The organism is Parafrankia sp. FMc2 (assembly GCF_041008525.1).
Taxonomy (GTDB): domain Bacteria; phylum Actinomycetota; class Actinomycetes; order Frankiales; family Frankiaceae; genus Parafrankia.
On record NZ_JBFLUG010000068.1, the window covers coordinates 1 to 42,500 of the forward strand.

The 42,500-nt window shown below is 71.4% G+C and carries 33 protein-coding genes, 2 tRNA genes and 1 pseudogene; 17 read left to right on the top strand and 19 right to left on the bottom strand.

The features are described 5' to 3' along the window. The coding region (locus AB1460_RS21785; protein ID WP_368963698.1) for a tyrosine-type recombinase/integrase at positions 1-386 on the top strand (386 nt) is incomplete at its 5' end. 102 nt (positions 387-488) lie between these two features. On the opposite strand, the gene AB1460_RS21790 is transcribed toward AB1460_RS21785, so the two are convergent. From AB1460_RS21790 to AB1460_RS21800, 3 genes are all read right to left on the bottom strand, one after another. Then, positions 489-561, bottom strand: a tRNA-Arg gene (locus tag AB1460_RS21790). A gap of 253 nt (positions 562-814) precedes the next feature. Beyond that, the gene (locus AB1460_RS21795; protein ID WP_368963700.1) at positions 815-1,348 is read right to left on the bottom strand and encodes a metallophosphoesterase family protein; all 534 of its coding nucleotides are present in this window, start codon (positions 1,346-1,348) and stop codon (positions 815-817) included. 87 nt (positions 1,349-1,435) lie between these two features. Beyond that, entirely contained in the window at positions 1,436-6,352 is a 4,917-nt protein-coding gene (locus AB1460_RS21800; protein WP_368963701.1) for a BTAD domain-containing putative transcriptional regulator, read from the bottom strand. A gap of 356 nt (positions 6,353-6,708) precedes the next feature. On the opposite strand from AB1460_RS21800, the gene AB1460_RS21805 reads away from it, so the two are divergent. Further along, positions 6,709-7,446, top strand: coding sequence for a hypothetical protein (locus tag AB1460_RS21805; protein WP_368963702.1), 738 nt, complete (start codon positions 6,709-6,711; stop codon positions 7,444-7,446). Positions 7,447-7,506: 60 nt separating this feature from the next. On the opposite strand, the gene rpsD is transcribed toward AB1460_RS21805, so the two are convergent. Next, positions 7,507-8,112, bottom strand: a complete 606-nt coding sequence (gene rpsD, locus AB1460_RS21810; protein ID WP_368963704.1) for a 30S ribosomal protein S4 — start codon at positions 8,110-8,112, stop codon at positions 7,507-7,509. Between the two features lie 62 nt (positions 8,113-8,174). Here rpsD and AB1460_RS21815 point away from each other — a divergent pair, with 62 nt between their 5' ends. Next, positions 8,175-8,972 carry a hypothetical protein gene (locus AB1460_RS21815; RefSeq protein ID WP_368963705.1) on the top strand — a complete coding sequence of 266 codons (798 nt, stop codon included), beginning with the start codon at positions 8,175-8,177 and terminating at the stop codon, positions 8,970-8,972. Between the two features lie 25 nt (positions 8,973-8,997). Here AB1460_RS21815 and AB1460_RS21820 read toward each other — a convergent pair whose 3' ends face one another. The 4 genes from AB1460_RS21820 to AB1460_RS21835 all read right to left on the bottom strand — a co-directional run bounded on the left by AB1460_RS21820 (position 8,998) and on the right by AB1460_RS21835 (position 15,753). Beyond that, on the bottom strand, positions 8,998-9,285 hold the full coding sequence (locus tag AB1460_RS21820; RefSeq protein ID WP_368963707.1) for a hypothetical protein: 288 nt from the start codon (positions 9,283-9,285) through the stop codon (positions 8,998-9,000). Positions 9,286-9,388: 103 nt separating this feature from the next. Next, on the bottom strand, positions 9,389-9,658 hold the full coding sequence (locus AB1460_RS21825; RefSeq protein WP_071083717.1) for a pyrophosphorylase: 270 nt from the start codon (positions 9,656-9,658) through the stop codon (positions 9,389-9,391). A gap of 161 nt (positions 9,659-9,819) precedes the next feature. Further along, on the bottom strand, positions 9,820-14,682 hold the full coding sequence (locus AB1460_RS21830; RefSeq protein ID WP_368963708.1) for an FtsK/SpoIIIE domain-containing protein: 4,863 nt from the start codon (positions 14,680-14,682) through the stop codon (positions 9,820-9,822). A gap of 66 nt (positions 14,683-14,748) precedes the next feature. Next, positions 14,749-15,753, bottom strand: coding sequence for a diguanylate cyclase (locus tag AB1460_RS21835; RefSeq protein ID WP_368963710.1), 1,005 nt, complete (start codon positions 15,751-15,753; stop codon positions 14,749-14,751). Between the two features lie 200 nt (positions 15,754-15,953). Here AB1460_RS21835 and AB1460_RS21840 point away from each other — a divergent pair, with 200 nt between their 5' ends. Then, the gene (locus tag AB1460_RS21840) at positions 15,954-16,082 is read left to right on the top strand and encodes a hypothetical protein (RefSeq protein WP_368963711.1); all 129 of its coding nucleotides are present in this window, start codon (positions 15,954-15,956) and stop codon (positions 16,080-16,082) included. Between the two features lie 176 nt (positions 16,083-16,258). Beyond that, positions 16,259-17,830 (top strand): ABC transporter substrate-binding protein, encoded by a 1,572-nt coding sequence (locus tag AB1460_RS21845; RefSeq protein ID WP_368963712.1) that lies wholly within the window; start codon positions 16,259-16,261, stop codon positions 17,828-17,830. 118 nt (positions 17,831-17,948) lie between these two features. On the opposite strand, the gene AB1460_RS21850 is transcribed toward AB1460_RS21845, so the two are convergent. From AB1460_RS21850 to AB1460_RS21875, 6 genes are all read right to left on the bottom strand, one after another. Further along, on the bottom strand, positions 17,949-19,175 hold the full coding sequence (locus AB1460_RS21850; protein ID WP_368963713.1) for an ABC transporter substrate-binding protein: 1,227 nt from the start codon (positions 19,173-19,175) through the stop codon (positions 17,949-17,951). Positions 19,176-19,503: 328 nt separating this feature from the next. Next, positions 19,504-20,856: a hypothetical protein gene (locus AB1460_RS21855; RefSeq protein WP_368963715.1), complete on the bottom strand. Its 1,353-nt coding sequence runs from the start codon at positions 20,854-20,856 to the stop codon at positions 19,504-19,506. A gap of 941 nt (positions 20,857-21,797) precedes the next feature. After that, complete coding sequence (locus AB1460_RS21860; protein ID WP_368963716.1) at positions 21,798-22,235, bottom strand: VOC family protein; 438 nt, start codon at positions 22,233-22,235, stop codon at positions 21,798-21,800. A 2-nt stretch (positions 22,236-22,237) separates the two neighbouring features. Continuing rightward, positions 22,238-22,765 (bottom strand): DinB family protein, encoded by a 528-nt coding sequence (locus AB1460_RS21865; RefSeq protein ID WP_368963739.1) that lies wholly within the window; start codon positions 22,763-22,765, stop codon positions 22,238-22,240. A 197-nt stretch (positions 22,766-22,962) separates the two neighbouring features. Beyond that, positions 22,963-24,423, bottom strand: a complete 1,461-nt coding sequence (locus AB1460_RS21870; protein ID WP_368963718.1) for a DUF2252 domain-containing protein — start codon at positions 24,421-24,423, stop codon at positions 22,963-22,965. A gap of 58 nt (positions 24,424-24,481) precedes the next feature. Next, positions 24,482-25,873 (bottom strand): diacylglycerol/lipid kinase family protein, encoded by a 1,392-nt coding sequence (locus AB1460_RS21875; RefSeq protein ID WP_368963720.1) that lies wholly within the window; start codon positions 25,871-25,873, stop codon positions 24,482-24,484. Positions 25,874-26,147: 274 nt separating this feature from the next. Here AB1460_RS21875 and AB1460_RS21880 point away from each other — a divergent pair, with 274 nt between their 5' ends. The 7 genes and pseudogenes from AB1460_RS21880 to AB1460_RS21910 all read left to right on the top strand — a co-directional run bounded on the left by AB1460_RS21880 (position 26,148) and on the right by AB1460_RS21910 (position 34,774). Next, complete coding sequence (locus AB1460_RS21880) at positions 26,148-26,714, top strand: DUF1990 family protein (RefSeq protein ID WP_368963721.1); 567 nt, start codon at positions 26,148-26,150, stop codon at positions 26,712-26,714. A gap of 359 nt (positions 26,715-27,073) precedes the next feature. Further along, positions 27,074-27,979 (top strand): HalD/BesD family halogenase, encoded by a 906-nt coding sequence (locus tag AB1460_RS21885; protein WP_420497335.1) that lies wholly within the window; start codon positions 27,074-27,076, stop codon positions 27,977-27,979. A gap of 28 nt (positions 27,980-28,007) precedes the next feature. Next, positions 28,008-28,988 carry a class I SAM-dependent methyltransferase gene (locus tag AB1460_RS21890; protein ID WP_368963723.1) on the top strand — a complete coding sequence of 327 codons (981 nt, stop codon included), beginning with the start codon at positions 28,008-28,010 and terminating at the stop codon, positions 28,986-28,988. A 46-nt stretch (positions 28,989-29,034) separates the two neighbouring features. Further along, a complete protein-coding gene (locus AB1460_RS21895) occupies positions 29,035-30,951 on the top strand; it encodes a choline/carnitine O-acyltransferase (protein WP_368963724.1) in 1,917 nt (638 codons plus the stop codon). A 165-nt stretch (positions 30,952-31,116) separates the two neighbouring features. Then, positions 31,117-31,248: pseudogene (locus AB1460_RS21900) on the top strand (Fic family protein); the annotation flags it as partial. 266 nt (positions 31,249-31,514) lie between these two features. Next, a complete protein-coding gene (locus AB1460_RS21905; protein ID WP_368963726.1) occupies positions 31,515-32,603 on the top strand; it encodes a class I SAM-dependent methyltransferase in 1,089 nt (362 codons plus the stop codon). A 194-nt stretch (positions 32,604-32,797) separates the two neighbouring features. Then, positions 32,798-34,774 carry an aconitate hydratase gene (locus AB1460_RS21910; protein WP_368963742.1) on the top strand — a complete coding sequence of 659 codons (1,977 nt, stop codon included), beginning with the start codon at positions 32,798-32,800 and terminating at the stop codon, positions 34,772-34,774. Between the two features lie 41 nt (positions 34,775-34,815). On the opposite strand, the gene AB1460_RS21915 is transcribed toward AB1460_RS21910, so the two are convergent. Further along, positions 34,816-35,748 carry an SDR family oxidoreductase gene (locus AB1460_RS21915; RefSeq protein ID WP_368963727.1) on the bottom strand — a complete coding sequence of 311 codons (933 nt, stop codon included), beginning with the start codon at positions 35,746-35,748 and terminating at the stop codon, positions 34,816-34,818. Positions 35,749-36,019: 271 nt separating this feature from the next. Here AB1460_RS21915 and AB1460_RS21920 point away from each other — a divergent pair, with 271 nt between their 5' ends. Next, a complete protein-coding gene (locus AB1460_RS21920; protein ID WP_368963728.1) occupies positions 36,020-36,859 on the top strand; it encodes a helix-turn-helix transcriptional regulator in 840 nt (279 codons plus the stop codon). 410 nt (positions 36,860-37,269) lie between these two features. Here AB1460_RS21920 and AB1460_RS21925 read toward each other — a convergent pair whose 3' ends face one another. After that, positions 37,270-38,742 (bottom strand): wax ester/triacylglycerol synthase domain-containing protein, encoded by a 1,473-nt coding sequence (locus tag AB1460_RS21925; protein ID WP_368963730.1) that lies wholly within the window; start codon positions 38,740-38,742, stop codon positions 37,270-37,272. A gap of 228 nt (positions 38,743-38,970) precedes the next feature. On the opposite strand from AB1460_RS21925, the gene AB1460_RS21930 reads away from it, so the two are divergent. Genes AB1460_RS21930 through AB1460_RS21940 form a run of 3 tightly spaced genes read left to right on the top strand, consistent with a single transcriptional unit; the run spans position 38,971 to position 39,790 of the window. Continuing rightward, positions 38,971-39,246 carry a hypothetical protein gene (locus AB1460_RS21930; protein ID WP_368963731.1) on the top strand — a complete coding sequence of 92 codons (276 nt, stop codon included), beginning with the start codon at positions 38,971-38,973 and terminating at the stop codon, positions 39,244-39,246. Further along, positions 39,243-39,434 (top strand): hypothetical protein, encoded by a 192-nt coding sequence (locus AB1460_RS21935; protein WP_368963733.1) that lies wholly within the window; start codon positions 39,243-39,245, stop codon positions 39,432-39,434. The genes AB1460_RS21930 and AB1460_RS21935 overlap by 4 nt, the downstream gene beginning before the upstream one ends. Then, positions 39,395-39,790: a hypothetical protein gene (locus AB1460_RS21940; protein ID WP_368963735.1), complete on the top strand. Its 396-nt coding sequence runs from the start codon at positions 39,395-39,397 to the stop codon at positions 39,788-39,790. The genes AB1460_RS21935 and AB1460_RS21940 overlap by 40 nt, the downstream gene beginning before the upstream one ends. Before the next feature lie 218 nt (positions 39,791-40,008). On the opposite strand, the gene AB1460_RS21945 is transcribed toward AB1460_RS21940, so the two are convergent. Further along, a tRNA-Arg gene (locus AB1460_RS21945) sits at positions 40,009-40,081 on the bottom strand. Positions 40,082-40,330: 249 nt separating this feature from the next. Then, the gene (locus AB1460_RS21950) at positions 40,331-40,555 is read right to left on the bottom strand and encodes a DUF3039 domain-containing protein (protein WP_018638619.1); all 225 of its coding nucleotides are present in this window, start codon (positions 40,553-40,555) and stop codon (positions 40,331-40,333) included. Positions 40,556-40,985: 430 nt separating this feature from the next. Between AB1460_RS21950 and AB1460_RS21955 the strand changes: the two genes are divergently transcribed. Further along, positions 40,986-41,669 (top strand): metal-dependent transcriptional regulator, encoded by a 684-nt coding sequence (locus AB1460_RS21955; protein ID WP_368963736.1) that lies wholly within the window; start codon positions 40,986-40,988, stop codon positions 41,667-41,669. Positions 41,670-42,064: 395 nt separating this feature from the next. Here the strand turns inward: AB1460_RS21955 and AB1460_RS21960 are convergent. Beyond that, on the bottom strand, positions 42,065-42,500 hold a 436-nt coding region (locus AB1460_RS21960; protein ID WP_368963738.1), incomplete at its 5' end, for a C40 family peptidase.

Below are 42,500 nucleotides of genomic sequence, written 5' to 3' on the forward strand. Positions count from 1 at the left end.
GGCACGTCCCGGCTTTGTCAGGGCTGCTCCCACCCTCCCCGGCACCACCCGGATCAGGCTGCCCTCAGCTCCACCGCCCCGCTGCGACGGGATCAGCGGCGAAGGTCTCTCACCTCCACTCGAACCACTGCGCCTCACGGCGCACTCACGACCTGCGCCACACCGCGGCCTCGCTGCTGTTCTCGGCCGGCGTCGACCTGAACGAGATCCGGGCCCTGCTGCGGCACACACGGCTGGCCACCACGGCGGACATCTACGTGGACATCCTGGACGAAGTCCGACGGTCGACCGCCCGGAGCATGGACGACATCCTCACCAGGCTGCACCGCCCGTCGGCTACGGACAGTAACGAAGATGGCGAAGGTGATCAAGTCATGAAATCATGATCGTTTCCAATTGCAGTACGAACTGCAGTACTTGAGCCCTGGAAAGCCCAAAGCCCCGCGCCGTGTTATCGGCTGCGGGGCTCTGGTCTGCCTCAACCAGCGTGCGCTCGGAGGGACTCGAACCCCCAACCTTCTGATCCGTAGTCAGATGCTCTATCCGTTGAGCTACGAGCGCCTGCCGGTCACTCTCGCGGCCGGCCTGGCCAGCTTACAGCACACGGCGCGGGACTCTCGAACCGCACCCCCCGGCTCTGAGCCGTCCTGCGTCGCGCTGTCCGGCGAGCTCCCGTCGCAGCCTCCAGCGCCCCGGCCGGCCGGCGCTCGGCGCGGCGATCGGACCGGAGCACGTCCGTCCCGAGTGCGGGTGACGGCCGACCGGCGACCGGTCGGCGGGGGCGGGCCAGTGCGGTCAGGAGGCGGTCGGATGATCAGCGAGCGCGGGCTGTGACGGGGATCGGGAGCTGGTGTAGTTCGACGTCGGCCAGGGCGCCGTCCTGGATGGTCGCCGTCATGAAGGTGGGGTGGGGCTGTCGGCGGCGGTCGGTGGGGGAGCCGGGGTTCAGGAGGCGGAGCGGGCGGCCGCTGCCAGGGCGTGGCGTCATGGTGTCCCACGGGATGTGGGAGTGACCGAAGACGATCACATCGGCGTCAGGGTGGGCGGTGGCCAGGCGGCGTTCGCGGCCGGTCGCGGGCCCGGTCTCGTGGACGACCACGAGATGCAGCCCGTCGAGGGTGGCCCGGGCGACCTCGGGGAGGGCGGACCGGAGGTCGGGTCCGTCGTTGTTGCCGTAGCAGCCGATGAGCCTGCGGGAGCGTTCCGTGAGCTGGTGCAGCAGGTCCGCACCGATCCAGTCGCCGGCGTGCAGGACGACGTCCGCGTCCTTGACCGCGGACCAGACTGGTTCGGGCAGGTCGCGGGCGCGCGCCGGGATGTGGGTGTCGGCCACGATGACGAGACGCATCCCACCAGTGTCGGCCGGGTGCGGCCGCCGGTCAGTCCTCAGGGCCGGTGGGCCCGGTGGCCCGGTGCCGGTCGTCAGTGGCGGTCGTCAGTGGCGGCGGCGACGGAAGCCGGGCAGCAGTTCCTGGACGAGTGCGTCTGTTTCCGGTTCGAAGCCCCGAGCTCGCCGGCCCTGGTGACCGGCCTGACCCTGCTGACCCTGCTGGGCCGGAGTGGCTGGCTGGGCCGCGACGGTGCGGTAGAGCTCGGCGGCGACGGCTTCAAGGGTGCGGCGGTCGCCGCGGGCGGCGACGGTGCGCAGCAGGTCACGCCACAGTGCCTCCGCGTCCGGGATGGCGCGCAGGCCGGTGCGGCACGCGGCCATCGCCGTGATCGTGTCGCCGTAGTCCAGAGTGCGGGCGGCGAGCTGGTGCGCCGCGTCGACGACGGCTTCCCGCATGGTGCGTTCGACGGGCGTCGACCAGACCCACGGGTACCGGCCGTCGGGCAGGTCGGACCACAGCGGTCCGCTGATGAGGTTCAGCGCGTCGCGCAGGTCGGACTGCGGGTCGCTGGCGTCGTCGGGCCGGGCGGCGCGGTGGACGTAGGCCACAAAGAGTTCCCAGTCGCAGCGGACGTCCGCGCTGAGCACCCAGAGCCCGTCAGAGCCAGGCTGCAGACGGGGCCGGCCCTCGGCGTCGACGCCCAGCCAGCTTCGGGCGGCGATGAGGAGCGCCTGCGCGCCCGCGGCCGGCCCGCCCGCCGGGTCCGACGGGTCCGACAGGTCAAGATCGAGGATCGTGGCCAGTTCTTCGGGGTACACGCCGTCCCGGTGCAGGGAGAGGAAGACGACCACCTCGGTGAGGAGGTCGGCCTGCTCAGACGCCAGCGGGCCGGATGCGCTGACGGACGGATGGCCGAGTACCCGCACCTCCGCCTCGGTGGGTCCGGCCGGGTGCGGCTCGAGTCGCGGCAGAGTCGCCAGGACGTCCTCCGCCGGACGGCCGGCTGCTGGATGGTCGTACCCGTGGTGCGGGTCGCCCGGATGGTCCGGTGATGGTCCCGCGGCGGGGGTGGGTGGCGGCGCGTAGGCCTGGTCTGGTTCGTAGGTCTGGTCGGTTCCGTAGTCCTGGTCGGGCCCGTAGTCCTGCGCGGGGGCGTAGTGCCGTTCGGGCTCGTAGCCCGGGTCTGGTTCGTAGCTCGACTCGGAGCCGTAAGTCTGGTCCTGCTCGTATACCGGGTCGGGTTGGTGGGTCTGCGCGGGCTGGTAGGCCTCGGGTCCGTAGCCCTGGTCGGGAGCGTAGGTGGGTGCCTGCGCCGGCGGTTGCTGGTGCGGCGGGATCTCGTTCGGCGGTGGCAGCGGCGGTGGTGGTGGGTAACCGCCGCCCCAGGCGACGTAGTCGTCCGCGCGGGACTCCGTGACGTCCTGGTATTCCTCCGGCCAGTGCGTCGCCCTCTCCTGCTGGACGGGTTCGGCCGGCTGGTTCCACCCGTCCGGTGCCTGGGCGCCCGGTGCCTGGCCGGTCTGCGGTTGCCCGGTCTGCGGTTGGTCCGGTTGGTTCTCGCTGGGCGGAGCAGGGTTCTGACTGTGGGACGGCGGGACCAGCAGCGTTCGCGGGACTCTGGGAACGTCCGTCGGGCGCAGGGGCGGTCCGTCCGGACGAGCCAGGTAGGCGGGCGGCGGATTCGGAGCGGCTGGTCGCGAGGCAGGATCTGGCCGGGCGGGCGATCCGGGCGGAGGCGTCCACGGAACGGCGCCGGGTATCGACCCGGAAACCCGGGGCGGGCGGGTGCCCTCCGGGCTGCCTGCTTCCACCGGTGTCGGTGGCGGCGGTGGCGGGGTCTCGTGGGGGTAGGCAGGGGCGCTGGCCGCCTCGCGCGGGGCGACAGGTCCGGCTGACGGGGCCGGTGGTGCGGTCGGCCGAGCGGCGTGGGCCGGACCGGTGGCACCGGACCACGGCGCCACCGGGGGGCGTGGTGGTGGCGGTGGCAACGCGGATGGTGTGGGCTGGCGCAGGGGACCGGTGGCGTGCCGGGGATCGGCAGGTCCGGCCGCTGTCTGCCCCGGCACGGGCTGCTCGGACGTCTGTGGGTAGATGCCCGTGCGGACCATCGGGCCGGTCTGGTCCGGGGGGGTGCTCCTGGCCCAGGGCTGGTGCTGCGGCGTCGGCCGGGCGCCGGTCTCGATGCGGAACATCGCGAGTACCGCCGCGTACTCGGCGGCGGCGAGGGTCTGGGCGTTGACCTCGACGCCGAGGACGCCGAGCGACATCCGGGCGTCAGGGCCAACGGCGAAGCGCCAGCGGGCCGCCGGGCTGTCACCGACCAGCAGGACACCGACCGTGCCGTCGCGGCCGCCGGCGAGTCCAGCCAGCCGTTCGGCGTCGGCGGAGGCGGGCGGGCCGGCCAGGACCAGCAGGTCAGGTGACCACAGGGCTTGGGCGTGCGCGGCCTGACGCCCACGCAGCGCGGCGCCCGGCTCGTTGCCCCAGGCGGTGTCCCGGGGCTCACGGGCCTCCAGTTCGTCCAGGACACCGGCGAGGCTCGGCGACGTCCGCAGTCGCCCGGGGGCGATGGGGCTGGGGTCGTCCGCGAAGCCGACGAGACAGACACGCAGGTCGTCGGACCAGATGTTGGTCGCCAGCTCCACCGCGACGGAGATGGCCACCTCGCTGGCCACAGCCGGATCTCCGGTGAGCGCGATCATGCCTGGTGCGCCCTCGAGGTCGACGAGGATGCGGCAGCCGGTGTCGTCCCGTCCGACGGTGACCAGGCCGGGGTAGGGGGCGGGGACGTCCGCCGACAGGCTGGCGCTGGCGTCGAACGGGAGCCCGTCCGGCGCGTCCGGGTTCCGCTCGATCCGCCACGACCCGGGGTTGTTGCCGACCCGCCAGGGGGCCGGCGGTGGCTCGTGGACAGCCGGCGCCATGTGCAGGACGAGGGCGGAGTCGGTGAGGATCGCGGCGTACACGGGCGGCAGCGCCCGGCCGCGTGTGGTGAGGCCGGCGGACAGCAGCCGCAGCGAACGGTCGACGAAGCGGGCCGACGGCAGATCCGCGGCGAGCCGCAGGGCGTGCTCGATCTCAGCGGAGAACGGGTCCGCGTTGGACTCGCCCGATCTGCGCCTGGTCAGCGCGGTGAGGACGCCGGCGGCGAGCAGAGCCGCCCCGGCGATTCCTCGGCCGCCGCCGATCCGGCCCGCCCCGTGGCCCGGCGCCGCGTGAGGTCTGCCGTCGTAGCCGGGGGGAGCCCCGGCCGCGCTGGCCGCGTGGCCTGCCCCGACGCCACCGGCCATGTCCGGAGCGCCGCTGCCGGTGGTCGGCCCGGAACCGGGCCAGCCGCCGGCACCCGGCGCGCCCGGCTGGCCGCCCGCCGGCCCCTGCCAGCCGGCCGCTTCTCCCCATGCCGCGTCCGCGACGCCTGTGTTGCCCGTCCTCGCTCCGGCCGCGCTCGCACTGCCCGCCCCGGTCGTGCCCGTCGCCCCGGTCGTGCCCGTCGTGCCGGTGCCCCAGGCACCGGGTGCGCTCGGCCCGGCCGGTGTACCGGCGACGCCCGGCGCCGTGGCGCCGGCGGGGTGCCCGTGGCCGGGTGGGCCCGGCCGCTGGTTGGCGAAGTGCGCGTGGACCTCCTGGACCCACGACCCCTCCCGGTGCGGTACCCGGATCGTGCGGACCTCCTCGCCTGCCGCGTCCGGGGGAAGCAGCAGCACCCAGCCCGGGGCGACGAGCGACGGCCGGGTGAGGACCTGCCCGTCCGGCTGGACCCGGCCCTCGTTCAGGGCGAAGATCTCGCGGTACCGGAGGCTGTCGCCGAGCAGGCGCTGCGCGATCGCCCACAGGGTGTCGTGCTGACGGCCGTCGGCCGGCCTGACCTCGCAGAACCTGACGTCGACACCGTCGGGGAAGAGATCGGCCGGGCTCTCCTCGCCGGCGGTCAGCTCACGAAGCGCGGAAGCCTGTTCGTCCCAGCGGTAGCGCCGCACGCGGCCGGCCGCCGGATCCCCGGCGGAACCTGCCCCCGCAGCGGGCGCCACCGCCGCCGCGGATCCTGCTCCTGCGGCTGAGCCCGCTCGCACGGCGGGAACCGGAAGCCCTGGCGCGCCCGGCCGTGCGATGGCCTGGCCGGCCTGGCCGGCCTGTCCGCCGGCCTGACTGGTCGGGCCGGTCGGGCCGGCTTCCGCGGTCTGGCCGCGGCTCGTCTGCTGCGCGGCTGTGAGCCCGCGGGCGAGGCGTGAGATCGCGGCGGGGTCTGAGCGGCGCAGCGGCCCGGTGACCGACCCGGCGGGCGACGGACGGGGGGCACGGCCGTCTCCGGCCAGCGGTGCGCCTCGCCCGGGGCCGGGGCCGGGCGGCCCCGCGGGTGGCAGGGCGGGAGCCGCTCGCCCTGCTGCCCGGCCGCTCCGGTGGGTGGTGCCACCGCCGGCCCGCCCGGCGCCGTGGGTGCGCTGGCTGGTGTGGGTGCGGCCCGCAGGCGGCTGCCCGGTGCCCGGCCGGACCACTGCGCCGCCATGGCCGGACGGATCGGGCGTACCCGACGAGCCGGGTGAGCGCGACGAACCGGTACGCCGGGACGGCGGGGCGCTGCCCCGGCTCCGGGACGAAGGCGAGGTGGCGGACGAAGGGGACGGCGCGGAGGTGAACTGCAGCGTGTCGCTGACCAGCCGGCGGGCCAGGAGCTGGCTGCCGCCGCCGAAGGGGATACGCGGCGCGAGCCCGGTCTCCCGGCGCTCGGCCCGCCATTCGGCGATGACACACACCAGGAAATGGGCCCAGAGCAGCCAGGCCGCCAACACCATGATCCGCAGGATCTTGGGTGCGCCGAAGTCACCGGTGAACGCGCCTGAGTCGCCGAAGGCAGCGGACAGCGGGGTCCCGCTGAGAACGAGTAGGAGGACGGGAACGCCGACTCCGAGTGCCAGCAACAGCACGACACCCGAACCGCCGCCCCGGCGCGCACCGTTGCCCGCGGTCGGTCGTGAATTGCCCGTCTGGCTCACACTGTCACAGTCCACCACGAGTGGGCTCACTACAGGTCATTTTTCGATCTGTAGGTCGAGGGGTTCACACGAATGACACACGCTTGCTGACTGTCACGACCAGGACAGGGCGACCGTCTGCGGGCCGCCGGCATGTCGGGGCGTCTCCCGGGTGCGCAGAGGTGGCGCGCACGTCAGCTGCGGCTTCCGGTCCCGCCACGTGGCCCGACGCCCGTTTTGCGCCTGTTTAGGGCGGTTGTGCATACCTTTGCCAGCTAGGTCGTTTGAAGCGTGCAGCCGACCACGACGTGCTGAAGTGCCCATCAGTACAGGTGCGTGTTCGGGGTGTCATGCCCGAGCGCCCATCGGGCCAGCGCGAGTCAGACCGGAGCAGAGGACGACCAGGGGTGCAGAGGCATGCAGGGGGGCGGCAACGCAGACCTCACCGGTTCACCATCACGGTGCCGGACAGCTGGTTCGTGCTGGACACCCAGACCGCCCGCAGCGCGACCGCCATCGCCCGCATGGTGACCGCCCGAGCGCATGATCACCCCGTTCTGGCCGGCCAGGAGCCGTCGATCGCCCGGATCCTGCGGGACGTCGCCGCCCGCGCCGACCGGCACGGAGCCGCCTACTGCGCGGTGATGGTCGAGGACGTCCGCGGCGACGGCCTGTCCGCCTGGGTCATGGTGTGCCTGCGCCCGACGAGTCAGCACATACCCGACCTGCCTCGGCAGGAACGTCCCGCGGGGGCCGATCGGCCGGCTCGGGCCGCCGGGACCGCCCGTGAGGCCCGTGAGGCCCGTGAGGCCCGGGCCGCGCAGGACGGCCGAGCGCGCCGGACGGGCCCGGCGGATCGGCCGGATCATCCGGACCATCCGGATCTGCGCCGCTGGCGCCGGGTGGGCGCCGTTCACCTCCCCGCGGCCGGACTCGCGACACGGACTGTCCGGGTCGAGCCGCAGCGGTCGACGGACGGCGAGGAGACCTTCCAGCTGGTGATGCGCACGACCGTGCCGGTGCCCGGAGTCGACCGCGTCGCGGTGATCGCCTGCGCCAGCCCCAACACCGCGCTGGCGGTGGCGCTGCACGATCTGTTCGACGCGGTGACCGCGACCTTCGGTTTCGTCCACGAACAGCCCTGACCGCTCAGCCTGCCTCGTTCCGTCGGCGTCGTTCTGCGGCCAGTTGCTCGGCGGGCTCTGTCAGCGGGCGTAGTACTCGACGACGAGCTGCTCGTCGCAGACCACCGGTATCTCCGGCCGGGTCGGCCGCCGGTTGAGGACCGCGACCAGGGTGCCGCGATCGACGTCGAGGTAGGTGGGCGGTGGAGCCCCGCCCGGCTGGTTCTCGGCGACGATCCGGAACGGCGCCATGGTGCGGCTGCGGAGGGTGATGGAGACGACATCTCCGGGCTGCACGCGGTAGCCGGGCCGGTCCACCCGGCCGCCGTTCACCAGGATGTGGCGGTGGCTGACGAACTGGCGGGCCTGGTAGATCGTCTTGGCGAAGCCGGCGCGCAGGACGACGGCGTCCAGGCGGGTCTCGAGGTCCTCGATCAGCAGGTGGCCGGTCCGCCCGTTCCCGCGGTCTGCCTGGTCGAACGCCCGCCGCAGCTGCTTCTCGCTGATGTGGTACTGGAAGCGCAACCGCTGCTTCTCCCGCAGCCGCTCCTTGTAGGGCGACATGGTCTTGCGGCCCCGGCCATGCGGGCCCGGCGGGTACGGACGGTTCTCGAAGTAGCGGGCCGCCTTGTCGGTGAGCGGCAGGCCGATGCTGCGGCTCAGTTTTGCTACCGGCTTGTGGCGCACACGTTCCTCCTTTAGGTTAGGTGTCCTTAAATAAGGCGAACCTAACCATAGTGGATCGAACGGTGGAGGAGCAGGTGGCGGACGGCACGATCGACGGGCCCGGGGCGACGAACGCGGCGTGGGCGCCCGACGTCCCGGACATCCGGGCGGCAATCAGGCAGGCGGCCCGCGAGCTGCTCCGCGCGGCCCCGTACGGAAGCCTCGTCCTGTGGGGCGGCCGACTCGTCCATGGCCTGCGCTTCACCTCCATAGCCCCGGTGTCGACCGGGTTCGCGCCGGCCGGCTGCACGCCGGTGGTGCCGGGTCTGTTCGAGCAGCTGGACGTCGGTGCGTCCCCCCGGCTCGTGATGCTGGCTCCGTTCCCGGTCGGGCGGCTTCTCGGCACCGAGGACCAGGCCTGCCGGTTCCAGGTCTGCGGCCCCGTGGCGGCCGACGGTTGCGAGTGGGTGTCGGTCGCCCTGGCCGGCTGGGTGGCGCGGGTTCCCGGCGAGTCCGTCTCCGAGCTGGCGCTTGCCTTCACCGAGCGGCACCCGACTCCCGATCTGCTCGATCTGGGGAGCGCCTGGATGCTGCTGGAGATCGACCTCGCGGAGGCCACAGTCCGGACGCGTTCCGGCTGCATTCGGCTGGACACCGACGACGCGCTGGATCTCCTTCGTGATCGCCATCAGGGTCCGGGCCGCGGCCTCGACCGCGGACATGACTCCGAGGCCGGTGGCCGCCACCACGCCGACCGCGGCGACCTCCACGCTCGCGAAGACAGCCGCGGAGGTTTCCGGGCCCAGGATCCGGAGCGGGACCCCAAGCCCGTGGCCGGACCGGGCGGCACACCCGAGTCCGGCAACGAGGCACGGTGGTGACGGCGACCGGCGCCGGCGCCTACGACTAACCGGCCGTCTGGATGTCCGCCTGGATCTCCGCCAGGCGGACCCGCAGTCGGTCGAGCTGGGTGTGCAGATCTGTGAGGGTGCGTTCGTAGGTGGGCCACACCGAGCTCCGGAACTCGGACGCGGTCCGGCCATCCCAGTTGTCCGCGTCCAGCAGGGTTCGGGCGGTCGCGCGCAGCCCGTCGAAGTGGGTCAGCAGTGGACCGTTGATGATGCCCGCGAGCTCGTCGACCGCGGTCGACGCCTGGGGCGTCGCGCGCACGGTCACACCTGAACCTGTCGTCATCGCATCCTCCGGGGCAGGGGAGATTCGCCGCAGGACACAGGTGCGCCCTGCAGCTGGGAGAGAGGTGGCGCCGGGTGTGGCGTCGAGACGAAGCGGCTGGCGGTCAGCTGCCGGCGAGGGCGGTCCGCTGGTTGACCTCGGTGACAACGCGAGAGAGTTCGGCCAGGTTCGTCTGGAGCGCGGACAGTGTGTTCTGCACCTCGGGCCAGATCTGGGTGCGGAACAGGTGGGCCTTCGGCCCCTCCCAGTTCGTCGGATCGGCGAGGGCGTTGCCGCGGGCGACGAGGTTGGCCGTCGTCGTCTGGAGGTCGCTGAGCTGATGGCTCATCTGGCCGGCGGCGCTCTGGGCCGCGGGTGTGGTGACCGTGCGCATGGTGTGTTCCGTCCGTCCGGGTTCATGGGTCGGAGGCACGAGCGGTGGAGGGCCGCTCACCAGGGAGCAGAGGATGTGACCCATCCGATAGTCCAATGCTACCGTCTGTGCTGATTCTGTCTATATGTGCTGTCGTTTCCGTGGGACTGGCACCGTTTCCGTCACGGCTGTGGATCAATGACCTGGATGGGTAGGAGGTCGCCGCGCCGCACGAGGAGCCCGCGCCCCGGCGGATCCGGGCCGGCGCACAGGGCCCGCGGCAGTCGCACGCCGAACAGGTCGCCGTCGGCGGGCCCGGCCGGGCTGAGCAGAAGCCCGCACCGCGAACGCCGGGCGTCCGCGACGAGCCCGCGGAACTGGTTCACAAGATCGTCGGTGGTGCCCGCGGCGACGAGCAGGTTCCCGCTGCCGCGGGTGTCGCGCCAGAAGGCGGCGAGGTCCTCACCGAGCGGGGCTGCCGCGAGAAGCTCGACGTCGTCGACGAGCAGCGCGACGCGCACGCCTGGCCGCAGCAGGTGGGCGAGGCGTTGCGGCCCTCCGCCGGAGACCTCCTCGATGATCTCTGCTCCGGTCTCGGCGGCACAGGCGCGCAGCGGCGACGGCCGAGGGCTGACGATCACCATGCGATGCCCGTGCGCGTGGAGCCCGCGGGCGACAGCGATCAGTGCCGAGCTGCGCCCGGACCGGGCCGGGCCGGCGATGACGAATCCCGGGCCGTCGGACACCAGATCGACGCTGACCGATGCCAGGTCGTCCCCGCCGGCGCCGAGCGTGACCGGCAGGCGGTCGGTCGGCTGCTGCGCCGTCCCGGGTAGGTCAGGCGAGCCGGGCACCCCGAGCGCATCGATGTCCGCGGTGCGTGTCAGTGCGGCAAGGTCGTGACGGCTGACGCGCACGGGCAGGACGTCGACCCGGAACGGCCGCGGGCCGGGCGGGGGATGCTGGCCGGCTGTCGTGGCCGGCCGGGAGGCGGACGGGTCGCAGCGGGTGGCCAGCTGGCGTAGCGCGGCAGCCTGTGCGGCCCCTGAAGGGTCGTCGTCCAACAACGCCAGCTGTACTTCGACCGGTCCGTCGGCACCTTCCCAGGAGGGGCTGAGTCCTCGGCCGGCCCCGCCGGTCAGGAAACCGCGCCCGGGTGGAAGCGCCTCGGGTATCCGGGTGCCGGCGAGCCCGGCGAGGCTGTAGTCGGTGCGTTCCGCCATCCTCAGTACCAGCCGTTGCTCGATGGTCGCCGCGAGGTGCCCGGTGAGCGCGCGGCGATCCGCCGTCATCATGATCCGCAGGCCGACGGCGAGGCCGTCACGGGCAAGCGCCAGCAGCCGGTCGACGGCCACCATGCCCTCCAGGTCCTCGAACGAGGCGAGGAAGCCCTCGTACCCGTCGAGGAGAAGCAGGAGGTAGGGCGGCAGGGAGGCCCCCTGCGCGGGCCGCGCGGCTCGGGCTTCGGCAAGGTCCGCGAAACCGCCCTGGGCGAGCAGAGCCTGGCGGCGCGAGACCTCCTTGGCCAGCCGCGCCAGCAGTCGGTGCACCCGTTCGGTCTCGCCCCCGGCGACGACAGCGCCGGTGTGCGGGAGACCGGCCACGGGGTTCAGGCTGTTGTTGCCACAGTCGAGGCAGTACAGGTGGACATCCGCGGGTGAGGCTGTACGGGCCACCGATCCGGCGAGGGTGCGCAGCACTGTGGACCGCCCGGAGCGGGGGCCGCCGACGATCAGCAGGTGCGAGCCGTGTTCCAGATCCACGGCGAAGGTCGGCTGGGACTGTGCCCGGCACAGGTCCGCGAGTCCCAGCGGCACGGGGGCGAGGCCGCGGGGCGTCAGGCGCGTGAGGGGCGTGTCGACCGGCGGCAGCGCGTCGATCCTCAAGCGCTCCGGCAGCGGCGGCAGCCAGGGTCGGCGGGGGTCCGGGATCCGGCATGCCCGGGCGGTCTCCCGCAGCCCGTCGGCCAGCCTGCGCAGGTCCGTCGGCTCATCGGCCGCGGGGCCGCCCGTGACCGGGGGGAGCTGTGCGGCTGTGCCGGTGACCGCGTGGGCGAGGGCGGTGACGGCACGGAGAACCTCGTCCTGTGGCGGCGGCCAGGGAAGGTCGACGACGAGCGGGCCGAGCGGAGCGCTGCCGGAACGTTCGTGGGCTCGCGGAGGAGGCCCGCCGACACGAGCGGTCTGGAAGACCTGCGGCGCGTTCTGCCCGACCCGCAGGATCGCGCGGCCGGGTGTCGCCACGGGCAGGAAGGCGGCGTCCGGAAGGCCCAGGACGTCTGAGCTCTCCGCCTGGTCGGTGACCCGGAGCGCGATCCGCAGGTTCGTGTTGGCGAGGATCTCCGGCGAGACGACGCCCGCCGGCCGCTGCGTGGCAAGAACGAGGTGGATGCCGAGCGACCGGCCGCGGCCGGCGAGCCCGACCAGACCGGTGACGAAGGCGGGGAGCTCACGGGCGAGCGCGGCGAACTCGTCGACGACGACGACGAGTCTGGGCAGCGGCAGCGGCAGCGGCCGCGGTTCGGTGAGGTCATCGCGGCTGGTGCGGCCGAGGCCTGGGGGAGCCAGGTGGCGCCGGTGGTAGTCGTCGATGTCCTTGGCACTGACGGCGGCGAACAGCGACTCGCGTCGGCGCAGCTCGGCTCCGAGCGAGTCGAGTGCCCGCTCGACCAGGTGCGGATCCAGATCGGTCACCAGCCCGACCGTGTGCGGCAGCTGGGCGCAGTCGCCGAAGGCGCTGCCGCCCTTGTAGTCGACCAGCACGAAGGTCATCTCGTCGGGCCGGTTGCGCACCGCGAGCGCGGCGACCATCGACTGGAGCAGCTCGGACTTGCCGGCACCGGTCGTCCCCGCGACGAGGACGTGCGGCCCGTCGCTGCTCAGGTCGACACTGACCGTTCCGGCAGTGCCGGCTCCGAGCGGGAAGGTGGTGGTGGCCCCGTGGACGACCCAACGCGGGGCGAGGGCACGGGACGACGGCGGGTCGACTCCCAGCAGGTCCAGCAACCTGACGTCTGTCGGGAGGCCGCCGCCGGCGGCTCGCGGGCCGGCGTCGCGGAGCGGTGCGAGCCCGCGGGCCAGCGTCTCGCACCAGCGGGCGGCCGCGGCCGCGGTTCCCCCGGCAACGCTCCGGGTGGCGACCGTTCCGGTGGGAGAGATCGTTGCGGCGGGAGTGGCCCCTCCGGTGGGCGCCGGGATGCCCACGAGGTCCGGGCGTATGCGGTCGACGTCCTCGCGGCCCTGCTGTCTGATCCGTGCGCCGCTCCCGGCTGGCTCGACCACAGCCTGGCACTCGGGTGGGAGCAGCCGCGGATCCCGCTCGACGCAGATGACGTGGACACCGACGCGCGGACCCGAGAGCAGGACCGGGAGCAGCGATGCTCGCAGGCTCGCCGCTCCTTCGACGACGACGAGGACGGCAGGGCCCGGCCGGTCCTGGTCGGAGGTGCCCGGTCCGCTGCCGCGCAGGCGGGCCTCGGTCAGGTCGGCCAGCTCCTCGGCACGCCCGGCCCGGCCCGGCTCGTCGGCGCCGATCTGCACGGCGCCCGGCGGACCTTCCGGCGGCCGGCAGTGCGGCAGCCACCGCGCCCATTCCCAACCGCGGGCCGAACCGGGCGTGACGATGAGGTGGATCGACAGGTCCCGCGGACTGTGCAGCGCTGCGGCCTGCGTGATCAACCAGGAGCCGATCGCCTGGGCGAAGCCGTTCGGGCCGGCCACGCCGAGCACACCGACCTCGGGCAGTGCGACGGTGACCGGCGCGTCCCGCAGCAGCCACCGGGTCGTCCTGCGATGGTCCGGCGCGGCCGGGTCGGTGAGTGACACCCCGCTGGGAACGTCACCCGTACCGACCCGCAGGTGCAGGAAGTCGGGATCATGGGGGCGACGCTCCCAGAGACCACGCCGGGGACCCACCGCCCGCAGCAACACGGCCGCCGGGTCGGGATGGTTCGTGCGCCGGGCGGTGGCCTCGCGGTCGAGCGCGGCGGTCATCTCCCGGTCGATCTCGGCGCGGGCCCGCTGGTACCCGGCGAGCTCCCGCTGGTACTCCCGCCTGCTGGCGCGCCTGCCGGCCAGGTAGGAGCCAAGGAGCGACAGCGGGGCCAGCGCGGCGAACAGCAGCAGGTGGGCGGCCTGGAAAACCAGCGCCATGCCGCCGGCGGCTGCGGCCGGCAGGAGCGCCGCCAGCACAGGAAGAGGGGGCGCCGGACGGGCCGCGGGGAGAACCGGGAGGCTGTACCGGACGTCGCCCGGCCAGCGGGCGAGGCGCGGCTCGCGGCTGATCTCGAGGCCCCAGGCCCGCGGAGCCGGCCGGAGCATCGCGTCCGGCCGGTCGGGGGTGGTCAGCACGAACGCCGTGGCTCCGGCCCGCAGGGCCACGTTCACGGGCGTGCCCTCGGGCCCGCGCGCCGCGAAGGCGACGGGGCCGGGCCGGTGGCAGCCGTCGATCCACACGTCGGCCCCGGTGGCAGGGATGACCGATCCCGAGCCGTCCGCGTCGATCCGCAGGGTCACGGCCCGGCGGGGCGCCGTGCGGTCGGGCAGGACGATGCCCCCGAGCGGATCCGTCCCGACGCCGTACTCGCCCGGGGAAAGCCGGCGCACCATGCCGGCGCCGGGCCCACCGGTGACCCGGAGCTCGACCAGGCCGCTGCGTTCCCGTCGCGTGGCGCCAGGCGGGGAGCCGAGACGCACCTGGGCCCCGTCACGCAGCGGCGAGGTGTCCAGGCGGAGCTCCGGGGCCACGGCGATGCCGTCGATGTGCATCGAGGGTGGGGAGTCGCGACCGTGCGGGCGGCCTGGCGGATGGCGTGGGCCGGGTCCCGGCGGATGCCGGCGCGGGCCCATGGCTGCCGGGGACGGCGCCATCAGCGCCGTGGCGATCGCTCCCAGCGGTGTCGCGCCGTCAGCGCGAATGAGGACGGTGCGCACGCTGGTCGCGGACGCCGGCCGCCAAGCGGTGTCGATATCGGGCTCCGAGCGGCGGGTGCCGGCGGAGCGGGAGCCGCAGGGCGGGGCATCGGCTACCCAGAAGGGGGCCGTCACAGTGCAGGTGATCCACATGGCCGGCACGATACAACCCGAAACGGATCTACTGCTCTCTGTAACCTTTTATGTGGAGCTGCCGGATTCCGGCGGCTGGTGCGGGCTGGAACGCGCGGTGAGCGGGCCCTGGTTACGCGCCCGCATCCGCACGATCTCCTCGCTGGCCATCCTCACCAGGGCCATCGCGTCCGGCGGGGGAGGTGTTGAGGGGTCCTGCGGCGTCGCCGCCGCGGCGGCGCCCTCGCCGGGCGGTGGTGCGGTGTCCGGACCGAAGCGGAGCGTGCTCCCGAACGCGAGCCCGACGCTGACCGTGATCCGTACCTCCTGGTCGTTGGCCTCCAGCGGTTCGGCCAGGCAGGAGCTCAGCCGATCCGCCAGGACCATCGCCGCCGGCCGGGACGTCCTGGTCGTCACGACGACGAACTGGTCACCGCCCCAGTGGCCGAGCACTCCCTCGGAACCGACGGTCTCCTGGAAGCGGCGGGCTGCGGCCTGCAGCGCCGCGTCACCGACCGCGTAGCCGAACCTGTGGTTGACCAGGCGGAACTCGTCGAGATCGAGGAACAACAGACCGACGTCGTCGCCGTCCGCCGGTCGTGTGCCCAGGGAGGCGTCGATCAGATCACGGAGAGCTGAGCGGTTCAGCAGCCCGGTCACCGGATCGTGGGTGGCGCGATGCCGCAGGACCTTCTCGTGGTCGTGGCGTTCGGTGATGTCGTCGGCCACCACGACCAGGCCGTCGCCCCTGCTGAGCGGCCGGATCCGGACGTCGACCCAGCGTTCCCCGCGCGGTGTCGTCACGGGCAGTTCGATGTGGCCATGGTCGCGGCGGGAGTTCAGCATCCGCCGGGTCAGTGCGCCGAGTGCGCGCAGCGGCGAGCTTCCCTGCGCGCCGGCCTCGCAGGCCGCGAGCCAGCTGGTGCCGGGTCGGACAGGGACCACCACGAGACCCGCCGCGGCGCTGCGTCGCCAGGCGTCGTTGAGGCGGATGACCGTGCCGTCGGGCCCGAGTACGGCAATGCGGGACGGCAGCGAGTCGAGGACCGCGGCAGCCACGTCGTCGGTGATCACCGATTCTCTTGCTCCTTCCGGAGACTGCGGGCGGCGGCGCGGCGTCTCGCTCGCCTGGTGACCGTCCGTGGCATCACGCCGGCGGCCACCGGGCGATGCTCGCGATCCTTGACGTCGAACTGACGCCCTGCCCGACAAAGACCCATCCGGAGTGTGACCAATGCGTTCTGGTTGTGTGCTCTGCGTGATGGGATTGGGTTGTGCCGCAATCAGCGGATGCAATCGATGGCCACCAGGGAGGGGCGACGGCCCGCCGGGCCTCCGCCGGCGCCCGGCACGGCATCGGGATGGGCGCCCGCCCCCGCGTCGACGAGTTCTTCGTGATCTGAGCAAACGGGCACCTCCCACGCTGCGGGCGGGGAAAATAATCCCTGTGGGAGTCCGGCCGGGCGTAGATAGCACTGCTGCCGGGAGATCGTCCGTTCCGGTATGGCGCGGATCCGTGGTGACGCTCGGCAGCCGAGTGATTCCCGCAGCTGATGGATGATGTCACGAAAGGGTCTAGATGGTGATCCGTGGAACGCGATTACTCATAACCGCTGCGGCGAGTTCCGTGCTGCTCCTTCTGGGAGCCTGCGGCGGTGGCGGCGATGATCAGACAGGCGGTGCGGGGGGCGCGACGGGAGCCCCGGTGCAAGGCGGGGAGGGGCGGGTCCTCCTGTTGAATGATCCGCGTACGTTGGATCCTGCCGCGCTGGGCAACGCGTACGCCTCCGGCGCCCTGTTGGGGAACGCACTGTACGGCACAATGCTGGTCAATGACGAAAAAGGCGCGCTCCACCCCTCGATGGCCGAGTCGTTCGAGTCGGCCGACGGCGGCGCCACCTTCGAACTGAAACTGCGACCGGGGCTGGTCTTCTCGGACGGATCCCCGCTGGACGCCGCGGCCGTGAAGTTCAACTGGGACCGGATCAAGGACCCGGCGCTCGGCTCCGTCAACCGGGCGGAGGCATCGATGATCGCCTCCTCGGACGTGGTCGACGCCGTGACGCTCCGGGCGACCCTGGCCAGTCCGATCCCGCAGTTCTCCGAAGCGGTCGTGACCACAGCGCTGAACTGGATCGCCGCACCGGCGGCGTTGCGGGCGGGCGGCCGGGCCTTCGACGAGAGACCGATCGGCGCGGGACCGTTCACGCTGCGTTCCTGGACCCGCCAGGCCGATATCCGGCTGGCTCGCAACCCGCGCTACTGGGACGCGCCGAAGCCGTACCTCGACAGCCTGGTGCTGAGGGCGGCCCTGGACAACAACCAGCGCTACAACACGTTGATCACCGGTGGGGCGGACATCGCCATCGACTCGAGCTGGGTGAACCTGGACAAGGCGAACGAAGCTGGGCTGGCGACAAACTTCCTCGAGGCGAGCGGCGGCCTCTTCGCGGCACTCAACATGCGTCGGGCCCCGTTCGACGACATTCGCGCGCGGCAGGCCTTCGTGAAGGCGATCGACCTGGAGGCGCTCAATCTCGCCGTCTACAACGGCACCGCCCGGATGACGGACTCCCTGTTCTCCGAGGCGTCACCCTTCCGCGCGGACAAGCCGCTCCACCAGTTTGACCGCGAGGGGGCCCAGCGTCTCCTCAACGAACTCGCCGCCGATGGAAAGCCGCTGTCCTTCACCTTCACCACCACGCCCAACTCCGAGAACCGGAAGATGGCGGAGAACCTCCAGGCGCAGCTCGCCAGCTACCAGAACGTCAGCTTCCAGCCACGGATCATCGAAATTGCCGAGTTCGCCGCGCTGCGGACATCCCACGACTATGACGCGGTTATTACCTCGGCGTTGTTCCAGGATCCGGACCCGCGACTGCCGACGGCCTTTCTCGGCAGCTCTCCGGCTAATCTTCCGGGCATCAACGACCCGGAGCTGAACACAGCCCTGCTGGCCGGCCGCACCGCGGCGTCCGACGGCGAACGGGCCCGGGCCTACGACACGGTGCAGGACAGGCTGATCGAGCTGGCGCCCGCGTTGTTCCTCGCCCGCGGGCCACTCGGCACGATCGGATCCCGCGACGTCGGCGGTTTCCAGCAGTACGGGCTCGGTTCGCTCCTCCCGGAGGAGATCTGGATCAGCAAGTAACAGCGAAACCTGAGTACGGCGAAACCTGAGTACGGCGGGACCTGAGTACGGCGGTCCCGGGCGGCACGGCGCCAGCCCGGGACCGCCATGGCAGAGCTGGTTCCCTGCCCGGTTCTGGTCAGTCCTCGATCGGTGAGGTGCCGACCGGCCTGTACTCGGTGGGCTGGCCCTCGTCGTCCAGGATGGTGAGCAGGCCGCCGCGGACACACACTGCCGGCGTCGACGGATAGGCCTTGCCGTTGCACCGGAAACGCAGCCCGCTCGCGCCGGGAAGGTCCTTCTCCGGCATGGATCTGACGGTGGTGGTGACCGTGGCCGGGGTGATCTCCCCGGAGATCCCCTCCAATGCGGTCTGCAGGCCCGTGACCGCCAGGAACATGACCATTCCTGATGTTCTGCTGGTGTCGATGTCGGAGCCGTAGGAGCTCGCGACCGCTTCGTACAGCCGGGTGGACGGATTGTCAGCCCCGACGGGAACAGAGGCCGCGACGGCCATGCCGTCGAGCATGTCCCCGGGCACGGCGGTCCGGGTCGCGTCGCTGATGCACTGGGAGATGCCGCTGACATGGCCGGTGAACCCGACCGCACGCAGACCGTTCAGTGCACTGATACAGAACGCGTCCGGGCCCACGATGTGAACGATTCCGGGGTCATCGGACGCGAGGCGCTGCATCTGAGGCGTCATGTCGGCGGTGCCCGGAGGAATTGCCACGCTGTCGAAGTCGATACCGGCCTGTTCGAACAGCGGGGGTGCGAGCACCTTCGACACGCTCACGGCGGACGGCACGTCGACGACGACCATCGTCACCTTCGAGACCCGGTTGTCCTTCGCCAGCTGGATGGGAAGAGTGACGTACGGGAAGATCAGGTCGGTCATGACGAAGGTCGAGTCGCTGTCACCCAGCAGCGCCGAGCCGGTCGCCACCGGAAAGATCACGGGCACCTGTGCGTCGTGCAGCGGTTTCCAGACGCCTTCCGGCGCGGCCAGCGACCCGGCGATGACCGCGACCACATTCTCCTCGATCATGCGGTTCGCGCAGTCCGCGCTCTTCCCCGGATCCGCCAGCGACTCGCAGGCGATCAGCCTGATCGGGCGGCCCGCGATCCCGGAACGATGCTCGTTGAGGTATCTGACGGTCGCCTCCGCCACGCGCCCTTCGATCGAGGTGTCGCTGACCGGGCTCCTGCCGTCCGAGATCAGACCGACCCGGACGGGATCACCCGTTGCCGCGGCGGCCGGGCCGAGCACCTCGGCGGCCGTGCCGGCACCACCGGTCGAAGGGTTCTCCCGTTCATTCGTGTCACCGCCGCCGCAGGCGCCGGCGAGGAGCAGAAGGGCCGCCAACCCGGCGACGACAGGTAAGGCAGGTAAGGTAGGCGAGCAAGGTAAGGAAGAACGGCCGGACAGGAATCGCGAGCGCGGGCGGGGCGTTCGTTTTTGGGCCGGGCCACCGCCGGGGGCAGCGGGCGAGATTCTCGATTTCCGCACGTGGTGTCCCATCTCGTGGTAGCGCAGCCCTGTTGCCACCAGAGCGGTGTGCCGCGCCGCGCCGCGAATATCAGACGGCCGGACCGGGCTGCGATTCATCGAGTAACCAGGTGAGCTTGGATGTTCGCAACCTTCGACGCCCACGTCAACATCTGGTCTTTGGACCTGGCCGCGGCTGCGGAAATCACCGACCGTCTCTGCCAGGCGCGCTGCTGCCGGACTGTCGCTTCCCGACGGCATCGGCGGGCGGGTCGGGCGGGCCCGCGTCCAGCTCGCTGCCCCGTTGCGGGGGAACCGTGATCGGTGGATTCTCGCCGGCCGCGGGTGTCTCGCTGTCTGGCGGGCTGGCGGAGCTGGCCGCACTCGCGGAGCCCGAGCGGCTCGCTGCCACGGGCTGGTCCGTGACGTCAGGTTGGTCCGCCGTGTCAGGCTGGTTGGCCCCGTCGGGCCGGCCTGGTGCGGAGGGCCGACCTGCGTCGGCTTTGCGGTCCTCGCTCTCGCGCAGTGCGCGGGCCGCTGCCCGCACCCGGGCGCGGTAGTGCCTCCGGGCGAGCAGGAGGAGCAGCGACAGGATGGCGATGCCGGCCAGCGCCGCCGCCGCGAGGTGCACCGGGAAGATGACGATGGTCGACCTGCTGGTCTGCACCATGCCATCAGCATGGGTAACGGCGACCTCGGCGTGGCAGACGCAGAACAGCGGCGGGTCCTCCCAGCGCGCGGTCACCGTGCGCTCGGTGTCCCGGCTGATCGTGAAGTCGGGAAACGGGACCTGTTGGCCGTCGATACTGACCGTCAGAACGCCGGTCCCGCGGTAGTCGCGGTGCACGGTTCCGGTGGAGCTGAACGAGGCGGTGATACCGACCGGCCCGCGGAGGGCGAAGGACGGCGCCGCGAGGCCGGCCAGTCTGATGCTGTCGTCGACCGGCCCGGGGACGGTGATGTAGAGCGGGGTGGCGATGCCCCGGCTGAGCTGGAACCCCTTACCGCCCGCCGGCGCTGGCACCATGAAGATCAGGGCCACGTGATGGTCACCGGGCTCGGGATCCTCCGGCATTGCTATGCGGCTCACCACCGACTGGCGGGCACCCGGCTCCAGACGGAAACGGGCAGGGCTGACCGTCATCCAGTCGGTCGCCGAGTACGGCGTCCGTTCCCTGGTCAGGTTGATGACGCCGTCCTCGCCGGTCGTGAAATCCGCTCGTTTCACCTCCACCTCCAGCGGCTGGGCGCCGCGGTTGGTGACGATGAACTTCTGGTCGGAGTCGATGTCCTCCGGGGAGATCGTCATTCTGGTCGGGCTCACGGAGAGAGAGAAGGCGGGTGCGGCCGCGGGACTGTTGTCCGTGGCCGCCGCCTCGGCGACTCCGGTCGCGCTGGGCATCCCGGACGTCGCGTACACCCCGGTCGAGCTGGTTGCTCCGGCCGGCAGCAGGAATGCTGCTCCGGCCGGCAGCAGGAATGCCAGAAGAAGCAGCGAACCGAGGATTGTCCGGCCCGTGCGCCGGGAACCCCTGCAACCAACAATGCTCCCCGGCACGAAATCCCCTGTCGTCGTCGTCGACGCCCGCCTGGCCTTGTCCCCGGCCCACACCGTGGCGGGCGGGGCCGGGGCGGGGAGTCTGGCGACGGCCGGGATAGCGGCTGGTCGACATCGCACTGGTGTGGCACTTTGCCCGGTGCGATCGGGGTGGATATCCACTGGTGGCGACCGGTGCCGACGACGTCAGCCTGGTCGGTGTGTTCTCTCCGTGCGATCGTGTGACGTCCGCCTGAACCTTCCGGGTGGCTCGGTGTCTTCTCGGCCGCGGGCTGATCAACTGGCGCGTCGGCCCTCGTTCCCGGCCCCGCTCACGGCGTCGCGCCCGATGCGGGTCCGGGATCGCGACGAGGTTGCGGCCTGGGTCACGCGGTACCGGCCGGAAGCGCTGGGCGGCTCCGGAGACGAGTGCTGACGCCTCGGCGTGGTTCGCCGCGGGTGGGTGCCAGCGAGGGGCTACTCGCTGGTGAGGACCTCCAGGGGCCGGAAGTCTCCTTGGTTGCCAGGCGGTCGTGCCCATGGTGAGCCCCCGCCTGCCCGTGGTTCCTGCGGCGCGTCGCGCGCCCGGGGTCCGTCCAGCCTGTCGCGCGTCTGGGGTGGGGCCCCACGGCGGGGCGAAGGGATCCTCGAGAGGATGTTGTCGTTTCCCTTCGGTCAGGGCGTGAGGGCTCGCCTTTCAACGCTTTGCCAGGCAAGGTCTGGAACCTTGCGCATTCTGGATGGCAATTCCGGTGACCCGTCAGTACCAGTGGGAGGGTCTCGCCGGTGGTGGCACAGAATGCGGCCACCACCGCTGTCCACCACGCGATGGATCTCATCGTGATCTGAGCGGCTGAGCGGCCGGAGCTGCCTTCGTGCGGCGGGACCCGACGCGGTCCCGCCGCATGGAGGTCAGCAGGCAGTCGCGCGGTGCATCGTGGCTGCGGCGGTGTGCACGCCTGTCAGTCCAGACAGAACTCGTTGCCCTCGGGATCGGCCATCACGATGTGACCGGCGCCGAGCGGGGGAGCGGGCTCGTGGCGTCGGAGCCGGGTCGCGCCATGGGAGACGAGCTGTTCGGCTGCCGCCTCCAGTGCCGCCATCCGTGCTTCCCCGTCGAGCCCGGGGGCGGCCCGCACATCGAGATGCACGCGGTTCTTGGCCTGCTTGGGCTCCGGTACCCGCTGGAAGAACAGCCGTGGCCCGGAACCCGTGGGATCGACCACCGCCGAGGCGTCGTTACGGCTCCCGGGCGGCACGCCCATCGCTTCCAGGGCCTGTTCCCACGACTCGAAGCCGGCTGGCGGGTCCTGCGGCCGGTAGCCGAGCGCCTCGGCCCAGAAAGCCGAGAGCCCGGCCGGGTCGGCGCAGTCGAACGTGATCTGCATGTCGCGGGCCATCGTCAGCTCGCCTCCTGCCGGGTCGGGGTCGGTTGTCCGGTGAGCTGGTAAAGGTCACGGATCAGGCACACCTCGGCCAGATGATGGATCAGCTCACGGTGGATGTGAAGCACCAGGGCGGCCAGCGGATACTCCGCATACGGCCCCTCCGCCGCGCCACACGGCCGGGTGAGGCCCGCCTCCTCCAGCGACTCGACTCCGGCCAGCCACCGGGCGTACTCCGCGTCGAGCTGGGCGAGCGCCGCAGCCGCCGTCGGGGCGTACTCGAACGAGAAGTAGTCGGTGGGCGGGCCCCCGAAATGCGCCGCGTTGCGCATCGCGAGCACCCCGACGATGACATGCCCGAGCCGCCAGGCGATCGTCGTGAACGGAGACGGGTCGGGCGCCGGCGCCGCGAAGTCGATGGTCATCGCACCGGACCCGCCCTGTATCGGCGCGGAGCCGGTGCCACGCGGACGCACGTTCCAGCAGCCCGGCCCGGGTTCCCAGAAGTACTCGTCGTCGGTGAGCCCGTCGAGGCGATCGCGCAGCTAATCGTCCCAGTGCGTGGCGATCTGGTCGCGTAGCAGGGGGTTCCAGGTCTGGTAGATCATGACCTCACTATCCCCCGGACTGCGGACAGCTTCGGTCCTCGATGTGCCTGGCGCATTCTCACGCCGCGCCCGCGCTCGTCATCACCGCCCCTTCCCACCAGGGCGTGCGTCCGCCCCGTTCCTGGTGATGACGGTCAGCGAGCGGTGACGATGACCCGGCCGGTGCGGGCCGCCGCTGCCAGCGCGGCGTGGTCGGCCTCGTTCTGGTCGGCATAGGCCTCGGCGAACTGCGCCACCGCTCGGTCGAACGCCCCGCCGGTGCCGAGGTAGGCCGCGATGGCGATGCGGTCGCCCGACCGTGCGTGGGCGCGGGCGAGGGTGCCGGCGCACAGTCGCCCGAACAGGGCCATGCCCTCGGGGACCATGTTCTCCGTCACCGCGACGCCCTTCCAGTCCTGCAGCTGCCGCAGGTAGAAGTCGCGCCGGCGCCCGTCGAGGCCCTCCACGCGTTGCCAGCCGAGGAAGATGTCGCTGGTCGCCTGCATGAGCCGTTGCCCGGCGACCACCCGCTCGCCCTGGTTGTCGTAGGCACTCCCCGGCAGGTGCTCGGCGAGGACCGACGTCCCGGCCTCTTTGACCTGTAGCAGGAGGGGGTCGCCGTCGTCCCGGCCGAGCAGCAGGGCGACCCAGCAGCGGGTGCCGACGCTGCCCACACCGACGACCTTGCGCGCGACGTCGACGAGCCGGTACTGGGCGAGCAGCGAGCGCCGATCGGTCGACAGGGTGGAGGAGTACCGGTCGACGACGGAACCGAGCCATCCCATCATCAGGTCACGCTCGCCCCCGTCGAGCATCTCGCCGACCGGGACGAGGAGCGGTGGATCGGAGACGAAGCGCCGTGCGCCGTCAACCACCTCGGTCAGCTTGGCGAAGGCCTTCAGCTGGTCACGCGACCGGGCGCGCGCCGTCGCCCGGGACAGGCGCCTGGATTGCCGTCGGCCGAGGACCTCCGCGAACCGGGTGGTCAGCTCGTCGACGTCCACATGCGCGTACCAGACGTCGAGATTGGTCATCGCCGCGAACCGGTGCATCCACATGCGGTACGCCCCGACCGCCGCGGTGACGATCCCGCGTCGTGCGGCCGGGCGGAAGCCGTTGGCGCGGCCGGCGATGACCAGGCTGGTGGCGAGCCGTTTCACGTCCCACTCCCAGGGGCCGGGGAGGGTCTCGTCGAAATCGTTGATGTCGAACACCAGGCGCCGTTCCGGGGACGCCAGCAGCCGGAAGTTCAGCATGTGCGCGTCGCCGCAGAGCTGGACGTCGATCCCGGACGTCGGTGTCGCGGCGAGGTCCGCAGCCATGATCGCGGCGGCGCCCCGGTAGAACCTGAACGGCGACTCCATCATGCGCTGGTAACGGAGGGGAACGAGCTCGGGCAGGCGGCTCCGTGACTGCCCCTCGATCACGTCGATCGGGTCGGCTCGGTACCGCGCCCGGTCGTACTGCGCATGGCTCCCGCGCGGGGCCCGGCCCCGGGCGTCCTTTCCCCTGGCCGCGCGCTCGGCCGGTGTCGGCGCGGCCGTGCCGAGGGCCCGTCCGGCTGCCCGCGGCGGCGGGGAGCCGTTCCTGGCGGGGCGGGAGAGAACCGCGGTCATCGTCGACCTTTCGTGGGCGCGTGGGCGCGTGGGTTCGTGCGCCTGTGGGCAGTCGGGCTCAGGTTCCGGGTCGGCCAGCGGCGATGTGCAGCAGGGCGGAGGGGGTCGTGCAGACCCTCGGCCGCGGGGGAGGAACGCCAGGAGCCTGCGGCGGGAGGCGGACACGCAGGGCCGCGGGCAGGCAGCTGAACACGAGGGGCGGCGTCAGCCGCAGGGCCTCCCCGTCCACCCCGACGCTGGTGGGGCTGGCCGCGTCGACCCGCAGCACCCGCGACGTCCACTGGTGGAAACCGTGGAACCGATCGAGGGCGCCGACCGACTCCAACGCGACGAGGGTGGGCACGTCCTGCGCACGGTCCACCCGCAGCGCCGTGACGCCGAGATGCCCCCCGTCGAGCCGTGGCCGGGTGCCCAGACCACCGAGGCTGTGCAGCTGGTAGGCGTTGTTCGAGACGAGCAGGACGTCGGCGGTCGGTTCCGGCTGGCCGTCCGGGCCGGTGAAACGCAGATCGGGCGGGTCGCGGCCGGGGCCGAGCAGACCCGGCAGCATGGCGGCCGCGGTTCCTGCCTTTGCCTCCCGGTAGCTGTCGGACTGGACGATCTCCGCGTAGACGCCGAGCGAGACATTGTTGACGAACACCCGGCTGCCGACCTGGCCCAGGTCGACTCGTCGCTCGACGGCCTCGCCGAACGCGTCGAGTGCGCCGGCGACATTCCTGCGGTCGAGCCCGAGGTCGAGCGCGAAATGATTGCGAGTGCCGGCCGGCACGCAGACGAACGCGATGTCGTGGCGGCGGGCGATGTCGGCGACCAGCGCCTGCGAGCCGTCGCCGCCCGCGATACCGATGACGTCGGCTCCATCCGCGACGGCTTTCTCGGCCAGGCTGCGCAGGTCGGTCTTCGGGGTGAGGGGGACCACCGCGACGCCTCGGCGGCTCGCCTCCTCGGCCAGGTTGTGGCGGCCCGCCGCCCCGCCGCCCGAGCGGGTGTTCACGAACAGGACGCCATGCCGGGCCGGGCCGACCCGGGTCCCGCTGGGCCGGTGCCGGCCGAAGGCACCGCGTGCCGCGGCACCGGACGCGGCCAGCAGCGCTGCCATGACGAACACGGTCACCAGGCCGGCTGCGCCCGCGAAGGCGATCAGCCCGCCGAACGCGACTGCCGCGACCACGGTCGCCATCGCTCGGCGACTGCCCCGCCCGACCAGTGCCGCCCAGCCGGAGAGCAGCGTCACGGCCACCGCGACGATCGAGACCGGCAGCGCGATCGGCCGGTCCGCCAGCGCCTCGAGGACGACCACGAGTGCCGCGGCGGCACACAACAACGCGACCGCGGCAGCCAGCCGTCGTGACGGCGACGGCCGGCTGCCGCCCGCGACTCGGGCATCCGCGACCAGGGCATCCGGAACTGTGTCCGGGACCCGGGAACGACGCCATCGCAGGTAGCGCATATCCGTGCATCACCTCGCAGGGTCGATCGCAACGCTCGTATGGAGCAATGTCGTGCTTTCTCGCGTTCACCGGGGTATCGGTAACGTTTATTGTCGAAATGATTACCCGGAGAGGTGCCGGTAAAACTGGCCTTGGGAAAGCGCGGCCGTGAGGGGAATGCGGCCCGGCCGGTAGATGCCGGGAATCTCGTGCCTTTGTGAACTATCGCGCCCGGCGCGTCGATCGGCCGAGTGTCACCTCACCCAGTGGCGCCGCGGCGGGCATCCTGGCGGGATGCGTCTGGTTGTCGCCAGATCGTTGGAGCGGGAGTCGGCGCGCTACCGGCGAACGGGCCTGAGCTACCCCGAGCATGGGGCGACCGCGGGCGGCAACCTGCCCGCGGGCTACCGGCATCTGCGGCGCCGCGTGCTGCTGGGGCACGGCGAGCTCGTACTGGACACCGCTGCCGCGGTCGTCATGAGCTGGGAGATGCACCGGCGTGCCGGCCTCAGGCCGGCGGTCACTGCTCCGGCGGCGGAGACCGGCGCGACCGTGGTGATGTGCGCAGGCTGGGGAGGGATCGGCGTGCTGGCCGCCTGTCGCGTCGTGTGGGTGGTGAACGAGGTGGACAGGCGCGGTTTCGCCTACGGGACCCTGCCGGATCATCCGGAGGTCGGCGAGGAGGCCTTCGTCGTCGAGCGGGACGCCGCCGGCGCGGTCTGGCTGACCGTGACGGCCTTCAGCCGGCCGAACGGTCTCGCGCCGCGGCTGGCCGGGCCGGCGGGCAGCTGGGCGCAGAACATGATGACCACCCGATATGCCCGGGCGGTGCGAGCCGCGGTGGGCCACCAGGAAGCCTGAGACGACCAGGCCGGGACACCGCCCGCTTCCGCCGCGTTCCTGCATTCACCGCCCGCGATCGGGCCTTCGTCACCGGAACAAGCGATCCGCGTGTGCCGGCCTGATCGCCTTCCACCGTCCTTCCGCCGTCTCAGCGGCCGTGCCCCGAGGTTGACCAATGCCGAGGTCAGGAAGGAATCGTGATTGCGGGCCCTGATTGCGGCGAAAGTTCATAAAGTGTCGGATCTCACAGGCGTGTTCGCGGGCTGGTAACCGGGGCGAGAATGTCGGAAACCCAGTCAGGCGCGCCATGACGAGGTGCGCACGCCCGGGATAGGGAGGATCTCGTGAGCCGCTCGGGAACTGCTGCGGCGGGCGGCGTGGCCTGCTCTGCTCCGTCCGGCGGCGTGGACGACCCGGTTGACCTGGATGACCTGGATGACCTGGTCGACACCGACCGTTATCCTCTCACGCACCCCGCGGGCGGAGCCTGGCTCGACCTGGTGGCCAGAATCCGTCGAGAGCTGGAGACGACGGGTTGCAGCGTCCTCACCGACTTCGTTCGCCCCGCTGCCCGTGAGGCCCTGCGGGCCGAATGCGCGGCACTTGCTCCGTCGGCGTACTACCAGCCCGAGACGGTCAACGCCTACAACATCGACGTGCGGACGCCGCTACCCGAAGATCACCCCGGCCGTATCGTCCTGCAGCGTGGAAACGCTTTCGTCGCAGCCGATCTCGTCCCCGACGGTGTGGGCATACGGCGGTTGTATTCCAGTGGGTCGTTCCAACGGTTCGTGGCTGCCTGCTGCGGGCTTGACCGGCTGTACGAGCTGGCGGACCCACTGGCACAGCTGTGTCTCAACGTGATCCGACCCGGAGACGAGCACCCCTGGCATTTCGACACCAACGAGTTCTCGCTGAGCCTGCTGACCCAGGAGTCCGAGGCCGGCGGGGTCTTCGAGTACTGTCCCGACATCCGGTCCGCCGAAGCTGAGAACCTCGAAGCCGTGCGTGACGTCCTTACCGGTCGGGATGACCGGCGGGTGCAGCGCCTCGTGCTTCGTCCCGGCGATCTTCAGCTGTTCCGGGGCCGCTTCTCCCTGCACCGGGTCAGCCCGGTCCAGGGGGGCAGTGCCCGCCATTCGGCGATCTTCGCCTACTGCGAGCGCCCCGGCGTCATCGGGAGCGTCGCGCGCACGAAGCAGCTGTTCGGCCGGGTGCTGCCCGAACACCTCGAGGCCGCCCGGCAGGTGGCCCGCGTCCGGGGCGACCGCCTGCTGGACTGAGCCGGCGATCCGATCAGGAGCCTGACCTGTGCATTTCGATGCCACTGGCAAAGTCTCGCTGGACCACATCTACGACCAGCCCGACCCACGGGCGTACTTCACGACGCTGCGCACGCTCGACTACCGGATCCCCGAGCTCGCCCGGCCGTATTTCGTCGAGGCCATGGCCGACTACCGCGCGGCGAGGCGCCCCAGGCCCGAAGATCCGCATGGGCGTCACCCGTCGCCGTTGAAGGTCCTCGACATCGGTTCGTCCTACGGGATCAATCCAGCGCTGCTGCGCTGCGGGGTGACCCTGGAGCGCCTGTACGAACGCTACGGGGAGGCCGCGGCCCAGGGCTGTTCCCGCGAGGAGCTGCTGGCCCGCGACCGCGAGCTGGTCCGTTCCACCAGCGTGGTCCCCTTACCCACTTCCGGGCACCGGAATGCCGACGGATCCTCGGCCGGCTCCCGGTCACCCGAGGCGGTGTTCGTGGGCCTCGACGTGTCGGACGAAGCCCTCTCCTACGCTCTCGCCGCAGGCTTCCTCGACGACGCCGTGCAGGCGGATCTGGAGACGGGGGAGCTCACCGAACGGCAGCGTCAGCAGCTCGCTGGCACCGACCTGGTCATCTCGACCGGCTGCCTCGGCTATGTTGGCGAACGAACCATCTCGCGGGTTCTCGACGCCGTTGCGGCGGCTGACGGAAAGCTACCGTGGATGGCCCATTTCGTACTGCGGATGTTCCCGTTCGACGCCATCGGGGCGAGCCTGCGCGAGAGGGGATACGAGACGGTCACGCTCGACCGCAAGTTCCGCCAACGCAGGTTCGCCTCCGCGCAGGAACAGCAGCTCGTGCTGGACAGCCTCACCACCGGAGGTATCGACCCGCACGGTCTGGAGAGCGACGGCTGGATGTACGCCCAGCTGTACGTGTCCCGCCCGCGCAGCACCTCCGCTGCGCGCACCGCGCCAACGCCGGCACTCCGGGACCGGCATCCCTGGCGTCAGCTCAGCCACCAGCAGTAGCCCGACGGCCGTCGGGCTACCCGTCCCACGTCCACCGAGGTCAAGTATGACGCCGAACGCCCTGCCATCGAGCAGCGACGCGCCCGGGGCCGCGGCAGCGGGCCCCCGGCAGCCGAGCCCCGCGGTAAGCGACCCCGGGCCGCAATGGTCGTCCACCAGCACGTTCGTCAACGACGACCAGCTCCCGCGGGTGCCACTGCCCAGCCTGGACGACACCTGCGCCCGGTTCCTGCAGTGGTGCTCCCCGTTGCTGACTCCGGACGAGCTCGCGGCCACCGAGGCGGCGGTGGCCGCGTTCGCGCGCCCGGGCGGCCCGGGCCGGGCCCTGCACGCCGAGCTGGAGCGCTACGACGCCACCCCTGGCGTGCACAGCTGGCTCGACGCGTTCTGGGCCTCGCGCTACCTGGGGCGGCGTGACCGCATCGCGTTGAACGCGAACTTCATCTTCCTGTTCGAGGAGTCCGACGCCGGTCAGGCGGCCCGGGCCGCGGGGCTGATCGCCTCGGCGCTGGACTACAAGCTTCGCCTCGACGCGGAGGCGATCGAGCCGATCATGCAGCGCGGCCAGCCGCTGTCGATGGACCAGAACCGCTTCCTGTTCTCCACGACCCGCATCCCCGGGCAGGTGCAGGACACTGTCCGCACCCCGTACAACGAGCCGTCACCAGGCCCTTCCACCGCACGCCACATCGTGGTCTTCCACCGCGGCCACATGTTCCGGATGGACGTGGTGGGCCCCGAGGGGCAGCCGCACACCCTCGACGATCTCGAGAGCGGTCTGGACGCGATCCTCAAGGCGGGCGCGGACCGCGCCGCCCCGGAGACGTCCGTCGGCCGGCTCACCACCAAGGCCCGCGCCGCCTGGGCGACGAGCCGGGATGCGCTGCTCGCCTGCGACCCGGGCAACGCGACCGCCCTCGACACCGTCGAGACCGCGCTGTTCTGCGTCTGCCTCGACGACCTCGCGCCCGCCGACGTCAAGGAGGCGTGCGACAACCTTCTCCACGGCGACAGCGGCAACCGCTGGTTCGACAAGTCGGTGTCCCTCATCGTCTTCGCCGACGGCAGTGCCGGCATCAACATCGAGCACTGCGGCCTCGACGGGACGACCGTGCTGAGCCTGGTCGACGACATGCTCGGTACTCCGGCGGCGGAGCACTCGGCCCGGTCCGGCGCGCGCTCCCAGGGGGTGCCCGCCGTCCGTCCGATCACCTTCACGCTCGACGACGACCTGCGTGCGGACGTCCTCGCCGCCGGCGACGCGTTCAGCGCATACGCCGCCGCCACGGCCACCGCCCCCCTGTCGTTCAGCGACTTCGGGTCCAACCGGGCGAAGAGCCTGCGGATCTCGCCGGACGCGTTCGTCCAGCTCGCCTACCAGCTCGCGCACAACCGCTCGAAGGGCCTGGTCGGCGCCACCTACGAGTCGATCGCGACCCGGCAGTACCGGCGTGGCCGCACCGAGGCGATGCGGGTCATCACACCGGAGATCCAGACGTTCGTCCGGGTGATGGACGACCCGGCCGCCGACCCGGCCACCCGGCTGGCGGCGCTGCGGGCCGCGGCCGACAGGCACGTCGCGCGGGCGCGGGACTGCCAGGCGGGGCGGGCTCCGGAGCAGCACCTCTGGGAGCTCCAGTTCATCCAGGCCCGCCGCGGCGAGGAACTGGGGATCACCGAGCATCTCGACCTGTTCGACACCCCCGGCTGGCTGATCACCCGGGACGACTACCTGAGCACGAGCTCGGCGCCGTCCACCCACATCCAGTACTTCGGATTCGGGTCGACCAGCAACAAGTGCATCGGGATCGCCTACGTGCTGCTGCCGGACCGCTTCAACATCTACCTGAGCACCCCGAGCGTCGTGGCGGACGAGATGCACTCCTTCGCCGGGCATCTGCGGACGGCCATCACCGAGCTCCAGGATCTCCTCGCAGCCGACGAGAGCCTCGCCGCACGCTGAAGGCCACGTACGGTTCCAGGGCCGGGCGCCGGCTCCCGGCCCTGGAACCGGGGCGACGAAGATCGATAGATCGGCCGTACCCGCCCTGATGCGGGAACTCGTCGACTGGCTCAACGCCGACGATGACACCCACCTGCTGGTACGGGCGGCCATGGCGCATCTGCCACCACCGCGCAGGTCCTGGAACCGATCGGCCGGACCCGGGCCCGCTACTACACGGCGGGCCGCCGCTTCCCGCAGCCGGCGCTCGACATCGTCCGCACGCCCATGACCTTGAGGAACCCGTATACCAGCTGACCGGCGATCCGCGGCCCGATGCCTGGTGGCCACGCGACGAGATCACCATCGCCACGCTTCATGCCTATAGTCAACGAACTCCCGGCGGGGTCCCCCGATCGTCCGGCCGAGGGGTGCTGCCGCCGGTACCGGCGGAAGGCCGTCGCCCGTTCGCGCTGCCCGGAGTGACCGGGAGCATGCCGGGGATGGCACGGACGAGGTTCGCGGCACCGCCGAACGGGACAGGTCCTCAGTCAGGCCCTCAGCAAAAGAAGGAGCACTGCCTGATGCAGCCGTCCCCGACCAGCGATCGCCGCACGTCCGTCGTCGACCCCGTCGTTCCGCCTCCGGGCCGCAGGGCGCCGTCCGGCGCCGAGCTTCGGGAGCCGCCGGTCGGTGGGCCGCCGGTCGGTGGGCCGCCGGACGAGGCGTCGGCGCGGGTCGCCGACCACCGGCCGGAGCCGCGGCACGGGGAGCCGGCCGCCTACGGGGGCCGGGTGCTCGCCGTCGTCGACGGGCCGGGCACGGCGGACTACACGGACGCGGCCGACTACGTGGCGCACACGATAACGCTGCGGGGAGTTGTCCGGCAGCGGCTGGTCACCCGCGCGCTGGTCGGGCATCTGCCGCCCGCCCCGGCGCGGCTGCTGGACATCGGCGGCGGGAACGGTGTGCAGGCGTTGGAGTTCGCCCGGCGGGGATACGACGTGACCGTCTGCGAGCCCGACCCGGGGATGCTGGCCGAGGCGCGCCGCGGGCTTGCCGAGGCCCCCGAATCGGTCCGGCGGCGCGTCGAACTGGTCCAGGGGGACGGGCGGGACGCCGCCCGCCTCGTGGGGGCCGGCTGGGACGCCACCTTCTGCCACGGCGTCATCATGTTCGTGCCCGAGCCGGCGCCCCTGTTGAACGTCCTCGTCGAGCTCACCCGGCCCGGCGGGATCATCTCCGTGGTCGGCAAGAACGGCCCGGCACTCGCGCTGCGTGCGGGACTGCAGGGCCGCTGGCGGGACACCGCGGCGCTGCTCGGCGAGCCCGGTGCCACTGTGACCGCCGGAGCCGCCGGAGCCGCCGGAGCCACCGGAGCCGCCGGAGCCGTGGGAACTGCCGGAACCGCGGGAGTCGCTGGACCGGGCCGGCAGCCGGCGGTGCAGCTGCCACCCGGCGACGATCCGGCGAACGTCGCCGCGATCCTCACCGCCGCCGGGTCCCGGTCACTCGCCTGGTACGGGATCAGGACCTTCACTGATCATCTCGGTGACCTCCTGCCGGGGCCGGACGTTGACGCCGTCGTCGACGCCGAGTGGGCAGCCGGGGCGCGGGACCCCTATCGCGGGATCGCCCGCCTCATCCATCACGTTCACCGCCGGACCGGGTAGCACGGCGGCTGGCAGCGGCTTCGACCAACCGACCTCCGACCGAAGACCGACCCGGCTCCCGACTTGCCCTGTCGCCAGAGGTGTGTCACCCGCCCGGCAGCGGGCACGGGACGGACGCGGGCACGGGACGGACACGGGCACGGGACGGACGTTGGTCGAGCGGCGGACAGCGAGTGGTGAAGGTGGTGGCGATGGTGGGGCGCGGCGTGGCAGGGAAACTGATCGACGAACATCTCCTCGCCGGCCGCCCGGTCGTCGGCGAGGAGATAACGCTGCGCATCGACCAGACACTCACCCAGGACGCCACCGGCACGCTGGTCATGCTCGAGCTGGAGGCGATGGGTCTGCGGCGTGCCCGGACCGAGTGCTCCGTCCAGTACGTCGACCACAACCTGCTGCAGACCGACAACCGCAACCCCGACGACCACCTGTTCCTCCTCTCGGCCGCGCAGCGTTTCGGCCTGTGGTTCTCCCGGCCCGGCAACGGCGTCAGCCACCCCGTCCACATGCGCTACTTCGGGCGGCCGGGCGCGACCATGGTCGGCAGCGACAGCCACACCTGCGCCGCCGGTTCGTTGGGGATGCTCGCGATCGGCGTCGGCGGGCTCGAGGTGGCGACGGCTGTCGCCGGTCACCCGCTGCCCCTGCGGATGCCCGGGATCTGGGGTGTGCGCCTCGTCGGCGAGCTGCCGGACTGGGTTTCGGCGAAGGACGTGATCCTCGAGATGCTCCGCCGGCACGGCGTCAAGGGCGCCGTCGACCGGATCATCGAGTACCACGGCCCTGGCGTGGCCACGCTGTCGGCGATGGACCGCCACGTGATCGCCAACATGGGCGCGGAGCTGGGCGCGACCACCAGCGTCTTCCCCGCGGACGACGAGGTACGACGGTTCCTGCGCGAAGCCGGCCGGGAGGAGGCGTTCACCGAGATCGCGGCCGACCCGGACACCTCGTACGACGTCGACGACGAGATCGACCTGTCGACGCTCGAGCCCCTGATCGCCCGGCCCTCGTCACCGGGAAACGTCGTCCCGGTGCGGGAGGTCGTCGGCGAGCCCGTCCACCAGATCGTCGTCGGCTCGTCGGCGAACCCCGGGCTCCGCGACTTCGCAGTGGTGGCAGCCGCCGTCGCCGGCCGGACCGTGCATCCACAGGTGAGCCTCGACGTGAATCCGACCTCCCGCGAGGTCCTGGTCGACCTCGCGAACCTGGACCTGCTGACGCCGCTGCTGGCCGCCGGCGCACGGCTCCACCAGGCCGGCTGCCTGGGCTGCATCGGCATGGGGCAGGCACCCGCGACCGGCCGCAACAGCCTGCGGACCTTTCCGCGCAACTTCCCAGGCAGGTCAGGAACGCCCGACGACCAGGTGTGGCTGTGCTCGCCGGAGACCGCCGTGGCCGCCGCGCTCACCGGTGAGATCACCGACCCCCGCACCCTGCCCGGCCGACTCGGCGTCGACCACCCCACGCTGCGTCTGCCCGCATCACCGGCCCGCGGCGACCGGCTGCTGGTCCCGCCCCTGCCCGAGACCGAGGCCGCGGACGTCGAGCTGGTACGCGGGCCGAACATCACGCCACTGCCGGAGAGCACGCCGCTGGCGGACCGTCTCAGGCTCCCGGTCCTGCTCAAGGTCGGCGACGACGTGTCCACCGACGAGATCATGCCGGCCGGCAACCGGGTCCTGCCCTTCCGCAGCAACGTCGCCAGGATGGCCGACTTCGCCTTCGCCGATCTCGACCCCGGCTACTCACGGCGAGCCCGGGAAGCTGGCGATGCGGGGCACGCGATCGTCGCCGGAAGCAACTACGGGCAGGGCAGCTCCCGCGAACACGCCGCGCTCGTCCCGCACTACCTCGGCCTACGGCTGGTCGTCGCCAGGTCCTTCGCCCGCATCCACTGGCAGAACCTGGCGAACTTCGGCGTTCTGGCCGTCGAGTTCGCCGACCACGCCGACTACGACCGCATCGACCTCGGCGACGTCGTAGCACTCAACGACATCGCCGAATCACTGCGCACCGGCGGCCTCTGGCTCGACAACGAGACGAAGAACGAACGGTACCGGCTCACCCATCACCTCTCCGCCCGCCAACAGGAGCTGCTCGCCGTCGGCGGGCTGCTTCCGCACCTGAGCCAGCGGAACCCAGGCCAGCGGAACCCAGGCCAGCGGTGACGGCTCACGGTCCGCCGGGGCGACCCGGCCCGTTGACGGGGTCAGGCGGCGAACCGCACGCCGACCAGCCGCTCGGATGCCTCCTGGAGCCGGCGAGCGTCGTCCATGCTCCGCATCGGCGGCCACAGCTGCTTCTGCAGAGTGGGCGGGCCGCCGAGCGTCCGCTTCGGACCGTAGAACTGATCCCCGCGTGACGCGGGATCGGTCGCGGCCATCACCGCCGGGAGCGCGGCGCTGGCGACTGTGGCGGTGACGCCGAGGCGTGACAGGACACGGATCAGGCGACGCCCGCCGGTCTCCCTCTCCCGGCCCATGCCCGGCTGCGCTGCCAGCAGATTCGTGGGTGAGACGCCAGGGTGGGCGAGGTTGCTGGAGATGCCCCACCCGGCAGCCCGGCTGCGCGCGTCGAGGTCGCGGGCGAACAGAGCCACGGCGATCTTGGATTGGGCATAGGCCTTCATCGCGTCGTAGTCGGTCGTCCCGTCGAGGTCCGCCCAGTTGATCTCGCCGCTTCGCGCGGCGATGCTCGTCTGATGCGTGACCCGCGCTCGGCCTTCCCTGAGTAGCGGCAGCAGGCCCGACGTGAGCGCGAAGTGACCGAGATGGTTGATACCGAACTGCAGTTCGAACCCGTCCTTCGTCACCTGGCGGTGAGGCGGCGTCATGACGCCTGCGTTGTTGATCAGAATATCGATCGCGCGCCCCTCTCCCTTGAGCTGGTCCGCCAGGGCGGCCACGGAGTCCAGCGACGACAGGTCGAGGGCACGAGTCGAGATCTTCGCGCCCGCCACCTGAGCGCGGATACGGGCTGCGGCTCCCTCACCCTTCGCGGCCGATCGCACGGGCATGACCACCTCGGCGCCCGCCTGGGCGAGGTGGGTGGCGATCACCTGCCCGATTCCGTCACTCGCGCCCGTGACAACGGCGAGCTTGCCGGTCAGGTCGGGGATGGGCAGGTCGGTGCTGCGCGCCATGAGGTCTCCTTCGTTCTGTGGCGATCGGCCGTGGGCGACGTGTGCAACCAGGCTGGGGCCTGGCTGTCAGTGGATTCAGGGCTGGCACATCCACTGACCGCCGATCCCTCACTCGGCCGTGATCGCCTGAGCTCGATCACCGGGGACCCGCGGTGGTGAGGGGTGGACCGACAGGCCGTGGTTATCGCGCCCTCCCGATGGCAGAAACGAACCAGCCCGATCGCCGGGCTGCACGGACGAGGAGGGGACCACTGTTGACGGGGGCACCACTGTGATCGATCGCGCTGGACTGGCGACGTTCCTCCGACGCCGACGGGAGTCCCTCCAGCCCGAAGACGTCGGACTGCCACGCGGGCCGCGAAGGAGGACCGGCGGCCTGCGACGCGAAGAGGTCGCCGCGCTCTGCCACATGTCGACCGACTACTACGCTCGCCTGGAACGAGGGACCGGGCCCCAGCCCTCGGAGCAGATGATCGCGTCGATCGCGCAGGGCCTGCATCTCTCGCTGGATGAGCGCGATCATGTCTTCCGCCTGTCAGGTAACAACCCACCTGCCCGCGGAGCGGCCAGCGATCACATCGGCCCGGGTCTCCTGCGCGTCCTCGACCGCCTCCAGGACACGCCCGCCGAAATCGTCACCGAACTCGGTGAAACCCTCCGGCAGACTCCGATGGGGATCGCGCTCACGGGTGACGCCGGTCGGTTCACCGGTTCGCAGCGCAGCCTCGGGTACCGGTGGTTCACCGATCCCGCTGTCCGCGAGGTGTATCCACCAGAGGAGCGCGCACTGCTTTCACGGGTGTACGTCGCCGGGCTGCGCGAGGTCGCGACACTGCGCGGTCCAGGATCAAAGGCGCAACACCTCGCCGACCTCCTCCGTGAACAGAGCGAGCAGTTCCGCGAACTCTGGGACAGCCACGAGGTCGGCATCCGCCCCACCCAGGTCAAGCGTTTCGCGCATCCGGAGGTCGGCATGCTGGAGCTCAACTGTCAGACGCTCCTGGACCCGGGCCAGTCTCACCGCCTCCTCGTCTACACCGCCGAGCCCGGCAGCGAAAGCTACGAGAAGCTGCAGCTACTCGCCGTCATCAGCACACAGACCATTCCCTGACCGCGACCTCGCTCGTCTTCGTTGTGGTCGAATACCAGGTGTGACGTCGCACATCCGGCGTGAGTCGCGCGATCGCGATCGGTGCCGTCGCACTCGCCGCCGCGTCGCTGCGGTATGGACCGGTCGATCCCGATGGCTTTGTCTGGTTCATGGCGTTACTCCTACTGCTGACAGGCGGCGTGCTGGTCATCGACGCGCAGCATGGTGCTTTCGGCGCGTCGTCCCGGAGTCGACCAGCAGCATGATCGCGCTGTCATGGCGAGCCACGAAGGTCCTGCCGGCACAGGTCGCCAGAACGACCGGATCTCGCCCTCGGGCCGGACCGGGCGGGCTTTTCGCGGAATGTCTGGTTCATGTAGGCGACGCCATGGCTTGCGGCGGCCGTGGCATCGGCGCGGTGCCGAACCAGATCAGAAACTCCCCGTCGAAGGCGTGGTCTCGGTCGGTCTCCGGACCGGGCTGTGGCGGAGGCCGGCCGCCGCCTCAAGCGCGCCCAGCTCGGCCTCGACGAGTTCCGGCAGCCGCGTTCCGTCCCGCACCGACTTATCCATCGTGAAACCGATGCACGCCTGGCCGTCCAGCCCGCCGAGCAGGACCGCCAGGCGTTGGCCTGCGGGGAGCGGAGGGGTGGGCAGGGCGGCGATGACCGGTCGACCGAGGATCTCCATCGGGCCGGTCAGGCCACCCGGGTTGGACGCGGTCAGCGCGAAGACGTGGGACATGATCCCGATGGACAGCGCGGCCGGTCGCAACGGCGCGGGAATCGTCCAGAGGAAGAGACGTTCCGCGACCCCCGGAGTCCCGCCCCGCTTGTGCCGGACGGTCTGCCGGTGGATCGCCTGCACGCGCCGGTGGACCGATGCCTCATCATGAGGCAGCGCGATCCGTACGGTGGTCAGGTAGTTGCTCACGTGGTCCCGCTCGGCCGCCCGGCGGGTGCTGACCGGCATCGCGGCGTGCAGCCGGCCCCGGCCCCGCCCCCGGCGCCGGCCGGGGTGGCCGGGCTGGCTGGAGCCGGGGCGTGGCCAGGCACGCAGAGCGCCGGCGAGCGCGGCCAGGAACACGTCGTTCACGGTCACCCCGTAGGCGCGGCTGATCGCCCGTACCCTGACCAGGTCCACCTCCAGCCAGGAGTGGTGCGGGCATCCCGTGGGCGCCGCCGAGAGCGGGCCGATCGTGGCCGTCCGGGCAAGCCATCCGAGTGAGTGGGCGGTGGCCCGGCAGACAGCTCGAGGGCCGGGCCGACGGTCCGGCGACATCCGTGGAAGTTCACGCTCCGATCCCGGGCCGGACAGGCCGAACAGCTTTCCCAGCACCAGGTTCAGCGCCGTCCCGTCCATCCACACGTGGCTGGCGCGGTACAGCAGGGTGAATCCGTCGCGGTGGGGGCCGTGGAGCAGCCAGAGCTGCCACGGCGGTGCGTCCAACGAGATCTCGACTGCTGACAGCCGTCCCACTGCCTCGCGTAGCCCGGTGAGCCCCGGCTCCGCGGGGAGCCGGTACTCATGGACGTGTCGGGCCGGGGTGAAATCGGCGTCCGCCATCCAGGCCAGCCGGCCCCACGTTGTCGAGGCGATCCGGTGGGTCAGCGGAGGAAAGTCGCGTGCCCGGTCCGCGACCAGCTCGCGCAACGCCTGGACTTCGGGCGCGGGGCCGTCGGCGACCAGCAGGTAACCGACCGTGAGTGGCGTTCTGGGAAATGCTCGCTGATATCCGAGTATGAGAGCATCCGTCGGAGTAAGTGGCCGGGCGGGAACGTCAGTGCCGTGACCGCGGCGTGTCGCATTCCGCTCCCGTCCATGCGCTGCTCCGCCGCTTCCCGCATAGGGGTGGCGCGCCTGGTCCGCGCGCGGGGCATGCCACCAGAAACCCGGGCGCGTCATGGCATGACGCCTTGATTGACATGGATGAGTCGTCGCGCAACTGCCACAATCGGCTCCCTGGATGGATGGGAAAAGTGGTTACGTCCGAAACGCTGTGCCGTAGTACGGTAAATTCGGTACGAGGTGGACCGTAAGCTGAACGGCAGGGCCGAACGTACGCGCGGGTCGCCGCCGGAATGCCAGGGAAACACCAGGACATGGGCCCGTTTTTTGACTGGCTTCGCTCGGATGCCTGATGCGCCGGGAGCGGCCGAGGAGTGGACAGCGGACACCGCGACCCCGCCGCAGGCGGCCGACCTGGTGCTGCGGTTACGGAAGGAACTCACCGAGCATGGTCTGGACGCGGGCACGGACACGATCGGCTGGCACCTGGCCTGCCACCACGCCACGACTTTGACAGATGACGAGGCAGAGGCTCTGCGTCTGCGTTCGGAGCTGCTGGATCAGGTGTCGGACGAGGAGCTTCCTCGGTACGCCGAGGCGCTCCGACGGCTCGGCGAATGATCTGTCTGAGGCTTCGTGAACTGCTGTACATCGCCTTCTACAGCCTCAATGGGCGCCGTCTGACGCTGACCAACGATGAGGCCCACGACCTCGTGGTGAGCATCGCGTCCGGTGTCCGGGGCTCCGGCGAGGACATCATCAAGAGTCGGTGTGCGGGTTCCTGGTGGACGTCTACTGCCTGGGCGTGAAGAACGCCTTCGGCCCTGACATCAGGACCGACGTCGAGCTGGCCCAGTTCCTGCCCGAGTACTACGCCGCCTACCCCGCTGGATGGCAGGACGTGCCGATCGGCCTCGCCGCGGACATCGTCTTCGGTGCCGTGGAGTACGCCCGAGGCCTCGGTTTCGAACCGCACGCCGACTTCGTCCGGGCCGCCGCCCAGCTCGGCGCCTGGGAAGGACCCCCAGCCATCACCTTCGGCAGAGACGGCAAGCCGTTCTACCAGTCAGGCCCATATGACAACCCCCGCAAGGTCATCGAAACCCTGGAACACGCGGTCGGCCCGCCGCCCGCCTTCGACTACCTCGTCGCCGACAGAGCGTGACAACCACGTCGCCTTCCGGCAAGCGCACGCGCTCATCTGCCGCATGCTGGCCGTTCACCGTTTCCGGATGGACAGGCGGGAGCGTTGTACAGGCACCCGAGCGGGTGCTGCGCTCCGTATGTTGAAGGTCACGCTATGGAGGTTCGCATTGGTGCTGGTCGCCAGGGATGCCCGATCTGGCCAAATGCCCAGGTCGCACCAATGGCCGCGGTGACCAGTGCCCCCGGTAGGAATCGAACCTACGACCTACCGCTTAGGAGGCGGTCGCTCTATCCACTGAGCTACGGGGGCGTCGCCCGGCGATGTTACAAGGGCGCGGGGCGGGGTCTGACGCCAGGTGGGCGGGTCCCGACGGGCGCACGAGGTCGCCCCGTGGGCCCCGGGGCCGCCCAGAAGCGGATCACGGAACCAGGCAAGCCTACGCATCCGGACGTCCTGGCGGAAGTGCCATCGGCCCCCAAGGCCGGTCGGGCTGCCGGTTGGTGGGTCTGGACGAGGTAGCCCGGGCGCGCTGCGGCCTGGTGGCGCGGCGGGAGGTGCTCAGCCGATCTGCTCGGCCATCTCCACGAGCTCCTTGCAGCGGGGGCAGATCGGGTAACGCTGCGGGTCCCGCACCGGCTCGAACTTGTACCCGCACAGGGCCGTCACGCGGCCGCCTTCGATGGAGGCGCGGACGATCTCCTCGCGGCGCGCGTAGTGGGAGTGGTCGTCCCCCTCGTCAGTGCGGGTGTCCGACGTCTCCGGCGCGATCTGAGTGGTGCTCATACTCTTGAGTGTAGGTACTCGCTCCGGTCTCGCCGACGCACCCGTGCGGCGGGGGCCGGGCGCCGCGGGAGCGCGCGGCGCCCCGTATCGACTGGTGCCGCGATGGCGGCACCGGGTGGCGATGCGGCGATGATGTTGGCGATGCCTGATGATGCTCGCTGTACCCCGCAGGGGGCTGGTCGTGTGCTGCTTCGAGACGGATGTCGGCCGCATCACTGGTAGGTGTTGCCCGGCTACGGCGCGAAGGGCCAGGTCAGAGCCTTGGTCAACAGTAGGTGCCCGAGCGGGTACCCTGGGTCGATGGGGCGTGGTTGGGCCCGTTGGTGACAACAAGGATCAGCCATACCACACACCGACACCAGGACGCAGAGGAATGTGGCTCCTCCTGTAGGGCGTTACAGCGTACTCTGGTTGCGGACGAAGGAGACCGGTGACTGGACTGATCGACAGTACCGAGATGTACCTCCGGACCCTGTACGAGCTACGGGAGGAGGGCATCACCCCGCTGCGCGCGCGCCTGGTCGAGCGCCTTCATGTGAGTGCGCCGGCGGCCAGTGAATCGACCGCGCGGCTGGCGAACGAGGGGCTTGTGGCCCTCGCGGATGACCGGACCGTGCAGTTCACGGAGAAGGGCCTGGTCAGGGCGACCGCCGTCATGCGTAAGCACCGCCTCGCGGAGCTGCTGCTGACGAAGATCATTGGTCTTGACTGGGCACTGGTTCACAACGAGGCGTGCCGCTGGGAGCATGTGATCTCGGATGAGGTCGAGGCCCGGCTGACCGTCCTTCTGGGTGATCCGAAGCGTTGCCCGTTCGGCAACGAGATCCCTGCCCCGCTGGAGACGGCGGAGCCGCCCGGTGCGGCCCCGGTGAGCATGCTCACCTCCGCCGAGCGGAACGGGGGCGGTCGCAAGGCCGTCAAGGTGAGCTGGATCTCCGAGCGCCTTCAGACCGACGAGAACGCGATGCGCACGCTTCGCGACGCGTCGGTTGTTCCCGGCGCCGAGCTCTCGCTGGACGCTCGAGGCGACCGGCTGTACATCGCCAGGCCGGGCGGTGAGGCGGAGGCGGAGATCACGCGGAACACCGCGGCCCTCGTCTACGTCGACCGCTGACCTGACGGCAGGGCCCTGGCGCGGCGTCCCCTCATGGCGGCCGCGCCAGGCGGCACGTGATGTGATCACTGATTCTGCGTCGCCGCCGAGGCGGCCACAGCGTCGCCAATCGTCAGTCGTACCCTCAGTCTTCGCAGCCATCTCCACCATCGGGCCGGGCCTTCGGGCTCGGCCCGATGGTTTTTCCCGCAGCGGATCGTGAGATGCAGGACCGGCCTATGGAGCCCTCAGGTCATCCCGGCCATCCCGGCTGCCGGCACACCGGGCCCTGACCACGAGGTCTCCTGGGCTCGGAAGCCGGAAGCCGGAAGCACCCCGCTCGCCCGCACCCCGCTCGCCCGCACCCCGCTCGCCCGCACCGGCCAGCGTGCCGGGCGCCGGTGCCGCGGAGGGGATCAGGCTCCGGGGCGTACGCCGCCCTGGAAGGACGACCACCAGACGTCCTCGATGCGGATGACCTCGCCGGTCCGCGGCGCGTGGATCATCTGGCCGCCGCCGATGTAGAGGCCCACGTGGTACAGGTCCGCGCCGAAGAAGACCAGGTCGCCGGGGATCAGTTCGGCGCGGGAGACGCGGCGGCCGGCCGTCCACTGGTCGCCGGTGTAGTGCGGGATCCCGACGCCGGCCTTGCCCCAGACCCACTGGGTGAGGCCGGAGCAGTCGAAGCTGTTCGGGCCTTCACCGCCCCAGACGTAGGGCTTTCCGAGCTGGGCGTGCGCTTCCTGGACCGCGCGGCCGAGCAGCACGGCCTGCTGGACACGCTGATCGACCGGCAGGCCGAACTGGAGCGCGAGGCCCGCGAACGGGAGGCGGCCGCGCTGCGGGCCCGCC

Excerpts from the sequence above, each read along its gene's own strand:
- AB1460_RS21795 (WP_368963700.1), bottom strand. The coding sequence starts at position 1,348 with ATGCGTCTCGTCATCGTGGCCGACACCCACATCCCGGCGCGCGCCCGC.
- AB1460_RS21820 (WP_368963707.1), bottom strand. The coding sequence starts at position 9,285 with ATGACGACAGGTTCAGGTGTGACCGTGCGCGCGACGCCCCAGGCGTCG.
- AB1460_RS21825 (WP_071083717.1), bottom strand. The coding sequence starts at position 9,658 with ATGCGCACGGTCACCACACCCGCGGCCCAGAGCGCCGCCGGCCAGATG.
- AB1460_RS21845 (WP_368963712.1), top strand. The coding sequence starts at position 16,259 with ATGGTGATCCGTGGAACGCGATTACTCATAACCGCTGCGGCGAGTTCC.
- AB1460_RS21860 (WP_368963716.1), bottom strand. The coding sequence starts at position 22,235 with ATGGCCCGCGACATGCAGATCACGTTCGACTGCGCCGACCCGGCCGGG.
- AB1460_RS21870 (WP_368963718.1), bottom strand. The coding sequence starts at position 24,423 with ATGACCGCGGTTCTCTCCCGCCCCGCCAGGAACGGCTCCCCGCCGCCG.
- AB1460_RS21875 (WP_368963720.1), bottom strand. The coding sequence starts at position 25,873 with ATGCGCTACCTGCGATGGCGTCGTTCCCGGGTCCCGGACACAGTTCCG.
- AB1460_RS21880 (WP_368963721.1), top strand. The coding sequence starts at position 26,148 with ATGCGTCTGGTTGTCGCCAGATCGTTGGAGCGGGAGTCGGCGCGCTAC.
- AB1460_RS21895 (WP_368963724.1), top strand. The coding sequence starts at position 29,035 with ATGACGCCGAACGCCCTGCCATCGAGCAGCGACGCGCCCGGGGCCGCG.
- AB1460_RS21905 (WP_368963726.1), top strand. The coding sequence starts at position 31,515 with ATGCAGCCGTCCCCGACCAGCGATCGCCGCACGTCCGTCGTCGACCCC.
- AB1460_RS21915 (WP_368963727.1), bottom strand. The coding sequence starts at position 35,748 with ATGGCGCGCAGCACCGACCTGCCCATCCCCGACCTGACCGGCAAGCTC.
- AB1460_RS21925 (WP_368963730.1), bottom strand. The coding sequence starts at position 38,742 with ATGACGCGCCCGGGTTTCTGGTGGCATGCCCCGCGCGCGGACCAGGCG.
- AB1460_RS21930 (WP_368963731.1), top strand. The coding sequence starts at position 38,971 with ATGCCTGATGCGCCGGGAGCGGCCGAGGAGTGGACAGCGGACACCGCG.
- AB1460_RS21935 (WP_368963733.1), top strand. The coding sequence starts at position 39,243 with ATGATCTGTCTGAGGCTTCGTGAACTGCTGTACATCGCCTTCTACAGC.
- AB1460_RS21950 (WP_018638619.1), bottom strand. The coding sequence starts at position 40,555 with ATGAGCACCACTCAGATCGCGCCGGAGACGTCGGACACCCGCACTGAC.